This is a genomic window from Paenibacillus sp. FSL K6-1330 (assembly GCF_037976825.1).
Classification (GTDB): domain Bacteria; phylum Bacillota; class Bacilli; order Paenibacillales; family Paenibacillaceae; genus Paenibacillus_AQ.
The window spans coordinates 6,149,847-6,207,517 of the sequence record NZ_CP150269.1; the positions used below are offsets into that span (position 1 = coordinate 6,149,847).

Genomic DNA, 57,671 nt, shown 5'->3' on the forward strand with positions numbered 1-57,671 from the left:
GCAGAAATTGTTCAAGGTTCAGCTTCCGCTGGCCATGCCGACCTTGATGGCCGGCATTAACCAGACCATCATGCTGTCCTTGTCAATGGTCGTTATTGCTTCGATGATCGGTGCCCAAGGTATCGGTGCTGAGGTCTACCGGGCCGTAACTCAGCTGCAAATTGGTAAAGGGTTTGAAGCTGGCTTGGCTGTCGTCATTTTGGCGATTGTCCTCGACCGCTTTACACAAAATATATTTAAAACGAAAAAAAGGGGTGCTTAATTTTGAAGAAACAAAAGTTTTGGTTGCTGCTAAGCTTGGCTGCTATTTTGGTTCTGTCTGCTTGCGGACAGGGCGGAAACGGCGGCACGGATGGAACAACGGACAAAGGGACTGACGGCGGTGCTACTGCTTCCCTCGGCGACCAAGTGAAACATGAAATCATCGGTATTGATCCAGGTGCAGGTATTATGAAAGCTGCGGCTGCAGCGATTGATGAATATGGATTGACCGACTGGAAACTGATCGAAGGCTCCGGTGCTGCCATGACCGCAACCCTTAACAAAGCCATCAAGAACGAAGATCCCATCATTATTACCGGTTGGACACCGCACTGGATGTTTGCCAAATATGACCTGAAGTATTTGGAAGATCCGAAGAAAGTATTCGGTGAAGCGGAAGAGATCCACACCGTTGTCCGTCTTGGACTGAAAGAAGATCATCCGGAAGCTTACAAGTTCCTGAGCAATTTCAAGTGGACATCCGACGATATGGGTCAGATTATGACGGCAATCCAAGAAGGCCAAGACCCTGAGGCTGCCGCTAAAGAATGGGCAGACAGCAACGCAGAGAAAGTGGATGCCTGGCTTGAAGGCGTTCAGCCGGTTGACGGCAAAAGCTTCAAGTTCAGTTATGTAGCCTGGGATTCGGAGATTGCCAGCACCAACCTGCTGAAAGTGATCATGGAAGAGAAGCTCGGATACAAAGTTGACGCGCTTCAAGTAGAAGCTGGCCCAATGTGGACCGGCGTTGCCAATGGCGACGTGGATGCAACCGTAGCAGCATGGCTTCCATTGACGCATGCCGACTATTGGGATAAGTTCAAGGACCAAGTCGAAGACCTTGGCGCTAACATGGAAGGCGTAAAAACCGGCCTGGTGGTTCCGTCTTACGTGGAGGCAAATTCGATTGAGGATCTGAAGTAAAAATAGGCCATCCCATGGTATATGGGGTGGCTTTTTTCTTTTCGTGCTCAAGATTGTCGGCCTGGTCAGAGGAGGATGTATCCGTTCCGGTCGCTGTTGAAACCAGGAAAACAGGATGATATTCTTGCGGTATTTTCCCGGTTTCAAAGGCGAACGCCAGGTCTCCTCCACGGATACATCCTCTATTTCTTGCTGGCCTCCAATCTTTCCACCCACCAAAAGATAGCCATCCCTTTCATTAGGGATGGCCTTTTGGGGGCTGGGCGGGGGAGGGGCTAAGCTGACCCGTTCAACACGGTCAGCTAGCCTGATTTATTGCCGGTCCTGCTGTGAATCCCCTTGGGGACTCACAGGCTTGCCGGCGCAGCTTGTAGGGGTTACTGGTGCCCAGTGCAGTCCCTCTTAATCAAGCAAGCCTGTCGGCTTGCTTTCCTCACCGATACATCCTCTACTCTTGGCTGGCTCCAATCTTTCTACACCCGGATTGCCGGTCCTGCTGTGAATCCCCTTGGGGACTCACAGGCTTGCCGGCACAGCTTGTAGGGGTTGCTGGTGCCCAGTGCAGTCCCTCTTAATCAAGCAAGCCTGTCGGCTTGCTTTCCTCACCGATACATCCTCTACTCTTGGCTGGCTCCAATCTTTCCACACCCGGATTGCCGGGCATGCTGTGAATTCTTGGGACTCACAGGCTTGTCGGCCTAGCTTGTAGGGGCTGCTGGTGCCCAATTGCTGTCCCTCTTAATCAAGCAAGCCTATCGGCTTGCTTTCCTCCAACGATACATCTTCTACTCTTGGCTGGCTCCGATCTTTTCACACCCGGATTGCCGGGCATGCTGTGAATTCTTGGGACTCACAGGCTTGTCGGCCTAGCTTCCTTGGCCTTTTGGGGGCTTGCAGCCTTCCCTGATACGGCCTCGTAACATTGCACGAGCACTACTGCAGCTCGTCCTTCTCTCACAAAAAAAGATCATGCCTACAAAAATGAGCATGATCTTTTTACTACTATATAAGTGCTACTCTTTTATCGTAACCGTTACGGGAGAGTATTCGGCAATGACGGTTTGTCCATGCACGGATACGCTGCCCTGCGGCGTAAGGTCTTTTTCGGTCATGATGCCAAGCGCGATAGTGAATTTGTTGAACTTGATCGGGATGTTCTTCTCCCGGCGGATCTCTTCGCCGTTCACGTAGAAGATTGCTTCGTCCTCGGCACGGTTATACGTGATTTTATATGTGTTGAATTCCCGCGGCGTGAAGTGTGTATCCTCCTCTTTGAAAATGCAGAAGTAACGGGTCTTGTCCGATTCCGGCACCTGCACACCCGGGAACGGCAGAACGGCATACACGCTGGCATACTTGTCATTCGAAGCAAAAAAGTCCAGTGCTGCGCCCGTGCTGAAATCAAGCAGATTCAAAGATACATAGCCGTCATACAAGTCGCCGGGAACCGTACCTTGGGTGCGTGCCCGAATTTGCAGCTCGAACGTGACCTCGCCGGATTCCGGCACTTCCACCTCTTCGTTGGAATAATACATATGCTTGGCATTATCGAGAATTTGGATCTGATCATTCTGGCGGCTCAGCGGCGCGCGCACGTACAGGATGCCGTTGCGGACGATCACGACCGCATTCGGCTCGCGATATTCCCAGAATGAACCGTCCGGCAGCGGGAAACCGCCGATCTTCCAAGTCCCGGTCTCGGACAGGATAGAGTGAAAATCACCAAAAACGCGTTGTTGTTCCATCTAATTCCCCTTCTTCCTTACAAAGTCTGAATGATTCCCTGGATGAGCAATGACAGGATCAGCATGCCGCCGCAGCGCATAGTCGTCATCGTTGAGGCGCCCATCAGCGGTAAATACGCTTCGGAGCGGTTGCTGTCCTTCAGTCTTCCATAGACAAGATACAACGGAATCATCGTAAGCAGTGCAATTAATGCGTAAGGCGGAAGCGCCCCGGCCAATACGCAGGCGATCAAAGACAAGCATGCCAGCAGCAGCAGAACTCGAGAGAAGTTCAGGGCTCTCTTTTCACCCCATACCACAACCAGGGTCTTCTTCCCGGCCTGACGGTCCGCCTGCCAATGCAAAAAGTGATGATTAAACAAAATCAGCGTGGTCAGCAGCCCGATGGGCAGTGACAGCAGCAGCGCCCGGACATCCATATGTGAGGTTTGAACGTAGTATGCGCCCATCACCGGCAAAATACCAAAGGATAGCAGAATCGCAATCTCGCTGAAACCCTTGCCGCGATATCCGAATTGAATTGGCGGTGCGACATAGAAATAAGCGATCAACCCGCCAAGTCCGCCGAAGACGAAAGCCCACCAGCCACTGATCAAACTGAGGATAATCCCGCTCAGCGCAGCAATCCCGAACAGCGTCCAGGTAACGATCTCGAATTTACGGAGCGACCAGACGCCCTTCGTCAGAAAACCGGAGTTCGTGGAGATCGCATCCACATGCTCCTGCGCTTCCGTGTCCGTTCCATTCTTATAATCCCACAAATCGTTCACCATATTGGAGAACAGATGGGCAGCGCCGCTCCCGATCAAGGTCAATAAAAAGAGGCCTAAATGAACTTCACCTGTCCATACATAAGCCCCGAGTGCTCCCAAAGCAACCGGAATCAGCATAACAGGAATTACTTTGATTCGGGAAGCTTTTTTAAACTGTTCAAGGGCATCCACTTGGTTATGCTCCTTTCCTTCTATAATACAGAATAGAACGCCTGCAGACAGCTGCAGACGTTAACGTTGTGAAACATGGAACTTGCATAAATAAGAATATCATAATTGTCGAACTTTGTAATCCGTTTGTTAGAACTTGGCTATGCAGCCATTATACCGATGAACGTTCGATCAGCTCGAAGGCAAGCTCCTTGCGAATCGGCTCTTCCTGCTCCCCTTGAATATGCGCATACAGCATCTTGAAGGCCTCGGAGCCCATATCAAACAGTCGGTTATCAATCGTGGTGAGACCCAGCATTTTACCGATCGGCTGGTTGTCGAATCCGATGACAGCGAGCTCTTGCGGAATGGACAGTCCTCTCTTCTCGGCTTCATAGATCAATCCGGCGGCCACATGGTCACCCGTTACCAGCAAACTACTTGGACGTTCCTCCATAGCGGACAGTCGATCCATAATCGCCGCACCGTCCTCCAGATCGATACAGCCATCCAATATCCATTCCTGTCGGTAAGGCTCTCCGATCTCCTTAAGCACTTCTTCATACGCCACTTGGCGCGCTCTCGTGCTCGGACTGTCCAGTCTTCCCACCGTGAAGCCGATGCGTCGATGTCCCCGCTTTATCAAATATTGCATGGCACTGCGAAATGCCTCCGCATGGTTTATATATATAGAAGAAAATAATCGTTCGCCCGCATCCTGACAGCATACGATCGGTCCGTAAGCGCAGTAGGCTTCGATCTGTTTTGGAGTCACGGCCGATGATAAAATAATGATGCCGTCAATCTCGCGGTTACGCAGCATCTCCAGCACTTCCACTTCCTTATCTGGCGCATACCCAGTTTGGCACAGGATCAGGCGATAGCTAGCGGCAAGCGCTTCTTGGCCGGCTCCCTCCATCAGCAAGGAGAAGTAGGCATGATTAATAAACGGCAGCATGATAGCAATATTCATCGTTTTCCCTGTAATCAGATGGACCGCATTCATATTCCGGGCGTATTTCAGCTGTTTCATGGTCTCCAACACGCGTGTCCGCTTATCTTCTCTGACATAGGGATGATTGTTCAGCACCCGGGATACCGTTGACACCGAAACGCCTGCCATCTTGGCAATCTCTTTAATATTAGCCACTCCTTCAAGCCCCCTTCATCCACTGGTTCCTTCCTGATACTATCATGATTGCTTACCCTATTCAAAGAGAGGCAACCCGGTAGCAAAAGGCAGTTGTATTACGATCAGAAACCGTCCCTTGGAAATTCCAGAGCTAATCTCAGCGCGCTGAAGGATTACAAGATGAATGCAAAAGATGAACAACGATAAAAAGAAGACTTGATCTGGTATGCTTTTCATACTTTACACTGAGGTTGGGTGGAAACCTTCATTCATTGTCAGCGTGACCGCAAGGGCGTGATGGCAAGGGCAAGGCTTCTGCCTTTTTATCATGATTCGTGAAACTTAGACCTTGTCCATAACGTCATCCTTGTCAAAAGGAGCTGATGGATGATGGAGACGTTCGGCAGAGGCTGCCTGTACTTGATCATTGGCATGGTGGTATTATTGCTGCTTGCCCTGTTATTGGGGACGACAATTACGATCCCTTGGTTTATCTTCATTCCTATAATTATTATTGCCTTTGCTATAGCTGCATCCAAGAGCAAGCACAAGGATGATGATTAAGCGAAACCGCAGGTCACGTCGCCGGATGCTAAATGGGTTGTTTACGCCTCGTTTTCGGAACCACATGCAAGTTTAGCCCGATCAGTCCGATTACCTTCCCACCGTACACCAAAAAAGACTCCCTTCCCGGGAGTCCTTTTCATTCCATATGATTCCGATCATTCTGTATCAGGCTACCTATTTATTTCGAGATATTCTTGAATGCCTCTGTCTGCTGCTTAATGCCGACCTCGGTGGCAAAACGCTCGATGCTGGAAGCTCCGAAGAATCCCTCGACTCCCTTGGTTCTGGACAATACATACGCCGCATCCTCAGGTTCTGCAATCGGACCACCATGGCACAGAATCATAATGTCCGGGTTAATGGCTTTACCGGCATCACAGATCGCTTGAATCTTTTCAACGCAATCGTCGAGTGTCAATGCTGTTTTCGCACCTATGGTTCCTTTGGTGGTAAGGCCCATATGGGCAACCAGGACATCGGCTCCGGCTTCAGCCATCTTCTTCGCTTGATCGACATCAAACACATACGGAGTAGTCAGCATATCCAGCTCATGCGCCTTCCGGATCATCTCAACCTCCAAATCATAGCCCATACCCGTCTCTTCCAGATTCGCCCGGAATACGCCGTCAATCAAGCCAACCGTCGGAAAGTTCTGCACACCGGCAAATCCTTGCTCCTTAAGCTGCTTGAGGAAAATATCCATGATCCGGAACGGATCCGTGCCGCAAACACCCGCCAATACTGGCGTATGCTTCACGACCGGCAGTACCTCGTTTCCCATGTCCACCACAATCTGGTTCGCATCTCCGTAAGCCATCAGTCCGGCGAGCGAGCCGCGCCCAGCCATCCGGTAACGCCCCGAATTGTATATAATAATCAAGTCCACACCACCGGCTTCGGCACTCTTGGCCGAGATGCCTGTCCCTGCTCCCGCTCCCAATAATACTTTACCCGCTGCTACTTCTGATTTTAATTTTGCTAACACTTCTGCTCTTGTTGTCATTGCCATGATCATGTCCTCCTTCAGTGTGAATACTTGAGTATGAGTGTGTAAACCTGTAACCTGCGCCAGACTTATTGCCGTTTCATCAATTCCATCAGCTTATCGGCCGCAGCCACGGCAAAAGCTTGATCATTGATGTCGGTATTCATCTCGATCAATTCAACGGTTTTACGGTCTATGCGTTGTTTTAACGTATCAAAGAGCATGTTATCTTCTTCCGGTCCATGGAATGCTTCACCTTCTACATCGAGCATCGATACGCCCTGCAAAGGAAGCATCAGTACGGTAGGTCCTTGCGACATATTCAATTTGTCTGCAATCAACTCCCCAAGCTGCCGGTTCTCCTCAACCGTGGTCCGCATCAGCGTAACCGAGGGGTTATGCTTGTACAGATTCCGTTCCCGGAATGCCTCCGGCACGGTATCATATGGACCGAAATTGACCATATCCAGCGCTCCGGTTGATACGACCTGCGGTATTTTGCAGCGACCGGCGGCTTCTAGACGATGCGGACCAGCCGCCAAAACGCCTCCCACCAGCTCATCGCACCATTCCGTTGTTGTCAAATCCAGCACACCGTCTATATATCCGGCCTCAATTAGGCTTTCCATCGTTTGTCCGCCCGTACCTGTTGCGTGAAATACTAGCACTTCATAACCATGCAACTCCAGATGCGCCCTGGCATAATCGATGCACGGGGTCGTAACCCCAAACATCGTCGCTGCAATCAGCGGCTTTTTATCCATCGGGGGCGCCGATTCGAACTGAACCATACCGGCAATCGCATGTGCCGCGTTCGTGAATATTTTGGTGGAAAACGAATTCAGTCCCGATACATCCACGATGGACGGGAACATGATAATGTCACTTGTCCCCACATAAGGTGCCGTATTGCCGGATGCGACCGTGGACACCATCAGTTTCGGAACGCCGATCGGCAATGCCCTCATGCCCGCCGTGACGATCGAAGTACCTCCAGTGCCGCCGAATGACAGCATGGCATCAAATTTGCCCTCTGCATACAGCTTCGGTACGATTTTTTCCATTCCTTGAGCCAATGCTTCAGTCCCTGCGGAACGGTCCTTTCGAGCCGCAATCTCACGTATATCCACACCAGCTGCCGCTGCAACTTCGATGTTGGATACATCCGGCGTGAACATCGGCTCAAACACACCGCTGTGGATCATAAACGTCTTTAGCCCCAAGCTCTCGATAACGGATTTAACGTATGAAAACTCGGCACCCTTCGAATCAAATGTCCCCGCAATAGCTACCGTCTTCACCGTGCAGACCTCCTCCATATCTCATCTCAGGATCGCTTGCACCCGTCCTGACAGGTCCGGTATAGGATCCCTACAAGACCATAATACAGCGCTTTCAAATAAAAAGGATCGTATCGATGTACGATCTTTATGTATATTTGTCTTTCAGATGCTGACGGTAGGATTGGGGAGAAGTTCCAGCGTATTTTTTGAAGGTTTTGCTGAAATGAACATAGTCAGGGTAGCCCACGAGCTCGGCTATTCTGCCCAGGGACAGTTTGCTGTGCTTCATGATCTCCTGTGATTTGTGAATCCTGTATTTAGCTATATATTCCGGAAAGCTGCATCCCACTTCCCTGTTAAAAAGCGCGCTCAGATGCGTTCGAGAAACATGAATACGCTCTGCCAGCTCGTTCATTGAAATGGAGTCCGCGTAATTCTCGGCAACATATTCCTTCACGTAGGCAACATAATCCATCGGCTCTTCGAGCCCCGAGAGCTTCTCCATCAGTTGCCGATCCTGCTCCAGATGGCCCGTTGCCTTAAAACGAAACGTGGCATCCACGATGGCCTCTTCCGTCGGTGTTCGTTCAAAGCTCGAACCGCCCACGTAACCCATGGCTGACGTGTTGTCATACATATACTGAACATCGATCGGCGTATGGACGGGGCCGCCATATACCAGCTTGATCGGCCGCCTGCCCGAAGCGTCACTTACTTCAAATATGTTTCTGGCGATTTCCGCCCCCTTCTCCAGCGACCATGCTTTCGTGGTGCCCATCAACCCGCCTGCCGTGACGCCTAAATGGGCGCAGATGATATCGGCCCCAGCCTCCAGCATCCACTTCGTCTGCTCCGGAGTAAAAACAAAGGCCATCGTAAACATATCCTGCTCATGGGCAGCCCGAATGGCCTCCACCTCCTGCAAATAGGTGATGCCTTCTTCCTCCAGGGCTTCACGGAACTGTCCATCAATCATTCCCACGGTCGGATAGTTGATTATGCCGGCAAAACCGCTGCCGCGGATGGATGCCAAGTAATCAGGAAGCTGAATGGTTGGATCTGTCCCGCACAGACCGAAGATCACCGGTATGTCACCGACCACCGAAAGAATCTCCCGCGAACCGAATTCCATCACCATTTCATTGCCGTTCGCATAGGGCATGAAACCCGCCAGGGAGCCAAGCCCCATCTGCCGAAAACGGCCCGAATTCAGGGCCAGTATCAAATCTGCCCCGCCCTTAACCGCATATTTTGCCGAGATCCCTGCCCCTGCCGCAACGCCAATCAGTCGCTCCTGCGTCTGTATTCCTTTATGTAATCGGTCTACAATTTGTTCTCTGGTCGTTATCAAAGCTATTGGTCCCCTTATCTTCAATCTGACCGTCATTTATATCGTTTCCCTATGTCGCTACATCTATTATAAATGAATATCAATAGAGACGCTTGTTGTAGCTGTCCCGTAATCCTTGAGTAACTGATTCCTCCGTCACACGATCTTGATTCACATGATCCGCAATGATCCGGGACGGATTCGGCAGCTGCTCGCCTGATATCCAGGAATCAGGATTCCATGTTTGGGACCGTATGAAGGCTTTTGCGCAGTGCATATAACATTCCTCAACCCGTACTCCGATGCCAAGCCATGGCTGTTTGCCTTGTACGCTGAGCTGCTCCAAAATGTTTTCGTCCCTGATCAGAACGGCACTGCCGTTGACTCGCAGTGTCTCCTTCAATCCCGGTATGACAAACACGATGCCGACCCTAGGGTTGGACAAAATATTTCGCAGTGAATCAAAGCGGCGATTGCCCGGCCGTTCCGGAATAATCAACCAGGATTCATCCATCACATGCACAAACCCCGGCGCATCTCCCCTCGGCGAAGCATCGCAGTAACCGGATGCGTCCGAAGTAGACATAAATAGCAATGGACTCTTGGCAATAAAATCTTTACAGTGATGATCCAATCGATCAATCGCCTTATGTTTGACCACATGATTGGACTCGCCGAACAGGTCCCGAAGCTCCTCCTCCGATGTAATGATGGACCGAAAAGGACATTTTGTCATCATAATCACTCTCCCTTTTTTAGTTACCCCTCAAACCTTCTTCTTATATCCCAGCGGATTCTGATTCTAGTCCTCTCCCAACGTATGAAAAGAAGCCCCCCCAAGTTCAAAGAACTTATGGGAGCCCTTCTCCATTCTTATAAGAAGACAAGCAGCAAAATACCGACAACAAAGCAATAATAAGCGAAATACTTCAGATTCCCGCGCGCCATGATATTCATGAACCATTTCATCGCAAAATAGGTACAGATCAATGTAGCAATGAACGCAATCAGATAAGGGATTAGCAACGAAGAAAAGTTGGGATCCGATGTGATATCCGACACGCCCAGCACCATGCCGCCGAGACTTATAGGAATATACAGCATAAAGGAAAACCGAAGCGCTGTCTCCTGCTTCATCCCCACAGCGATCGACGTAATGACGGTCGAACCGGATCGGCTAATACCCGGGATCAGCGCAACCGCCTGGGCTAAACCTACGATAAGCGCGTCCTTGAATGACAGGTCATTGTCCAGCTTGCGTCCACGAAGATTCCGAATCAGCCAAAGAGCGACCCCCGTGAACAGCAGCGCAACGCCTACCGTACGTACAGAGGCAAATATTTCTTCAATCTGATCCTTGAACAACAGACCGATAATGACGGCCGGAATCGTACCTACAATAATATACAGAATAAACATGAAATCGGATTTATACTCCGGTTTTCGTGTGCGCAAATAACTTAGGCCGTTCACGATCAGTCTCTGCAAATCCTTGCGAAAGATAAATACAATCGCAATTAATGATGCCGTATTAGTCAGAATTTCAAACGACAGTCCATTCTGCTCCATGCCCATGAGTCTCTGCGCGACAATCAAATGACCGCTGGAGGATACCGGAATCGGCTCCGTAACCCCCTGCACGATACCCAGCAGCAAGTACTTCAACCACAAGATGAAATCTTCCATAACTCTCCTACTCTCTTTACAACATTTGTATTGCTATAAAAAATACTAGTCTATCATAGCCCAAAAAAATTGCAATAATCAAACCACGAATGGACAAAAAAGATATGTAAACAAGAGAAGCCCCTCTAACCACGGAATTAGAGGGGCTCCTAATCTATTGTTAAGAGGTGATTCCATCTTAAGATATGCAGCTTAATGAAACCTTAAAGCTTCATTAGGGGAACATAAAAAGTTGTGAGTACTCCTTTAATCACTATGGTGAGACATGAGAAAGGCTAATATTCACAAGGAATAGTTCGATTCTCCCATTAACTTCTATAATTCTACAATATCCTTACTCTTTCGCTTTAAACATAGAAATATATACCTAGTTCTGATAGACTATTCTATAATATTCCTGTTTTAACGGGTTAACAACAAGCGACGGAAAATTTCCGTGCAAGCAAATCCCCTAGCCGATAGGGACTCAAGAAATGAGAAGAAGAAATGAAACGCTTGGCAAAATCAGCTCTGTTCATCCTGTTGTTATTGGTCATGTTGACTGCATGCAGTTCAGGGAAAGACGCAGCCGAAACTTCGTCCCCCCCTTCAACCCCGGAAAATGAAGCGGCAAAAAACACCGCCTCTGACAATAAGGAAAAGAATGAAGAACCTAACAAGACTCAATCATTTAAAGGGGAGAATTTTTCCTTTTCCTACCCTTCGACTTGGAAGGATGCAGAGCTTAACATCCCTCAAGTCATTGCGGCATTCGTAAATCCTAACCCCCAAGGAGCTTTTGTTGATAATTTAAATGTCGTTATCGAGGAATCGTCAGCTACTCCAGAGGAAGCAGCTAACGCTGCCGTTCAAGGTTTAACCAATGGAGATGGGGGACCATTAATCCAAGATTTCAAAAAACTGAACTACATCGACATTCCCAAGAAGGCAGCGGGGATTCTGGAATCTGAATACACTCATGGAGAGTCAAATGTCCAAGTGATATTGACCCAATATTTTGCCTCAAACGGCAATGAGCTTTACACGCTCTCCATTTCCTATTCCAAGACAGCCTACGATAATGGAGGAAAAGCGAGTGTCCAAAACATAATGGACTCGTTCGAAATCGTTAAAGTTAGTAATCAGGTGGAAGATGCGAATGCTAACGCTGGCAGTAATGTCGAAGGATTAACGGAAGAAAACCTTTTCGCTGAAATCATGGCTTATGTTATCCCAATTGAAATTGAAGACGGAGCTCTAGACGAGGTCACCTATAACTATTTTGTTCAGCATTATGAGTTGTTTCCAGCGCTTACACCTAAAGCTCAAAAGAAAGCGAAGGCAGAAGTCGATCCAAATATTACGTCCCGCCACCTCAACAAAAATCTGAGTCCCTATTTGGATCAGATGATCGAGGTAAGTGGATACGTTGTTGATATCATTGAAGATGAAGTCGAAGAGGGTATTACCCTTGCCGAAATACACATCATAGATGATAACGATAACTCCATTATCGGTTTTTATGCCCACTCTACCGGTGATATTCTGCAAGACGATTATGTCACGATGCGAGGAGTGCCGGCAACATTTTATTCATTTGAGAATGTAAGTGGCGGAACCACGAATTCTGTTCTTATCGGTGTGTCCACGCTTGAGAAGACGGAATAGTTTGTTAAGAATAGATGCTCTATTATCTTATCCTAAGCCCATTTTTGGGCTTTTCTTTTTGTATGAGGCCCCTCGAAGACATAATTCTTATCAATCTTTGCCATGCATTCGGGTTGGTTACTTTTTTCTAACCTATTTGAACGAGTTGCATAAAGCTCTCTACTGCAGATATTGAGAGGTTTTCAATTCCGAAAAAATATTTTGTTTGTTTTCGCTTTCATCATACACATCATCTGGATCAGTCCCATCCAAATTGAATTTACCAGCTTGCAAATTAATTACGCTATATTGTCCATAAGTATTTTTTTTCATAAATATGATATAACTGCTGCCGCTCTTCATTTCAGTATAATCCCCAATTGCTAATTTTTCTTTACCTGATAGCGTTTGCTTCAGAGCAATGGGTTCTATTACTTTCAGGTTACTCGCGTCTTCCTCAGAGCCTTTCAAAACCTTTTCAACCTCAATCTCGGTTAACGTATAAAAATCCACAGGTATATCATTCTCAAGTGTTCTAATCGTCATTTCACGATCTTCAAAGTCCTTAATGGGCCTTCCGATAACAATCAACTGGGCATCAGAAAATAGTGCTTCTCCCGTTGAGTACCCCTTATAATCTGGGTGAGTTCTTACATCGCGAACAGAATTATAAATGGCAAAATAATAATAACAAGCTGCTGCAAGGATAATAACCAAAGCCAGTGAAAGAATTATGCTTTTCTTTTTTAGCAACATCTTCATTTCATAATCCTCCTATTTTTTAATTTCCCCATTTGTACTTTAATTCACCTTTATCATAGGTTGAAGGAGAAGTAATATTACGATTTTTAAATGTGTCGGTTCCCGCTGAGCAACAGAATAGTCATAATAGGCATTAAAAATACCAGTTGTTCTCTTGTAACTAAACACGGTTGCATTAGCATTAGGCCCTAATAAGGTAACTGTTTCATTCTTTTGATTCAAAATGTAAAAAAGTGCGCCGATTGAGTATCGGCACACGCTCTCTCGTAAGCAAATTCTTACGGTAATGTATGTAACTGAGTTATAAGTAAAATATTCCTGTTTACTTTTTTACTGTTTTTTTGCTTGTTACATAACCTATAAAAGAACCAGTCAAACTGACAGCATACATTACACAAAATGTATCCAAATGCTTCGTATGAAACCGAGGGTAAGAAGTATCTTAGCAAGCAGGTCCTAAGATGATTATTCCTACCGGTATTGAAAGAAGTATGGAATCAGTGAGATACATTACAAAAACACTGCAAAATCGTCAAGCGGAATTCACTTTAAGGTGTCTGACTGCACACTCTCATTCGGAATGGATGAACGGACCACCAGCACGTTGGCCGAAATGATGCTTCCCTTATACTGGGCATAGATCTGGGTTTTTCCCGGCTTATGTCCGATCAGGTTTCCTTCCTTATCCACCTCGGCTATATCCGGATGATCACTGATGAATGTTGTTTGCCTTGTGATGTCGATTTCGTTTGGGTTAATATAGTTACGCAATATGACCTTCAAGTCGAGCATCGTGCCTTCCGCAAGCGAATACTCGTCAGAATCCAGCTTGATATAGCCAGAGACAGGTTCGAATTCGTCCGAGTCTTCCGGGAACACGGTAATGCTCAATCTGGCTGTGAAACCTTCGTAAGCTGCTTCGACATAGCTGTTCCCCGGCTCGTGCCCTGTAATCCGGCCCAATGCGTCGATTTCCACGATGGCGCTGTCCGCCGATACATAATCCGCGGCGCTGGACAAATCGCTGTTTGTACCGTCGGAATAAACCGCTTGAAGCACGGTAAAGACGCTTGTACCTGCTTTCAATTTCTTTTCCTTTTCCGTAAACGAGATGCCCGTCAGCGTACGTTCGACTGGCCTGTCCGCTGAAGGCGACAGCTTCATAAGCTGGAACTTCTTCACGTCCCCCCGTACAACGGTTCCCGGAAAAATAAATCCGCCGTCAGGTGTTACCGCTGCACTTCCACCGAGGTAGATGGGAGGGCCCTTAAACAATTCCCTGCTAATAAACTGGCCGTTCCCATCGACGCTCAGCACATCGTATTGCCTTTTGTAATCCAGACTGTTGTTAGAAATATGTTCTCCCAGCATGGCGTAGCCGTCTTTTGTGTGGACAAGACGTTTAAAAAATTCGGAATTCATCCCGTCGCGATACGTTTTTTCCCATTGTACCTGTCCGTTCAGGTCCAACTTGGTAAGTGCATTCACACGATTGCGGTCGATACGTTTTTCACTGCCAATGACATAACCCCCATCTTCCGAAGCAGTGATGGAAAATGCAGTCCAGCGGCTATCTGGGTCCTTGAATTGTTTCGACCAGACTTCTTTGCCTTGATCATCAATTTTGACCATCAGCATCGCATCCAGGTCTCCCGTTTCATATTCTGCCCGGCCTACGCCGCCAACGGCAATGTACCCTCCATCATTTGCCGGAATAAGGTCGTTAAACTCTACGCTGTCTGTATAATTGTATTTGTTATACCACAACGTCTCACCGTTTATATCGATCTTTAAAATATAGGCTTTTTCATAGGCAACCCAGCCTACGGACCCACTCCCGGCTATAAAAAAATCGCCGTCCTCCGTTTCGACAATTGCAGTCGGGGTACTATGAATTGTATCATCCTGTACCTTCTCCCATAATACATTGCCCGATGAATCCAGTCTGATTATATACAGCTGACCAACAATCGGTACGTCTTCTGAATTCGTGTTACCGGCTACGAGATATCCGCCGTCCTTCGTCTCAATGACCCGGTATGCCATACTATTCGTAGTAGGATACATAGGCTTCTGTTCCCATTCAACCTGGCCCTCTGCATCAAGCTTTAAAATGTAAGCCTTTTGATACTTTCCAGCCTCGAAGATACCTCCAACGGCTATATAGCCGCCATCAGAAGTCGGGATCACATCATTCCCTGCGGAGTTACTCCCGTAATCCCTGGACCATTCGACAGTTGACTGCGCCGTATCGGTAGCCGCGTGGCTTAATCCGGGCATTAATCCGAACATCAGCAGCAATCCGGCAAAACACGCCATCAATAATCGTGAATATTTTCTAAACACAATCCTACCTCCATTAGCAAATGATATTTGTGAGATTGTCAATTTCTTCAATTCCTTTTCATTATTCATTGGATTCCCTGGAATTGATATCCAACAAATCTCATAATTTTCTGATGCAATGGAACTGGTTTCCAATTCGCTTTGACATTTAAGCCAAGTCGATATGAGCAATGCGCACCTTGACGATCACCATACTAAAAGAACCCCGTTAGCCTTAGCCAACAGAGTTCTTTGCCGATGCGATCATATTACTTATATTGCGATAACTTGATCACAATCGTGGGCAAATTGTTAGTTTAACTGCTATAAATTTTTACCCAGATTTTGCCGTAATAAGTGTTATACTTGACAAAAAAAGGAGTTGTATCACTTGAAGAAATCGTTTGTTAAAACTATGACCACTCTAGCACTTGGCATGATGATTGGATCGGCAACAATTGCAGCTGCAGCACCCGGTACAATTCAAGCTGTTTTATCAAAATTCACGATTATCGTAGATGGGCAAAAGCAAAATCTCAAATCTGATCCAATTATATACAAAGGTACAACCTACCTTCCGGTTCGGGAGGTTGCTGAAATGTTAAACGCTGAGTTATCTTCTTTCGATAACAAGGCTAAGAGAATAGAATTGAAGACTGGATCACAAACACCAACAAATCCCCAAGTAAATTCCAATCAAACCAATGCACCACAGACACCACTAACACTCAAACTTAATGAAACCGCTACTCGAGGTGATATGACACTAAAAGTTAACAGTGTAAGCTATACAAACTTCATCCCATCTGGACCTGGATCGACATCTGGTATGATTGCTGATAAAGGAAACAAGTTCGCTGTTATTGAATTTGAAGCAACGCTAAACGAAGAGCCGACAAACCAATTTGCATGGAGTGCTTTAGATTTTTTTGATAGCGCTACTATTGGTGGCAAGAAGATCAGTTCAGCTACTTCTTATGACCATACCAATCTACTAAAAGGTGAGACAAAAACTATTCAAGTTACGCTCAACCTTCCAGAAAATATGGATATTAGTTCTATCACCTTTAGAGATCCAAGTAAAAATTCGATTTTCGGAACGATCCATCTTAAATAAACGATGCCAATGGCGGCTCCCCGGATACCGATATTCGGGCCGCCCACGCCAGAAACGCGACCTTCTGTGCTTCAATTTATAGAAAAGAGACCCCTCAGGGTCTCTTTTTCATTTATTAAACTTGCGAATAAACTGAACCGCCTTGGAAATATCATGTTCCGGATTTGATAACCGGTACTTTCAGGACAGTTTACTTGTAAAGTCAATGGTCAAGTTAACGAAATCTTACCTTTGAACAGCTGATGCAAAACCATCGTGGTTACGCCGATTACATAATTTCTTTTGCCTAAACTCGCAGGGGAAACCCAATTCGAGTCATATAAACCATCCACCGCAAATTTGGCTAGATGATCGTGAATCTTCTGAATGCATTTCGGTGATGTCATGAACCACCCGTCCAAAATGGTCTTTTGCGGGCCAAACAGATTCATCATGACCGCAACCGCCCTGCTCAAAAACAGCAGGCTTCGATTCATCATCGTCTCGATCCAAATTTCCCCGCGTTCATACGCTTGTACAACTTCTTCAATGGTTTGAGGTACAGGGCAGCCAAACTTGGCTGCCCTTTTCCGCGCCTGCTCCAGCACATAGGTACTGTTAAACCAATTATCATGCAGCAGGGCGACCTCTCCTGCTCTTCCTTTGTACCCAGAATAGACCTGGCCATTCACGATAAACCGGGCTCCGACACCTTCATATATCCATACATATAACACGTTCTTAACGCTAGGACTCGTCTCCAGATAATATTCCGCAAATGCAGCGGCATTGGTGTCGTTCATGACGTAAATAGGCAGATTATAATAACGGGACTGAAGCAGCCTGATGATCTCAAAATCCTTTAGATTCAGATAACGTGCGTACGATATTGTCCCGCTACCCTCGTCAACAATACCCGGAGAAGCAATGCCGATTCCTTTGATTTGGGAGAAGTCACTGATTCCCGCAATTCGGACAATCTCGCTGATACAGTGAAATATCGCCTGCAGAACCTGGTCATTTCCTTTTACGGCCGGAACTGTAAGTTCAGCGACGATTTCACTGTGGAAATTGGATAGCGTGCAGTAAAAGGTGTTGTTTCCCAAACCGACCGAAATGACAAACCCTTTATCTTTGCTAATCTCCAGCGATATGGCCTTGCGCCCCGCACCAACCGATGACTTTTCGCCCGATTCGACAATGAATCCTTCGGCAATCAGCTCATCCACCAGAGAGGACACGGTCGTAGCGCTCAGTTGCGTAACCTTTGCCATATCCGCACGCGACATCGCTTTTTCCCTATGAAGCAAGCTTAAGATGGTCGCTCGGTTGATTTCTTTCATTAGATATACGTTACCTCTAATATGTTTCATGTATGTACCTTTCTCCAGGGTAATGTGTTCTCTAGAAAAAGAAACCCCCTAGTTTCCATTGTTCTTATCCATTACTTCATTAATTCTTTATTCGCCTCATACGCTTTGTTTTGGATCGCTTCCAATTCATCAAAACGCATGGATCTCACTTTCTCAACGAATGCATCAAATTGGGATAACGGCTCCTGCCCGATAATAAACTTGCTGATCATCTCATTCACATAGGTATCGATCTGCGTTTTGATCTCCGTGCTCGTCTCAAAATCATCTTCAGTATACTTCAAGGCAGGCACCGGATCCCGGAAATAGTTTTGTTCGACGTAATAGAACAGTTGCTTGGCCGCATCCTCGCTTACCGCAGCCGCTTTCTCATAACGTGCATCTTGACGGAAACCGATCCATGGTTGCGCTCCGATTCTACTTAATGCCTTCGCGGCCCCGTCCGGATTTTTCATAATCTTGTCGGTATATTTGAGCGTTCCATCGGCTTCCTTCGTATATGTGTCGCCCTCAACCCCGAAGTTGAATAGCAGTTGACCTTCGTCACTGTAAGCATACTCGAAAATTTCCATCGTTTTATCGACGTGCTCGTTCTGGCCGCTGATGGCCCAAGCAACAGGCACCACGATTTGTTGCTGCCTGCTCGTAAGCGGTTTGTCGCCTTTGTTCATGACTGGAGGTGGCGTAACCTGAAAATTAAATCCTTTAATATTCTCAACCTCAGGTCTTGCATTGAAACTTGCCACATATCCAACCCAATGATTGGTTGCACCGACTTTATCATTGAAAACCATCGAAGTATAGTCTTTATCTTGTCTGGACAGGATCTCTTGATCAAACAATCCTTCACTGTACCATTGGTTCATCGTAGTTAGAAATTCCTTGGCGCGCGGATCGATTGGCGTGTAGATCATCTTGCCGTTCTCCTCCATCCAGCGGCCATCCTCGTTCAGGTCAATGCCCCAAGCATCGGCAAAGTTCAAATAAAAAGTGCCGGCAGTAGAAAACGGTACTTCATCCTTCGGATCTCCGTTTCCGTTGGCATCCTTCTCTTTGAACGCTTTCAAAGTATTATACCAATCATCCATCGTTTCCGGTACTGGCAGGTTCAAGCGATCCAACCAGTCTTGACGAATCAAGGGGCCTTCGGATGTACGAACCGCAGACAACATCGGAACTCCGTAAATATTGCCATCTGCATTAACAATCTGGGATTTGGCAATTTTGTCGTCTACTAAATATTTTTGCAGATTGGGCTTATCTTTAATCAGATCGTTCAGCGGGATGAACACGCCCTGTGGACCGTACTTGTTAAAGTTGCTAGGTGCATCCGCGACGATATCCGGATACTCATTGGAAGAAATCATAAGCGGAAATTTGTCACGCATCGTTTTGGCATCACCTGTAATAAAGTCAAATTCCACGTTGAATTTTTTGCCGATTTCCTTCCATACCAGTGTTTCGTTGGTGTACATTTCATCCGTTGCCCGGCTCGCAATAAAGATCGATAATTTCACCGGTTCATCACCGCTCGTATTATCTGACGGCGACGATTCTCCCTTTGACGCTCCGCCTCCGCATGCCGATGTCAGAAGAGCCATAATGATTACAATGACCAATAAGGATATCCCATTCTTTCTCCATTGTCTGTTCATTCTTACGACCTCCACTTTGGATTATTGATTTTAACCACATCTCTATTTCAAATCTACTAACTCTTAACGGCGCCGATCATCACCCCTTTCACAAAATACTTTTGCAGAAACGGATAGGCCATAATAATTGGCAGAGCCGTAATCACGATAGCCGCATATTGAATGGTGATCGGCAGAACTCCGGAACTTTGGACTAGCGCCTTCTCCATTTCCTTATCGAATGAGCTGTCGCGGATTATTCGGACCAATAACACCTGAACCGGCATAAATTGCTCCTTGCTGAGTAATATCAATTCCCAGAAAAAGGAGTTCCATTTGCCAACCGCATAATACAAGCCGATGGCTGCAAGAACCGGTTTGGACAGAGGTAGCGCCATTTGCAGGAATATTCTGATATCGCTGGCACCGTCGATTTTGGCCGATTCCTCGATCTCTTTGGGAAGACTCTCAAAATAGGTGCGTACAATGATGATATAGAACGTAGAAATAGCTGCGTAAAGCAAGATACCCATTCGGGAATTAAGCAAATGAAGATCTCTCATGACCATATAAAAGGGAATCATTCCGCCACCGAACCATAATGGAATCGCCAAAAAGATGGCGGCAAAATTGCGCAGCTTCCAATTTTTCCGTGACAGTGGATAGGCCGCCAGCGTCGTCAGCAGTAAGCTAAGAAATGTTCCCACCACCGTGTAGTAAATCGTATTTCCATAGGCCACGATCATTCCCTTGTAATTCAAAACTGTCTCATAAGCCGACAAATTGATTCCTTTTGGCCAGAGAAGCACTTCATTTCGCATCACACTGTCCGTATCGCTGATAGAAACGGATAGAATATAAATGAATGGGTAGAGCATCACGATACAAGTGACGATAATAAACAGATAGATGAATACAAAATAAATGGCGTCACTGGCGTCCACTCTTTTTTTGGTCTTAAACATGTTCTCTCCCCCTTTTACCAAAGCGAAGTCTGGTTTGCCTTTTTGCTCAAGTAATTGGCCCCGTATACCAGAATGAAACCAATTACAGCCTGGAATAGGCCAACCGCTGTGGCATAGCTGTAGTTATTGTCGATGAGTCCTTTTCTGTACACGTAAGTATTCAGGACATCCGCGGTGTCATAAATCGTTGGATTGTACAACAGCAGGATTTTGCCGAAATCGGCCGTTAAAATCGTGCCCAGGTTTAACAGCAGCATAATAATAATGGTCGGGACCAGACTTGGGAATGTAATGTAACGGAGCTGGCTCCACCGGCCCGCCCCATCGATCTTGGCTGCTTCATAGAGATCGGGACTAATGCCCGAAAGAGCGGCGATATAAATAATGGCGGAAAACCCAGCTCCCTGCCAAATTCCCAGCAGCACATAAATCGTTCTGAAGTAATCCGGATCTTGAAAGAAGAAAATACTCTCAATCCCAAATTTATTTAAAAGGATATTGACGATACCCGTACTCGGCGAAAGGAAGGTAAGAGCCATCCCGCATACAACAACCGTAGAAATAAAATACGGTAAATAACTAATCGTCTGTGCAATTTTTTTGAACAGGAGATTCCGTATTTCATTGAAGCAAAGAGCTAAAATAATCGGCACAGGGAATCCGAAAATCAAGCTGTAAATATTAAGGAGCAGCGTGTTTTTGATCAGTCTAAAAAAATGGGGGTCATCCAAAAATTGTTGGAAATATTTAAACCCGACCCAGCTGCTTCCGGATATCCCTTTGACCACGTTGTACTTCTGAAATGCCATTAACAAGCCATGCATCGGCCAATAGGCAAATATGAAATACCATATAAAAACAGGTAGAAACATAATGTAAAGCCATTTGTTGTATACAAGCTCCTTAGCCATTAACTGAAGTTTGGAGCCCTTCTTCTTTTTCATATCGATCTGAATTATTGGTTCTAAACCAGCCATGTTTAAACTCCTTTCAACGCACTCATTCTTTGCTGCCAAACGCCCCTTTGTTGGATCCATCCATGTATCCCAACTCCATGAATCGCCTATTAAACAACCCCTTCCACGAGTTTTATATCACTTCCTGATTTGAAATCGCATTCATTAAGCGCTTTCAAATCCATCGATAAAATGATATTTCAACCCCATGTATCAGCCATTTTTCATCAAGCTTTTATCACATTATAACTGATTCAATTAATTTGTACAGTGTCTTTATTAATTATTTATTAAAAAATAATTCGACTAAAAGCTACTCCTTTAATAGATTGGGGTTGTTCATCTATCAATGAAGAATGATGCAAGAATTTTTGCTAGAATGTGAATGTTATATAAAAAAAGCTCCCTCTCGGGAGCCTTTTCATACTCGCAATGACATTCTAATTTTCATTAATTCAGAAACCATGTGTTGTTCCTATGCAACTTTTACTAATTTAAATATCATGGTTGTTCACTACTCCAGACTCCTTACGGTTAGCCAAACTGCCTTCGGAAGGTAAAGTAAGCGTAAATTTAAATATGTTATTTATATGATTGAGAGTTAAGGTTCCTCCGTGCAATTCAATAATGTTTCTTGCAATAGAAAGACCAAGACCGGCTCCTGTTTGAATGCCTTCGCTACTACGTGAATGATCGACTTTATAAAAACGTTCGAAGAGTTTATTCTCTTGTTCTTGCGTAAGGGGGTTCCCTTTATTTTCAACCTCAATTATAATTTGCTGATGATCCGATTTCATTAAAACACGAACGGTTCCTGGCTTTAGATTGGCTATGGATTTCGCCGGCATTATTTACCTTCAGAATACGAATATAAATCACATAATGAGAATTATTGGTCTTCTTGTAAAATAACGATCTTGATGTATTCTGAAATTAGTAAGAAATAGACCCTGCCAGCATTAGCCAGTAGGGTCTTTGTCATGCAGGGAATATTATACAAAGGCACTAGTAATGATTACCAACAATATAAAGAGAACAAGAATCGCCGCGACTGAGTTTTTACCGCCGTATCCTCCAACACTTTCGTAACCAACTTCACCCATGAGGTCTCCTCCTTTTCTACGATCTCAATACAAAGTATTCAAAATCTCATACAATGCCAGGGCCAATATGCTTTAACAAAAAAGAACCTCACCAGCCTAAGCCAGTGAGGTCTGGTCTCTTACCGATGATATCGGAGTATTATCTATAATGCGAAGTATTTTTTCAGACAACATCTACTTCTGTTCAAATGATTTATAGTAAATTCTACCCACCTTTGATATACTGACATTATTACTTTCGTCATGGGTGCGTGATTAATCAAATGTGGGATAAAGAACTGAAAATGGCCATACAAAAGAAGCAAAATGTGACGATATACCTTATTGATGGCGCAGTACTCCAAGGCATACCTGATGCTTGTACAGATCGCTTAGAGATGCGGAGTGCTTATGGGCCAGTCTGGGTACCATTAGAGGAAATAAAGCATGTGAATCGATTGATACGACTAGACGCAAAAAAGAACCTACTGGCATATAGCTAGTAGGTTCTTTTTGCTATCTAAAAATGAAATGTACTTGGGTACCGTCCGGGTATCCCTCCAAATAGTTACCTATCCAGCTTCCCGCTCCTCGATTGTCAGATGGATCTATGTATTCGACACTTGCACCGTCCCCGCCTTCGGCACACATGGCCATCGGCCACTCATCCCGATCATATCCTTTTTTTGTAGGGATTCCTTTTAGCGAAGAACTTCTGTTATCATCTGCACCAGTTCGATCAATGGTACAAACTTCGGAATGGCCGGATTCAATGGCCTTTTGTATGTGATCCGCTGTCTCAGGATATCTATCCGCTGGAAACTCCAATTCGACAACGGTACCCGATGGTGGTGGGTTTATATCGATGTCATCTAGCTCCGGAAAATAATTAAGGACCAACCAAACCACTAACAAGGATAAGACCGCTGTTCCAAACTTCAAGAATAACTTTTTCATGCGAATTACTCCCCTCAATACAAACAAAAAAATCCCTGCTGGCCTGGGCTGGCAGGGATTTTCTTACCGATGCCTTCAGTTTACTTTTTTAAGTATAATCAAGTTGGCATATATTTGTAAATCACTTCTCTGTAATGGTCGCTGTCATACATTTGTGACCTTATACAAGAAAAGAGACCCCGAGAGGTCTCTTTTTCATTGATATGACAGGCTTTAAGGGCCTTTTGTTACATCATGCCACCCATTCCACCCATGCCGCCCATGTCAGGCATAGCTGGTTTTTCTGGTTCTGGCTTGTCAGCGATAACCGCTTCAGTTGTCAGGAACATAGCCGCAACGGAAGCTGCGTTTTGAAGAGCGGAACGCGTTACTTTCGCAGGGTCAACGATACCTGCTTCGAACATGTTCACCCAAGTATCTGTAGCGGCGTTGTAGCCGATACCGATCTCTTCTTTTTTCAGACGCTCAACGATAACAGAACCTTCTTTACCAGCGTTTGCTGCAATCGTGCGGATTGGCTCTTCCAGAGCTCGCAGAACAATGTTCACGCCTGTTTTCTCGTCGCCTTCTACTTGAACAGCAGCAACAGCGTTGTATACGTTAACGAGCGCTGTACCACCACCGGATACCATACCTTCTTCAACCGCAGCGCGGGTTGCGTTGAGGGCATCTTCGATGCGCAGTTTGCGTTCTTTCAGTTCTGTTTCAGTAGCCGCACCGACTTTGACCACAGCTACGCCACCAGCCAATTTAGCCAGACGCTCTTGCAATTTTTCTTTGTCGAAATCGGAAGTGGTTTCTTCCAATTGGTTGCGGATTTGCTTCACGCGAGCATCGATGTCTTCTTTGTTGCCAGCGCCATCCACGATAATGGTGTTCTCTTTGGTTACGCGCACTTGACGAGCGGTACCCAATTGATCGATGGAAGCTGTTTTCAGGTCAAGACCGAGCTCTTCCGTAATCACTTGGCCGCCAGTCAATGCAGCGATATCTTGCAGCATGGCTTTACGACGGTCACCGAAGCCAGGAGCTTTAACAGCAACAGCGTTAAACGTACCACGCAGTTTGTTCACGATCAGCATCGCTTGCGCTTCGCCTTCGATGTCTTCCGCGATCAGAACGAGCGGTTTGCCTTGCTGCACGATTTTTTCAAGGATCGGCAGGATCTCTTGCGTGTTGGTTACTTTTTTATCGGTGATCAGGATGTATGGATTCTCAAGAACAGCTTCCATTTTATCCGTATCAGTAATCATGTATGGAGAGATGTAGCCACGATCGAATTGCATACCTTCTACAACTTCCAGCTCCGTCAAGAAGCCACGGGATTCTTCAACGGTGATGACGCCGTCTTTGCCCACTTTATCCATAGCTTCTGCAATCAGTTGACCTACTTCTTCGTCAGCTGCAGATACGGAAGCGACTTGAGCGATTTCCTGGTGGTTTTTAACTTCTTTCGCGATGTTTTGAAGTTCAGCCACAGCTGCTCTAACCGCTTTGTCGATACCCTTACGGATGATCATTGGGTTTGCGCCAGCTGTTACGTTCTTCAGACCTTCACGGATCATAGCTTGAGCCAGAACCGTTGCCGTTGTTGTACCGTCACCGGCAACATCGTTGGTTTTGGTAGCTACTTCTTTAACAAGCTGAGCACCCATGTTCTCGAATGCATCTTCCAGCTCGATTTCTTTAGCGATGGTTACACCGTCATTCGTGATGAGCGGGCTTCCGAATTTCTTCTCAAGAACCACGTTACGGCCTTTCGGTCCGAGTGTTACTTTAACTGCATTTGCCAAAGCGTCTACACCGCGAAGCATTGCGCGACGGGCGTCTTCACTGAACTTAATGTCTTTTGCCATGGTATTACATACCTCCCTAGTGGATTATGAAATCGTGAAACAAAGATATATTCAGGCGCTCATTAGCCTAAGATCGCGTGGATGTCGCTTTCTTTCATAATCAAATATTCTTTACCTTCGTATTTGATTTCTGTTCCAGCGTATTTGGAGAAAATGACGCGGTCGCCTTCTTTAACTTCCAAAGGTACACGTGCGCCGTCTTTCAGGGAGCCACTGCCTACAGCAATAACTTTACCTTCTTGCGGCTTTTCTTTAGCAGAGTCAGGAAGTACAATCCCGAATGCCGTAGTTTCTTCTTGTTCGATCGGTTCTACCAATACGCGTTCACCTAAAGGTCTGATCATGAAAAAATAGCCTCCTTTAAATATGTTGTGATGCTTTTTTCAAAGCTTTATGTATTAGCACTCGACAACCCTCAGTGCTAACAACCAATTTTATGATACTCAAGTTGTCTTAAAATTTCAAGTCCTTTGCATGATTTTTTGATCATTTTTTTGCAATTGGGACTCTGATCGGGGTTGTCCCTAACCCCCTTCTCCATTGTATCCATGACATGCCAAAATATGCCTGAGTCTTAAGGAACACTGTACGGCTTGAATGCCTAATGTCGCTGCCCTTTCGTCAAACCGTGAATGACTGTGGTTCTCCAGTTCCCCATGCTTCAACCAGCGCGTTCCGAAACAAAGTATCCAGCCTTTGATCCAGATCCGTATCTTGGTGCTTCTTATCCTTGGCTAGCTGTTCATATTCGTTCAATTTCTCTTTTATAAATGCATTGATGACGGGAAGCTTCGGTTCAACATCCATCTCTTCACCCGAACGTTTGCGGAGAAGCAATTGATCAATCTCCTGTTTCAGAGCACTTCCCTGATCTAATAGGCGACCCGTAAGCAGCTCGAGCTCCATCGGAGGCATTTCGTTGTAGGATTGAATCCAGTCGCATGCCAGGATCGGACGCAGGACATAGAAATACTTTTTGATCTTTACGTCTCCCCCTTGCAAATACATCCGGTAATTGCCTTTGGCCATGTTCAGGTAGTGGTGCATGCAAGATTTGGGCGAGAACGCAAGTGGAGATATGCTGCGGATTTGCTGGGCGATGCCAAGCGTCTCCTTATACTTGATGGGGGACTCCAACCACTCGAGCAGGGGCGGATTCGACTTGCGAAAAAGCCCCAGTGCTTTTTTCAAATCCCAACCGCTCATATCCAGCCTGTCGCTGATCGGCCGCTCAATCACATCTCGCTTGTCGAAGATGGACAAATACCACTCCACGGGTCTGATATAGATAAACCTTACGTCATAATCGCTGTCTGTCGACGGGAAGCCCCAGGCCCTGCTGCCTGATTCGCACGCATACAGGATAAGAACCCCTTCCTCCCTCTCAATTCGCTCAAGCTCTTGCTGTATCGTCAATTTCATTTCTTCCGTTATCTTCATATCCGGAATCTCTCCTTCTGTATTGGCCGTGTGATGCCCAATATCCTTATTGTCTTCCAAGCGTTCCTATTTCAACAGAGCGAAAGTAAGGCGCTAGCGAGATATGCTCAAGATGAAAGTTAGGACGTTATGAAATGATTCCCATGCGACCGGGAGCTAATGCACTTATGAAATTGATTCCTAACCATTCGATTCTTGAACAAAAAAACAACCCGCAAACCATACTCCCGTGGAGTGAGGTTATGCGGGTTGTTCTTATTCTCATGCGATCCTATGTTGCAAAAGAATTGTCATCATTATTAATCCTCTTCATCTACCTGTAAGTACCGCTTGTCCTGTTCCATGTCTGCCTCTAATTGCTTGCGATAGACCACGGAGGACAGAAACACACTGAATTCGTACAGAAGCAGCAGCGGAATCGTAACCAGGATATCCGATATGAAGTCGGGCGGCGTAATGAAAGCCGCAATGAATACAAGCACGAAATAAGCCACTTTGCGCATTTTTCGAAGCCGCAGCGGATTCAGAATGCGAATTCTTGTTAAGAACATCACCACAAGCGGCAGCTCAAACAGCAAGGCCAGCGGCAATACAAGATTAAACATGAAATTTAAGTAATTGGTAATTCCGTAGGTTTCCTCGAGCCCCATGCTCTGGGTAATCGTTGTAGTAAACGACAACGTCATCGGAAACACGACGTAATATCCGAACGTTATCCCCACGATGAACAGAAGAAACGCATACGGTACGTAACGAATGGCCGCTTTCTGCTCTTCTTTGCGAAGTCCCGGTTTGACAAACGCCCACAGCTGATAGAAGATCAGCGGAACAGAAATGACGAGCGAGAAAATGGCAGCGATTTTCATGTAGATTCCGATGCCATCCCAGAAGGAGAAGGCGTGGAGTTCAAAGTTCTTAGCTTCTTCGGCTGCCGTCAAATAATGATAGATCGGCTCCGCAACAAAAAGCCCACCGATCAGCCCCGCTACGAATACCACGAGCACGACGATAATTCGTTTGCGAAGCTCGCCCAGATGCTCTACAAGCGCCATATCTTTCACTTGCTCCGACATGTTAAACACCACCCTATATGTGACCCTGACAAAACAAAGTCCCTCCCGAAGGAAGGGACTTCAAACCTTGCATTATTCCGGAAGACGCTTATCCTCAACCTTGGTTGGCTCAGCGGCAACGGCTTGCTGGGGAGCCTCTTCTTTCTTCTTCGCCGGTGCATCGTCAGCAATAATCTCGCGCGCACCATCCTTAAACTCACGGAATGTTCTTCCGACCGCACGTCCCAGTTCAGGAAGCTTGTTTGGTCCGAACAAGAGTAGCGCCAAAATGACGAGCAAAATAATACCCGGCACTCCAATTGTACTCATATCTATTCTCCTCCTTGTCCTGCTTAATGCCTTTAAAGGACCTCAGGATGATCTAAATCCGTCACGCCTTGCACTACAACAGGTGTTAACTAAAGACCATAATCCGACTACAGCAGTTGAAACAAGCTCATATACCGTCATCATACCATAATGTAAATCACATATACAGTCTAGAATCGTGACAGATTATTTACATAATTATCTAATAGGGTGGCCTTTAGAGCTGCTCCCGATACTGGCCCGTTACCATTAGCAGTGCCTCCGGAAGCTGATCCATGACCGCCGCCAGATTCTCGTGCACGCCTTTGGGCGAGCCCGGCAGATTGACAATCAAGGTACGGCCGCGGACGCCGCATACGCCCCGGAACAGCATCGCGCTCCGATTCTTCTGCATGACGGTAGCACGCATCGCTTCTACGATGCCGGGCACTTCCCGTTCGATGACCCGCTTGGTTGCCTCCGGGGTAACATCGCGGACCGCCAGCTCCGTTCCGCCTGTCGTGAGCACGAGATCCACTTGATAATAATCCGTCAGTTCGATCAATGCCGCGATAATTTCATCCGGCTCGTCCGGTACGATCCGGTATTCAATAATTTCTCCGCTCAGCTCTTCCTCCACCAATTCCCGGATCACTTGAGCGCTCGTATCCTCGCGTTCCCCCCGCGAACCTTTATCGCTCGCCGTTAGGATCGCCGTTTTCCACACCATCTGCCCTCTCTCCCTTCCACTCGTTCGAATCACCTGTCTCTATGCAATGCTATGTTGTTTCTTGTATGTAATCCCCGCTCTTCCCACCGGTTTTGCTTACCAGGTAGGTCGGGCCGATGACCATGTCTTTTTGCAAGGCTTTGCACATATCATAGACCGTCAGCGCAGCCGCTGAAGCTGCTGTTAAAGCTTCCATTTCAACGCCGGTTTTGCCTGTGGTCTTCACGGTCGTTTCTATATATAACTCATCTCTAGCATTATCGCTGAACTCCACATTCACGCCGGTCAACGGCAGCGGATGACACATCGGAATCCAGTTTGACGTGTTCTTGGCCGCCATAATAGCCGCAACCTGTGCTACAGCAAGCACATCTCCCTTGCCAATCTTCCCCTCATGGATGCGAATCAGCGTATCTGGGTGCATACGAACCGTAGTCTTTGCTACCGCTGTCCGGGCCGTTACATCCTTATCGCTGACATCCACCATTCGTGCTCTGCCTTGGCCATTAAAATGACTCAATTCCATCTCTTATCCCTCCGCTGCAGGTCTGGCCTTCACAGTATGTCCCCGTTCCGTAACCAAACCGTCCAATACCTTATCATGCTCTTCCATGGGAACATGCTCCAAGACCTGAACCTCGTAGCCGATTCCCACCCACAAAGGCTCACCGATCTGACGAGAGGTGTCTTGTGCTCCTTGACTAAGCCTGTCCGACAGCCGGTCATAATAACCGCCTCCGTATCCAAGTCTTCCGCCCTTCCTGTCAAACGCAAGCCCAGGCACCCAGATGATATCAGGCCTATGATCCATCCATTTCTGTGATCGCTGCGGATCAGGCTCCAGAATACCATAAGCTCCGGGAATCAGCTCATTCCATCCCTGAAGTTTATACAATTCCAGCGAACGGTCTTGGGGCAAACTCCGGGGAACGATAACCTGAATCCCCTGCTTCCATGCCCATTCAACCAGCGGCCGGGAATCCAGTTCGGAGCGAAAGGGGACATAAATCATCATGCTCTGAAGTCGGAGCCGCTTCATGACCTCCGAAGCAAACTCGCAGGCTTGCTGTGATCGCTTCGCCCGCTCCTCCTCAGATAATTCATCCCTGCGTGATAGCATCAATTTGCGCAGGGCATCTTTTGCGGATACCCGCTTCAATTCTTCCTCAGGGTTCAACACGTGATCTTTCCTCTCACGCTTATAATTAAGTTTAGTTTACCACTGTTCCTTCCTTTAGCCAAGAATGCAGGAAGTCGCCAATCATGGTCGATTGTTCGGTCATTTTCATGTACACTTAATTTAAGATATCAGAACGTATAGACTTCAAAGCATGACCATCCTGATATCAAAAGAAAAACAACTTCTAAACGAGATGTCTTATGAGAGTGTACGTCGGTAGACGTTTTTCTTAAGAGATAAGAATGTATTTACATCAGAGGCATACCCTCCTTATCTCGCAAGAAAAAATTCCGCTATATGCGGTCTGTCTTCTGAGAATGTACGTCGGTAGACGTTTTTCTTAAGAGATATGAATGCATATACATCAAAGGCATACCCTCCTTATCTCGCAAGAAAAAATTCCGCTATATGCGGTCTGTCTTATGAGAGTGTACGTCGGTAGACGTTTTTCTTAAGAGATAAGAATGTATATACATCAGAGGCATACCCTCCTTATCTCGCAAGAAAAACTTCCGCTATACGCGGTCTGTCTTATGAGAGTGTACGTCGGTAGACGTTTTTCTTATAATGAAGAATTAATCGAACAAACATATAGAATGATGGAGGTTTCACATAACATGCTGCTGCAAGCCAATGGCATTACGAAATTATACGGGGTTACGCCCGTGCTGGACGGGATCAGTCTACAGGTGCTTGAACGCGAAAGAATCGGCCTTGTCGGAGTCAATGGAGCCGGGAAATCGACCCTGCTCAAAATTTTGGCAGGCGAGATGTCTTATGATGGCGGACAAATCTTCAAGGCTAAGGAAACCACCGTCGGTTATCTTGCCCAGAACAGCGGGCTTCAGTCCGATTCGTCGATATGGAACGAGATGCTGGATGTATTCACTCCCCTTCTGGAGATGGAGCGCGAGCTGCGTCAGATGGAGGAACAAATTGCCGACCCGAAGTCGAGCGAGGATCCGAAGAAATACCAGGAGCTTCTGGATCGTTATGCGATCCGTTCAGACTGGTTCAAGGATCAGGGCGGTTATGAGATCGAAACACGTATCCGCAGCGTCCTCCACGGCATGGGATTTGGCAGCTTTTCGCCGGATACCTCCATTGCCACATTAAGCGGCGGGCAGAAGACAAGGCTGGCCCTTGCAAAAATATTGCTGCAGGCACCCGACCTGCTCATGCTGGATGAACCGACGAACCATCTGGATATCGCGACCCTCACCTGGCTGGAGGATTATCTGCGAGGCTATTCCGGTTCATTGCTTGTCGTTTCCCACGACCGCTATTTCCTGGATCGTCTCGTGACGACCATCGTTGAAATCGAACGCCGTCACTCCAAAAAATATACGGGCAACTACAGCCGGTATATTGAGCTGAAGGCAGCGGAATACGAATCCCAGCTGAAGCAATACGAGAAGCAGCAGGATGAGATCTCCCGCATGGAGACCTTCATTCAGCGAAATCTGGTCCGGGCCTCTACGACCAAGCGGGCGCAGAGCCGTCGCAAAGCGCTGGATAAAATGGAACGGATGGACAAACCGCTGGGGGATCTGAAGAAAGCACATTTTTCTTTTGAAGCCGAGTATATGTCAGGCAAGGATGTGCTTCATGTGCGGGATCTGGCGCTTGCGTTCGAGCAGGACAAACCGTTGTTTAGGCAGGTTTCCTTTGATCTCAGCCGCGGAGAAACCGTAGCTTTGATCGGTCCCAACGGAGTTGGCAAATCGACGCTCCTTAAATGCCTGATCGGTACATTGAAGCCAACGGCGGGATCGCTGCAATGGGGAACAAAAGTGAAAATCGGCTACTACGATCAAGAGCAATCCGAGCTGAATCCGAGCAATACCGTTCTGGAAGAGCTATGGGGCACCTATCCGCATATGGAGGAAGCCCGAATCCGCACCGTTCTGGGCAACTTCCTCTTCAGCGGCGAAGATGTGCTCAAGAAGATCAGTTCCTTAAGCGGCGGGGAAAAAGCACGCGTCTCGCTTGCCAAGCTGATGCTCCTGGAAGCCAACATGCTCATCTTGGACGAGCCGACGAACCATCTCGACTTATTTGCAAAAGAGGTTCTGGAATCGGCACTAATGGATTACGAAGGCACTTTATTGTTCATATCCCATGACCGTTACTTCCTTAACAAAATGGCCGAGCGCATCATCGAGCTTCATCCGGACGGCATTCAACATTTCCTGGGTAATTATGACGACTATACGGAGAAAAAGCAGGAAATTCTCGATATGAATGATGAACCTTCCGAGCCGTTTGCTCGTCACACCCTGAAGCAGGAAGGGAAAGCCGAAGCTACCGTCGAGAAACAGGGAGCCGTTTCCTTTGAAGCTGAGAAGCAAGCAAAGCGGGAGGAACGAAACCGTCAGCGCAAGCTCACAAGTCTGGAAGAGCAAATTCATGCTTTGGAATCGGACATCTCCGAGCTAGAGACCGAGATGACGCTGCCGGAGATCTATCAGGATTATATGGCACTCCAAGAACGCCAGCAGTCGTTAGAGGAGAAAAAGAGTCAGCTTGAGCAAATTTTTACCGAATGGGAGTCATTGCTGGAAACTTAAAAAAAATTCACAAAAGTGTTTCAAATGGAGTTTTGCATTTATACACAAACTTATCCCCAATAATGGTGCATAAGTTTACCATGGAAATGGCCGAAATGGCCATTTTTTTGTTGTTATTCGCGCATCGTCGGTCCTATATCCAACTTTATCCACTAAGTTATTCACATTATCCACAGTTTCCACCGAAGAAATTGAAAATCCTGTCCCCTCTTTTCAGCGTCTTGCAAAAGACCGATTTATCGACATTTTTCTCGCTTATGCACATTTTTCGGCGAATATGTGGATAACGTTGTTCACAACTTGACAGAATTACATGTCTTATATAATAGGCTTCTATATAGACTTACCACTTGTTATTTGCCAGTTATATTAAGCTAGATTTTGAAAAAAGCGACCTTCCTAAGTGCAGTTCGGAAGGTCGCTTGTGCCAACAATTATCGAAGTGGAGACGCTAAGGTTCCCTGTTCAGCTTCCTCGCTTAGACCGACATCAACGCCGAGTTGCATGCAGCAACGTATGCCAGGCCTGCGGCCATAACGATATCCTGATGCACGGCCGTGCCGCGGAAGATCTTGCCCGCCTTCTCAACCGTGACCGCCGCTTCGGCATGCGCATCTTCGCCGCTACTTAACGAATGAAGTTCCAAATCGCCAAAGCGGATGGCGCTGCTAATTCCTTGGCTGATCGCCGAAATAACGGCTTGCACCGGACCGTCCGCCACGCTGGAATAGGTGGCCTCAGTTTGCTCGCCCAGATGACGCAGCGTAACGGCCGCAACCCGGCTGCTGCCCGTTCCCGAAATGACCTGGGCCTCGGTCAGCTCATATACTTGGGCCGGTTTGCCTAGTGTGCTGCTCACCATCTGCAGCAGTTGATCATCGCTGACCACCTTCTGACGGTCAGCCGTCTCCTTGAAGGTATCGTACAAGGACTCCATCTCGGATGCTTCGAGCTGGACACCGTACCTGGCAAGACGATCCTTCAATGCATGACGACCGGAATGCTTGCCCAGCACGATCATGCTCCGCGGAATCCCCAGTTTTTCCGGGTCCATAATCTCGTAGGTGCTTCGATCCTTCAGCAGACCGTCCTGATGGATGCCGGATTCATGCTGGAAGGCGTTCCGGCCGACCACAGGCTTATTGAAGGCAATTGGAAAATGCATCGCACCGCTAACGAGACGGGATACTTCATACAGCTTCTCGGCCGTAATGCCCGTCTCCGCCCGCAGCATGTCGCCCCGGGTAGATAGAGCCATGACGAGCTCCTCCAGTGCGCAGTTGCCTGTACGTTCGCCCACCCCATTCACGGTGACCTCGATTTGGCTGGCGCCGTTCTCGATCGCGGCCAGGCTGTTGGCCACAGCCAGACCGAGATCATTGTGGCAGTGGGCGCTGTAAGTGACTGTCTTTCCGCCACGCGCGCCTTCCCGCACGCGTCGGAACATCTGACCATATTCGTTCGGAAGCGCGTATCCAACCGTATCGGGCAGATTGATAATCGTTGCGCCCTCTTCAATGACGGCCTCCACCATCTCAATCAGGTCGTCAATGCTGGTGCGCGAGGCATCCATCGCCGTAAATTCCACCACGTCGCTGAACTGCTTCGCATAAGCTGTCATCTCACGTGCCCTTGCGACCACATCTGGACGGCTCATGCGCAGCTGGTGGCGAAGATGGATGTCGGAAGACGAAATAAACAGATGAATCCGCCTTCTGGCCGCGTCTTGGGTGGCCTTGACAGCAGCATCAATGTCCCCTCTCACAGCACGCGCGAATCCGCATATCTCCACCTGCTGCAGCTGTCTCGAGATGGCCTGCACAGCGGCAAACTCCCCGGGGCTGGACACCGGGAACCCAGGCTCCATTACGTCAACGCCCAGCTCCGCCAGCTTTCCGGCCAGCACAATTTTCTGCTCAGGCTGCAGACTTGCTCCCGGTGCCTGTTCCCCGTCCCGCAATGTGGTATCGAATATTTGGATGGTTCTCATGGATTCACTCATTTTTGTATACTCCTCCTTGGTTATGGGTATGACCCGATTTCCTACGGGCTTGTTGTCCCATCTGCTCGATATGTTCGCTTTACGTCCGCACGTCGACTTGCGTTCGCATCCCACCCTGCTGCTGCCGGCAGCAAAAAAGCCCGCCATCTCTTCATATAAGAGACGACGGGCTAACACCCTCCGTGGTACCACTCTAATTGACGCGCCTCGTTCGCAGCCGTTCTGCCGCGACATATACACGTCCACTCACGTCCATGATCTCCTCATACCGGCCGGTCATAAAGAGAATGGACATCCTGATGACGGAGGAAACTCCGTAAGAGAGTATAGCTGCATTCATGGTCGTTGGTCTGTCTTGCTCCCTCACCGATGCGTGCTGTTCCCCTCTTCCGCTCCCGGGTGAGATTCAAAGCTTGCTGCCGCTGCGTTACACCAAACCCGCAGCTCTCTGTAGACAGCTCTCTTTTACTGCTCCCGTTCATCGCGTTTATTCGATATGCTGTTATGCAGAATCTCATGATATCCGGGACTTCACCGGGTATCCTGCCTCTTTTGCACTGGCTCGTTGTTATTGCCTACTTCTGCTTGATCAAAGCATTAACTGCCTAATAAGAATGCAAAAAAGCCTGCCATCTCTTATTCAAGAGACGACAGGCTATCCTATCGCGGTACCACTCTTGTTGACTCTAAGCTCCCGGGTTCAAGCTGTTCCCGGACCTTAAAGCCCCCTCCATCGCCAAATCACAAATGATTTGTACGCAGCCGTTCTCACGGAGGCCATCCCGTAACAAGGTCAAACTCCGCAATCAATCCATGCCTGATCGCACTTCATTGCGCAAGGTTCCCCTGCTCCGCTCCCAGGTGAGTTCAGGCCCCTCTCGTCTGCGTTGCACCGTCCCGCAGCTCTCTACATCCAAGGTTCACCTTACTGGTCCTGTTCTTTGCGTTTCAATATTCTGAAATTTGATCAAGATTATACGTCCTATATAAAGACGTGTCAAGACGTTTTAGCTTAATGGCTCCGCCCAAAGTTCCAGCGACATTTGCGGGTCGGCCTTCATATCGAGCGACGTAAAGCTCCCCTGCTTCCATTTCAAATGTGCCGCGGCAGCAATCATCGCTCCGTTATCGGTACAATACTGAAATGGCGGGATCGTCAGCAAAATCCCTTCCTGCTCGCAACGTTCAGCCAATGTTTTACGGAGCCCGCGATTAGCGGCAACACCACCGCACAGCAGCAACTGCTTGGCATCATATGCTCTGACCGCGCGAACCGCCTTTTCCACGAGCACTTCAACCACCGATTCCTGGAAACCCCGGGCTATCGCTTCCGTCCGGACTTCCTCTCCACGCATTTTGCTCTGATTGACGACATTTAATACAGCCGATTTCAGACCGCTGAAGCTAAAGTCATAGGAATCCGGCTCCAGCCATACACGGGGAAGCTCCACAACCTCTTCGGCCTCCAATGCCATACGGTCGACATGCGGGCCCCCGGGATACGGAAAGCCAAGCGCTCTGGCCACTTTGTCGTACGCTTCGCCAACTGCATCATCGCGCGTCCTGCCGATCAACTCAAAGCTGCCTTCGTCTTTCATGTAAACCAGCTCGGTGTGACCGCCGGAAACAACCAGTGCCATACAAGGGTAAGCGATATCGCCCACAAAGCGGTTGGCATAAATATGACCCGCAATATGATGCGTACCGATTAGCGGCTTGTCAAGCGCAAACGCCAGGCTTTTAGCAGCCATAACGCCAACGAGTAGCGCTCCGACCAGACCAGGCCCCTGCGTTACGGCGATCGCCGACAAATCCTTCATTTCAATGCCGGCCTCAGCTACGGCTTGTTCAATAATTAGCGTGATGCTCTCCACATGCTTGCGGGAAGCCACCTCGGGGACCACCCCGCCAAAAGCTTTATGCGTTTCAATCTGGCTGGCAATGACGCTGGACAAAACCTCGTAGCCATCCTTTACTACGGCAACCGAGGTTTCATCGCAGCTCGTTTCTATCGCCAATATGCAGCTGTGCTGCCGGTCTACTCTTTCTTCATTCATGATAGCCTTTGACTTCCTTCCTCGCCATCGTCCTCCCGATAAGGGGGCAGATCTGCCCACATGATGAGTGCGTCTTCCTGGTTATCGGAATAATACCCCTTCCGGACACCGGCTGGTTTAAACCCTTTTTTGGTATATAAGTGCTGGGCAACGTGATTGGATACCCGAACTTCCAGCGTCATTTTCTCCATTCCCATATAGGCAGCGGTCTTCATCAGTTCCGTAAGCAGTCGATCGCCCCACTTGCGTCCGCGGTACTGCTCCAGCAGCGCAATATTCGTAACGTGTGCTTCGTCAACGATCGTCCACATGCCCGCATATCCAACCGTCTTGCCTTCGTACTCCATAATCATATAACGTGCGAAATGATTCAGTTTCAGCTCATTGTGAAAAGCTTCCTCGGTCCAAGGCACGGTGAACGCTTCACGCTCCACCACGAGAACCTCCGGAATATCCTCCAGGGTCATCAACCGAAAGGACAAACCGTCTTCACCATTTACCGGCTTCTTCTGCTGATCCATGACGAATCCTACGCTCCCTTCACCGCTTACGCAGCAGGTTCGCTTCCGCTTCGGAAAGCTGTGTATAATTGGGCACCAGTGTATGCACATCATCCGCTTCCCCAGCGAGCAACCTGGCTGCTCCCAAGTACCCCATCCAGCGGCCTTCAAGCGAATACGGATGAATATGCAGCCCGTCTCCAAACCCAGGCTCAAGCCCGCGAGCGGTTTCGGCATGAAGCTCCACTTCCCCAGTAAACCAAAGGCAAATCGGGCGCTCCTCTTCAGGCAGCTTGCTGATCCGTTCCTGTATGGCCTCCACCCAGGATTGCATCAGGCGAATACCGTCTGCCTCCATACGTATCGGCGCATCCTCTTGGCTCTCTGAATCGGCAGCGAATAATGCCGTGTACACTTGTCCCCGTCTTGCATCCAGCAGCGGAATGACCCAGTGGACTCCCTTCTTCGGCTCGGCTTGATGCCATCCGGAGTTCAAGCCCCCCCATGCCAAGGCATGCAGGCTGGATACCCCGACAACCGGGATGTGATTAGCCCATGCCAATGTTTTGGCAGCCGTTACCGCAATCCGGATCCCCGTATAAGAACCCGGACCTACTCCTACGGCAATGCCGTCCATCTGGTCCATGCCGAGGCCTGCTTCCGCAAGCGCCTGTGCCATCACCGGGTGCAGATGCACCGAGTGGTTGCGGTCCGCATTCGTGTTCACTTCCGACAGCAGCTTGTCCTGCTCCATCACGGATACCGTCAGCGATGCCGTAGACGTATCCAGCGCCAAAAACCGCTGCTGCGGCTTCGTGTCATTGTTGTTCATTCCAGCTACCCCATTTTTCATTCAAATCCCGGCACCACTCGCCATAGGGCTCGCCCTGGCTTGAAAGTGTGATGATCCGGTTAGTTTCGCCTGTCGTTTCAAGCTGGACATGCAGATAACGCTCCGGCAAAAGTTCGGTGATCAGGCTGCTCCACTCCACGAGACAAACCCCTTCTCCAAAAAAGTACTCATCCAGCCCGAGCTCATCCGCTTCATCGATCGACAAACGGTACACATCCATATGGTAGAGCGGCAGACGCCCCTCATATTCTTTAATAATCGTAAATGTCGGGCTATTCACAACCCCGTTCACACCAAGGTGCCGTGCAAATTGTTGGGAAAATGCCGTTTTTCCTGCTCCAAGATCTCCGTCCAGGCCGATGACAGTCCCTGGCTCGGCCCTAGCGGCTAGCCAAGCAGCAAGCTGCTCCGTCTCTTCCAGACTGCTTGAACTCATTCGAAACCGGCCCTCCGTACGGCCATTGTTCACTGATAACCCACCCTTTACTTAGTTTGCCCATATCTTAAAATACTTGATCTTCATTATATCGGTCCTCCCAAGCCGCTGCAAGAACATGGGTTTCGCTTTTAAGTTTGGGATGAGAAAAGAAACGTCAACCCAGGTATCAAACACTGACACGATGTAGTCAAAGATCAAGCCTTATAGTTAAACCAGAACAAAGATAAACCATGATAAAAACCTTGAGGAGGATGACAATGAATATAACAAACATACCGAACACAGCCCCTTTTTCCGAAACAACTATAACTCCCTTTCACATTGAAATTCTGGATTCGGACCTGATTGATCTTAAGGAACGTTTGGCCCGTACTCGCTGGCCTGATGATCTGGAGGATAACCACTGGGATTATGGCACGCCGCTGTCTTACCTAAAGAAGCTATCAACTTATTGGAAGAATTCATATGACTGGCGTAAATATGAAGCCATGCTGAATGAATTTCCTCAATTCACGACCACCATCGATGGACAAAATATCCACTTCCTGCATGTTCGCTCCCCTGAGCCTGATGCACTGCCTCTAATCGTTACCCATGGCTGGCCAGGATCGATTGTAGAATTTATACATATGATTGAACCGCTCACCAACCCAGGCAAGTACGGTGGAAATCCGTCCGATGCATTTCATCTCGTGATCCCCTCCCTTCCAGGTTTCGGCTTCTCCGGGCATACAACGGAACGGGGATGGAACATCGAGCGAGTAGCTAGAGCGTGGGATGAATTAATGCGTCGCTTGGGCTATGAACGCTATGGAGCTCAAGGTGGAGATACCGGGTGTTTGGTTTCGGCTGAACTTGGCCGGATCGCTGCAGAGCGTATCATTGGCGTTCACTGTAATGGTTTGTCGGTGTTCCCAACCGGAGATCCTGCTGAAACCGAGAACCTTACGGCTGCAGAGCAGCTGCGCTATGGTGAATTAGCCGGTGGCGGATTTGACGGGTCCGGATATGCCGTCCTTCAAGCAACCAGACCGCAGACACTATCCTATGGCTTAACAGATTCCCCGGTTGGTCAGCTTGCATGGATTGTGGAGAAGTTTAAGGCATGGACAGATCCAACGGCAGATCTCCCTGAGGATGCGGTTGATCTCGATCTGCTTCTTACAAATGTCTCAATCTATTGGCTCACAGCTACAGCAGGCTCATCTGCAAGAATCTATAAAGAAAGCTCCAGTAATTGGGGAGCGCCAGCACCCTATTCCTCGGTGCCCACGGGCGTGGCGGTCTTCCCCAAGGACCTTTCCATTCGGAGCATGGCTCAGCGCCAGTACAACATCCTGCATTGGTCAGAATTCGACCGAGGCGGCCATTTCGCCGCATTGGAAGCTCCTGATTTGTTGGCTGATGATATCCGATTATTTTTCAGAGGGATTCGTTAACGACGTAGTCAACACAAACACACCTTATCCGGTTTCCAACGATATGGGACCCGTACAAGGTGTGTTTTTCGTGTTTATTAACTGATTAGACGGAGCTAAAGAGCCCCTACAATAAGCTATTCGCCTTCTTTCAGCCGGTCTACGTTCACAGTCAGTGTATTGGTCGGACGGGAACCAACCTGAACGGTGGCCATCCCGTTCTGCTGATCCACATGCTCGATCCACACGGACTCCCCTCCCAGGTTGACCTTGTAAGTATCCTTGGAGTTAAAAATCTCCACGGCTCTCTGTATCTCCATACGTTTAGTCCTCCTTCTCCATATTTCTTGGCGATTCGTCCACGACGTCCATCGTATCGGTTGTGGAAGGGCCGATCAGCCCGTTATCCAGGGTGACATTGCCTCCGCCAAGGCCTTCGTTGATCATCCGGTCAATATCGAACATCGTAGATTCCCGAGAGATCTCGCTCTCCTCCGAAGTTAGGCTGTTCCAATCCACCATCTCCCCGTTCACCGGTTCTGCAGCGGAATGATCCGAGGCTCTGTCCTTCTGTATCTCTTCAGACGTTTCGGTTTCTCTAGGCTCCATCATAACGAAAATTACCTCCTTATACAGGCAGAGTTCATCGTCAATATGCCACAAACGGGTTCTAATTATGCAATCCTGAGCTATAACTCATACTAGAGTCTTTTTTTGGGCACACTAATAGAGGTAGTACAAAAATTTATAGCAGTCGTTTATTGCGTTTACTACACGGTCATACCCAAACATATTAAAATTTGATAGGAGGTTTCATAGAATGCATACGGTATGGAAGGGCGCGATCAGCTTTGGTCTGGTGCACGTGCCCGTCAAAATGTTCTCGGCTACGGAAGATAAGGATATTTCGATGCGCTACATTCACAAGGAGTGCGGCAGCCCGCTCTCTTACATCCGCAAATGTCCGGTATGTGAAGAGGAAGTGGCCTGGGAGGAAATTACGAAGGGGTACGAATATGAGAAGGGGAAATTTGTACTGTTCGAGAAAGAAGAGTTGGAGCAGCTCGCGGAACAGAACAGCAAAAACATTACCATTCTGGACTTTGTGGATCTGACCGAAATTGACCCGATTTATTTTCAAAAGACGTACTATCTCTCGCCGGATCAAGCAGGTGCAAACGCATACCGGCTCCTGCTGGAAGCGATGAAGCAGTCAGGCAAAATCGGCATCGCCAAAATCGCAATTCGCTCGAAGAGCAGTCTGGCCGCGATCCGGGTGCTCGATGAATGCTTGTCGATCGAGACGATTTTCTACCCGGATGAGATCCGGCCGATCTCCCAGGTCCCGAATTTGCCTGAAAGAACCGAGGTCAACTCCAAGGAACTTGATATGGCCAAACTGCTGATTGACCAGCTGTCAACTCCCTTTGACCCAGAGAAATATACGGATGATTATCGCGAACGTCTGCTGGATCTGATCAACAGCAAAGTGTCCGGTGAAGAGATCAAGATTGCCCCTGCTCGTCAGGAGACCAACGTTGTCGATCTGATGGCTGCCCTCCAGGCAAGCATCGAAGCCGTAAAGCCAATCGGAACGGATCCAGGCACCAAACCGAAGCCGCGTAAACCAACCCGGAAGACAGCTGCCAAAGAACCGGCTGCCAAGGTCAGCGGCGGGGAAGGCGAGCTTGACGCACCGAAGCCGAAGCGCCGAACAACCAAATCCAAGAAATCCGACTCCACATCCTGATCCGTATGGGACAAATGCAGAATCTGCTGCCCAAAGAGCCGATGGCACCGATCTCGACGGATCAAATCACGACAGGCGAGGATTGGGGTTATCAGCTGAAATGGGACGGCGTGCGCATTCTGGCCGGACTTGACCAGAACCGCGTATCGTTATATTCCCGCAAGCTGCTCGATAAAACGTCTCTGTATCCCGAAGTCGTTCAGGCATTATCCGGCCTGCAGGATCGGCGTCTTCTTTTGGATGGCGAGGTTGTCTATTTTCATCCGGAGCTGGGTCGTCCCGTGTTTCAGAAGGTTCTTCAGCGGGAGCGTTCGCGTGCGATCAGCACGAATGCTCCTCTGTTTACTTATGTTCTCTTCGACATTCTGGTGGACGGCGACCAAGACTTGCGTAAGCTGCCCTATCTTGAACGTCACCACCGCCTGAAGGAAATCGTTTCCGACACACCGGGCCTGCTGACCGCGGATCTGTTTCTTGAAGGCGAGCATTTATGGAGTTGGGCCGAAGAACGGGGATGGGAGGGCATTGTGATGAAGCGCCTCTCCTCTCCTTATCGTGAAGGCAAGAAACATCGGGATTGGTACAAGAAAAAGATCGCCGTGAACATGACAGCCTCCGCCGTCGCCATGATTATCAGGGAAGGCCGTGTCGCCAGCCTCGTCATTGCCGATGACGACGGTAACTACATTGGCCGGGCTTCCCTGGGGCTTAATGAGCAGACGAAGAAGCGGCTGCTGCAATATGCCGAAAGCCATCGTGCTGATGCGATATGGAGTACGCTCCATACCGACCTGAAGAAAGAACAGCTGGCCTGGCTTAGCCAGCCGCTTTCCGTTCAGGTCACATTTCTTGAATGGAGTCAGGATGGCATGATGCGCCATCCCAAACTCGTATCGATTGAGGGGGTGTAAACCATATGGCTCGTACCGTCAAAGGGACCCTAATGATCGAGGGACAGGAGATTCAAATTACGAATCCCGACAAACCGCTATGGCCGGAAGTCGGCATTACTAAAGCGATGTATCTGCAAAAGCTTGCGGCCATCTCCCCGTTCCTGCTCCGGTACTGCCGGGGCAGACTGCTCACGACCATCCGGTATCCGCACGGGGCCGAGGGCGAATCCTTCTATCAGAAAAATGCGCCGGAGCCGCTGCCGCCTTTTGTGCAGACCTATGTGCACGAAAATATTAACTACGTGCTGCTCAACGGACTGCCGGAGCTGCTCTGGCTGGGGAACCTGGCAGCGCTTGAGTTTCACCCTTCACTACACCTTGCAGGCAGCAATCTGCCCTGCGAATGGATGATTGATCTGGATCCAACGCTGCCGGAGGAGCCGCGGATCATGGAGGCGACTGCGATTGTAGGGGACGTCCTGAGCTCCTTGGGCCTGTCCTCCGTCCCAAAAACCTCAGGAGCAACCGGGGTGCAGATCATCGTGCCGATTCCGGAAGGCATTACGTTCGATGAACTTCGCACGGTCGGCCAATTCGTGGGGCAGTATGTAACCGAGAAGTTCCCCAAGCTGTTCACCATCGAACGACTTAAGAAGAATCGCGGCGATAAAATCTATTTCGATTATCTTCAACACTACAGCGGAAGGACGCTCGCCGCTCCGTATACCCCACGGGCCCGACGGCTGGGGACCGTCTCCACGCCGCTCACTTGGGATGAGGTCCGTCAGGATGTTTCTCCCACGGATTTTCATCTGCTGAACATTGAAGAACGGCTAAGAGAGAAGGGCGACCTGCTTCAGACCTTGTCTCCGCAACCGATCGAGAACGTCATCCGACATCTGAAGCCCCAAGGTAAGGGAGCCTCAAAAAGGAAAGGATAGCTGTTCAACATCCGGCATTAGCTCCTCACCGGAGACCGGCGCTGCCGGTTGTGGCAGCTTCCTTGGCTGTGCAGGAGCAACCAAGTCCCCCACTGAAAGAAGGTGATCGCGAGCGCCTTCCACCTGCGTCCCGTTCTGTTGAGAAGTCACGCTTTCGATCGCCCCAGCCTTGCTCACGGCAGCAGCCGATGCCTCCGAGGTCAGTCCATTCAGCTCATATTCATTCAGCAGCCTGGCTGCCATCGATTTGAAGGAACGCACGTAATGCTCTTCGGCATATGCGCCCTGTCCATATAACTCGCGGTAAGGCTGAACCACTTCGGGAAACTGGTGTTTAAGTGTTTCGATATACCATTTCTTCACGTCGCGCGAGAGTCTCAGTAACGAGATCATGGCAAAGGAAACGCCCCTTACCTTCGCCTGCGACAGGAGATCCTTCAGTTCCGACTCCTTATCCGTCAAAAAGGGCAGCACAGGCGCCACAAACAAGCCCGTTCTTATGCCTGCAGCCGATAATCGGTGAATCGTATCGAGCCTGCCCTCCGGATGAGGCGATGCCGGCTCCAGCTTCCGGATGATGTCCCCATTCAGCGTGTTGAGACTTATGTTAACGGACACATTCTCCATTCGGGTCAATATGTCCATATCTCTGAGCACGAGCGGAGAGCGCGTTGTAATGCTTGTGGAGATGCGGTATTTAGCAAGCAGCTTCAAACACTCCCTCGTAATGCCCTCCTTGCTCTCGATCGGCTGGTATGGATCGGTTGCCGTACCGATCGTAACCTGTCCAATAAATCTGCGCATCGCTTCAATATCATGATCAAACTTCCTCGCTGCACTCGATAACTGCTTCTCCAGCGCTTCGGCTGCATTCGACTTCATAAAGATATGGTGCTGAAACTCATCCTCCGCCCCCATGCCGATAAAGGATTGGAACGCACGGGCATAACAAAAGCTGCAGCCATGCCCGCATCCGCGGTACGGATTGATGGACCAATCGAAGGGCATCCTCTCTTCCTTCACTCTGTTTAAAGTCTGTTTGGTAGTTATCCGTTCATATAACGTACGAGCCACTCCTCTTCCTCCCCTCTGATCCTTTACTGCTGTATGTTGAACTATTTCATATTTTAACAAACATGTGTTCTTATTATAAGTGGATTTTACTGGATTTACAAATAAACCTCCAGCAACACCTTATACGAAAAGGTTGAACCCGGTCCAATTGTTATTTATAATTAATATATATATATCATGTGATATGTATCGACTGTTTCACATATAAATAATCTAAGGAGTTGCAGACAGCAATGGCACCAAAAACGAAGTTCACCAAACAAGATATCGTGCTAGCCGCATTTGACATTGCTCAGACGGATGGAATCGAGTCCATTACGATTCGAAAAGTAGCCGAACGACTGGGCAGCTCCATCGCGCCAATCTATGTCAATTTCAACGATGCTGAAGAACTGGTTCAACAGGTCGTCGAAAAGGCCTTTCAGGTGGCCAGAGGGTTGATTGCAGAGCAGCAATCCGGTCAGCCGTTCCGGGATATCGGCATGGCAAGTCTGCGATTTGCGAAGGAATACCCTGTACTCTACCGGGATTTGATCATGAAGAACAATCCCCATATGAAGAATACCCCGGAACAAATTCGTGAGGTTATCGGGTTAATGAAGTTGGACCCGGAGCTTGCGGGATTTTCTGATCAGGAACTGCAATCGATTTTTTTGAAAATGCAAACCTTTCAGACAGGTCTCTGTGTCATGCTAGCCAATGATTTGTTCACCGAGAGCGTGGATGACGACAGGATGATCCATATGATGGACGAAGCCGCTGAGGATTTCATTCGTGCCGCTCGTTTGCGGAAACAGCAAGAGACATGAATCTGCATAAGGTATCGATAAATTAGGATCCATGGGAGGTATATGGAGAATGGGAAGAGCCCTGGAGCAGTCGCTTCTGGATAAATGGTTGGCTCAGATCGCCAATAAAAGAAATGTGTTTAGCACGGTTTTGTGCGTCGAGGACCAGAAGCAATCACTCTCCCTTGTCAGCAGCGGCGGGGAGATGCAGACTGAGGACCGCTATTTCATTGCCAGCGTGACTAAATTGTATGTGACAGCCGTAATCTTGAAGTTACGAGCGGAGCAGCGGCTTGGGCTCGATGATCCCATCAGCGAGTACCTTTCAAAAGAGATCATCGCGGGACTCCATATGATGGAGAACAGGGATTACACCGAAGAAATTACCGTCAAACAGTTAATGTCCAATACGTCAGGCATCCCGGACTATTTTTCAGGAGACGTCTTCTCGGAGCTCATCGCCGGGCATGATCAGGCTTGGAGTCTGGACAAAACATTGAATGCAGCGAGACGGCGAAAGCCTAAATTCATACCGGGACAGCAGAAAAAAGCCCAATATTCCGACACCAACTATCGGCTGCTTGGGCTGATCATCGAGAATATCAAGGGTGACTCCATTCAGAGCGTATTCAAGGAATACATCTTCGACAAGCTGAATCTGACACAGACGTATTTCTATCATAACCCGGAGGATACGACTCCTGTTCCATTCTATTATAAGAAGAAGCGTTTGGACCTTCCGCAGTATATGGCGTCAATCGGAGCGGAAGGCGGTATCGTCTCAACGGCAAGGGAAACGATGATTTTCCTGCGGGCCTTTTTTAATGGGGAGTTGTTTCCGATAGGTGATTTGGTGGAACTCCAAAGAGAATGGAATTTTCTCTGGGCACCTGGCCCCTTTTTCTATGGCACCGGCATTTCAAGACAGCCGCTTTCTCCATTTGGCTTGAGACGAGGACTCATCGGTCACTGGGGTCAATCCGGCGCCTTTGCCTTCCATCACCCTGAATCAGGACTTTATTTCACCGGAACCGTTAACCAGGCTATCGGTCAATCTGCGGCTGTGCAGGCGATGGCAAGAATCATTCGTCAATATGGACGGGAAAAAAAGGCACTTCGCTTGCACGCAGATGTCCCTTAACAAAAAAATGTTCCACCCGTGTTAACTCTCAACATGGGTGGAACATCGGAATATTGGTGCATTAATGAATGGCCTTCTTCTTAAAGCGGCCGCCCTTCACGTCATGGATATTCCCGATGGCAACAAAAGCCTGGGAATCCCAATCTTCTACGATGGATTTGAGCTTCGCTTCTTCCAGACGGGTAATGACAACAAAGATAACTTTCTTGCTGTCGCCGGAATAAGCGCCCTCTCCCTCCAGATAGGTTACACCGCGCCCAAGACGTTGGGTCAGCGCATCACCGATCTCCTTATGCTTATCACTGATAATCCAAACCGATTTGGATTGATCAATGCCTTCAATTGTAATATCAATCAGTTTAAACGCCAGGTAATAAGCAATCAGCGAGTACATGGCATGATCCCAACCGAAAATAAATCCTGCGCTGCCAAGAATAAATACGTTAATGAACATCACGATTTCACCGACAGAAAACGGCGTCTTTTTGTTGATCAGAATAGCCACGATTTCCGTTCCGTCCAAGGAGCCGCCGGACCGGATAACAAGACCAACCCCGATTCCGAGTAGAACGCCGCCGAACACGGCCGCAAGCAGCGGATCAATGGTGATCGGATCCACGGGATGTAGAAAATAAGTTCCAATGGACATGATCACGACGGCGAACAGCGTGGATAATGCAAAGGTTTTCCCAATTTGTTTATATCCCATAAATAAAAATGGAAGGTTGAACAAGGTCAGGAATACACCTAGCGGAACATTGGTGATATGGGAAACCATAATGGATACACCGGTAATGCCTCCGTCAATAATTCTGTTGGGTACCAGAAAGATCTCCAGCCCTACTGCCATCAATACCGCACCGAAAGTTAAGAACACCAGACGACGGAGAAGCTTCAAGGTGGTTGAGCCTGCCTTGGGATTCTCCGGCTTCTGCTGCTCCGCTTTCACTTGCGCAAGAATCTTCACATCACTTGACATAAATCTCCCCCGTTCAACTTATGAAAAATAAGCTAATTTATATTTATAAGTGAAACTCTTATAAATATTCTATCATATAATAAATGCTGGACATAGAACTTTCAGGTTTCTTCCTGAATTTCACTTGCCCTTTCAACACTCTTACACCTGATGTAAGATGTTACACTTATAGTAAGGGTGACAGCATCCTGCATAAAATTTCGGCTGCTTTCTGCCATCTTCCGCGCTGACGAAACCTCTCCGCATCAATCTGCCTGCTCTGTTTGAGATCCTCCTTAAAATCCGCAACCAACTGTTCTATCGGCAGTTGATCAAACAGTACGGCTGTCAGCTCAAAATTACAGAAGAAACTCCGCATATCCATATTCGCCGTACCGACCGAACCGAGAAGTTCGTCCACAATGAGCACCTTGGCATGGATGAATCCTTTTTCATACTCGTAGAAGGTAACTCCAGCTGCCAGCAGCTCTTCTACGTAGGACAAGCTTGCCATCTTCACAAAACGGGAATCGGCACGATCCGGAATAATGATCCGTACATCCACACCGCTCACCGCTGCCGTCTTCAGCGCCTCATATATCCCTTCATCGGGAATGAAGTACGGCGTTGTGATCCATATCCGTTCCTTGGCTACGGAAATCGCCCCGAAGCACATCTCCTGAATGGCATTCCAGCTCAGATCCGGTCCGCTGCTCAAAATTTGTATTTGCTCATCCCCGGTGCATTGATGCTCCGGGAACAGCCCGAAATCCGCAATACGCTCCCCGGAAGCAAGCTTCCAGTCGTGCAGAAACACATTTTGCAAGAAATAGACTGCATCCCCCTTTACTTCCAGATGCGTATCGCGCCAGTAGCCCATTTTCGGATATTCGCCCAGATAGTCGTCCCCGACGTTAATCCCGCCAAGAAAACCGATCGTGCCATCCACTACAACGATTTTACGGTGATTCCGGTAATTGATTCTGCGGCTGAACATCGAAACCATGGCGGGCAGGAAGAAATAGAACTCCACTCCCGATTCCTTAAACCGCTGAATGAACGTTTTCTTGAGTTTGTAACTGCCAAGCCCGTCACAAACCAGACGTACCTTGACGCCTTCCCGTGCCTTTCGAATCATGACATCCTGAAACTTCGTGCCGATCCGGTCATGACGAAAGATATAGAACTCCACATGAATATGATCTTTGGCCTGCTCCATCGCGCTCAGCATGGCAGCGTAAGTCTCTTTCCCATCCGTCAACACTCGGCTCTGATTACACCCTGTAATCGGACTCTCCGACAAGTGATTAAGCAGATTGAACAAACGATCATTGTGATGAAATCCGGCATTGTTCATATCTTCCTTGTGCCGAACAACGGCGGCCCGATCCCATAGGTGCCCCCTGAGTTCCTGAAACAGTCTGGAGCCCCGCTTGCGAATCTTCAACCGCTTCTGATAGTCCCTCGCCACAAAGAAATAGAGTACAAACCCGATCAATGGGAGGCAAAATAAAATAAACAGCCACGCCACGGCCTTGGACGGATTCCGAAACTCCAGCAACAGCACTGCAACCATCTGCAAAATAAAAGTAATAAGTGCAACCAGAAGCCATACCATATCGACAGCCTCCTCAGCATGAATAATAGTCGTATTTTGAACCGAATAACTACACTACATCATTGACCAATTCCATATGTATTTATTCAATTACCCAATGACGCACCATACTGAATAAGTTCTCTTATCTAATAATTTTTGACATGTTCTTCGAGAGAATAGAATACATACTAGATAAGGAGCTGGCCAAGTCTAGCGGGTACCATGATTCATAAATGATGTATGGAAGGGAGATGCCATGAAAACCACACACCGTAAACAACGCTTAACCCTGCTGGTGCTTCGGGATGCCCAGCATTCAGTCAAACAGATCCATCTGTCCAAGCCTCTAATGATAGCGGTGCCCGCGGCCGCTATTTTGTCCATCGCCGGACTGATCGTTTCCCTGCAGATCCAGTCGGCCCAAACGATCTCAGGGCTGGAACAGCAGCTGATGCTCAGAAGCCTGGAAGCCTTAAAGATGGAAGTGACGGTCACCGACAAGGAGGAAGCCATTGAACGCTTAAACAAAGCCATCATTCAGCTGTCGGGTGAAGCAGAGCAAACGAAGGTCCAGATGGAGCGCGTTCAGCAGCTGGAGCAGGAGCTTCAGCAGTTTATTCAGAAGCACGGCAGCTTGTCAGGACAGACCTCCTCCATCACAGCTGAGGATAAGCAGCATGTCGGAGGGGAATTCATTGCCGTTCATGAGAATGAAATGTTAAGTCTCGCAAGGGAGACCCATGATGATTTCGAGGAGATTCAGCAGTTGATTTCACGTATGGAGCGTCATATTCCGCGTACGCTGGATCAAGCCCAGGAGACCCAAGAGAAACGTGAAGGCACACCCTCACTGTGGCCAACCACCTCTAAACGGCTGACATCGAATTTCGGTTATCGGAGCGATCCTTTTACCGGGCGTTCGGCCTATCATGCCGGCATCGATATTGCCGGTAAAACCGGCGATCCGATCTATGCAGCAGGCGCTGGTGAGGTGACGGCAGCGGAACGCAGCGGAGCCCGAGGGCTTTATATCGTAGTCAAACATCCGAATGGTCTGGAGACCTGGTACATGCATCTGGACAGTCTGGCCGTGTCGGTAGGCGATCATGTCGAGCAAGGTGAATCCATTGGCAAGCTGGGATCCTCCGGGCGAAGCACAGGTCCTCATCTTCATTTCCAGGTCGTCAAAAACAACCAGACGATTAACCCTTTGCCTTATCTGCAGTAAGCACCATCCATTCATTTATGAGGAGGAATGTAATATGAAAAAGAAAAACAAGAACAAGCGGGCTGCCCAGCGAACAGATACGCTGATTGGACCAGGTAGTGAAGTTGAGGGCGTGCTGCAATGCGAGGATAATCTGCGGATTGACGGGCGCTTTAACGGCTCCATCGAAAGCCAAGGCTGTGTAACTATCGGCGAAGAAGCGATTGCCCGCTCCAATATCTCCGCTCGGGAAGTTATCGTGGCCGGCAAGGTGTATGGCGATGTGACGGCGGAAAACAAACTGACCATCACACCTACGGGACAGATGTACGGGGATGTTTACGCCGCTTCCCTGATCGTTATGGAAGGCGGACTCCTCAATGGAGCAAGCCGAATGGAGCATCAAACCTCGACTCAAGAAGCTGCGGAGTCAACGGACACCACACTGCCGCTTCAGCGCTCGGAAGCAGGTTAACCTGGCGTATGGACGACCACCCGAACCCTTCATATCGATCGGCCCGGTCTTTCAGCCGACATAATCAAAGAGCCCCTTCCCATCCATGTGATTCACAGGGGTAGAAGGAGCTCTTTTCCTTAACCATAAATTAAGCTGCAACGTCTCTCTTCGTAAAGGCCAACCAAGAGATAAGCATGAACAACAAGCAATAAACAACCAGAATCGTGATGGAGAAACTCAGCCCCACTCCTCCCGGTCCGACAGGCGATTGGATATAGCCGCTTAGGTCGATGTGGAGAAAGAGTAAATACTTCGCCCATTCAAACCGCTCCGGATTAAAGATAAAACCGAAAATATCCTTGGTGAACAAGAGCATCAGCGATAATCCAATCGCCAGACCGCCAGAACGAAACACCGTAGAGAGCATAAACGCAATTAACGAGATGACCAGCGCCTGGATCGTATCGGTCAACAGGAGAAGCAGCGAGTTGTTCATCGATGATCCCGCGAATCCGTCCGATAATCCGGTGTTGCCGGAAAACAACAGCAGCGACATAGCGATCCCTGCCACGGCCGTAATTCCCGCACAGAGCAGACCGAATAGAATCAGGGATGTGAATTTGGACAACAGAATCTTCCCTCGGCTCCACGGCCGGATCAGCAGCAATTTGATGGTGCCTCCGGCAAATTCCCCGGCCACGATATCCGCAGCGATAATTACCGTAAATATTGTACTTAGGTAGATGGTGAAACTCTCCGTCCATGTAAATACGGTCCAGACATCCATCGGGGCATTCGTATAGTACAGCATGATAGGCATGGCCGCATTAAACAAGAGGAGAATCGCCAGCATGACCCATGTCCTTACGCGATAGTAAATTTTCATATTCTCATTGGCAACAAGACGGGTAAAGTTATTCAACAACGGATCCCCCTCCCGTCATTTCCAAAAATTGATCCTCTAGCGAACGGGTCACCGGCTGAATGGCATATACGCGTATACCTGCCCCAACCAATGCCGCGTTGATATCCGCAATCATATTCTCGTCGCCGCGAACAATGATTCGGTGATCGCGGGCTGACGCTTGATATTCCTGGAGCAGCGCTGCCGCTGCATCCGCATCATTGACGGTAAATGCGGTCTCTTCAAACACCCGTTCTCCCTCAGCCGTACGCAGCTGACGGATATCAATCAGCTTGCCGTGACGTATAATGCCAACGGTATCACACATCAGTTCCATTTCAGACAGCAAATGACTGGAGACGAATACGGTCGTCCCTTCCTCCTGCGTCAATCTGCGCAAATAATCACGCAGCTCCCGAATGCCCTGCGGATCCAAGCCATTCGTAGGCTCGTCCAGGATCAGAAGCTTCGGCCGGTGCAGCAGTGCCTGTGCCACGCCAAGCCGTTGGCGCATCCCCAGCGAATAGGTCTGCACTTTCTCATGAATCCGATTCCCGAGACCGACAAGTTCCACGACCTCATCGATACGTTCTTTGGTAATGCCTTGCATCATACGCGCAAAATGCTTCAGATTGTTATAACCAGACAAAAATTTATACATCTCAGGGTTCTCGACAATCGCCCCAATCTGAGCGGCTGCCTGTTCATAATTCTTCCGTATGCTGTAACCCCCGATGGTAATATCCCCTTGGGTAATGGACATCAGCCCGACCATCATGCGAATGGTCGTTGTCTTGCCTGCTCCGTTCGGCCCAAGAAATCCGAAGATTTGTCCAGGGGGGATATCTAAAGTCACATGATCTACCAAAACCTTGGACGAGATTTTCTTCGTAACCCCGAGCAGTCTTACCAGCGGTTCCTGCTTCATGTAATCTATTCTCCTTTGCCCTTGTATCATGTCAATCTTCACAATTATACAATACTAGGGCAAAGGACAAAATTGTTGAAATGCATGACCCCTACACTGCATAGGAATGGAGCCGTCTACTTGTAATGCACCAACAAAGCCGATTGACACTCCTTGCAGACTCCCGCCGGAACATTATGCTTATAGAAGCCGGTTTTATACAAGTTGTGGCATTGGGTGATGGGAAGCATCCGACAGCAACTGACGCAATACATCATCACTTCTTTCATCCCGTCATCTCCTCTTTCGGGATTGATGCATCTATTCTATGCACAGAATGATACATAATGTATCCACAATAAAAATTCTATATAAATTGTTACTCTTTGTCAAACGTAAATAAATCAAATCATGTTAAGACTATAGGACCTGAAATGTCCATTATATTAGAAGGTTAAAGATACATTTTTTTCTAAATTTTAAATAATTGCTACAATATGTATTGACGATAGACCGAAATTAAGATACATTTTGTATCATATTAGATGTTTTTATATGATGTATGTTTTCTCTAAATTAATGGAATTTGTAGAGAGGTGAGTATGAATGTCATATGGATCTCGCATTGCAAAATTGCGGGAGCAAAATGGTTGGACCCAAGAAGAGCTATCCGAGCGCATTGGAATCAGTCGGGCTTCTTTATCACATTATGAAAAGGATCGCCGAGAACCAAATCTGGAAACGCTAACAAGGTTAGCGGACGTATTTCAAACCACGATTGATCAAATCATTGGAAGATAGTCTGTTCAATCCCCCTACTCAAAAAACAATCAAAATAACCTAAAACTTCGTTATTCTCCTTCACACACAAAACCCCCTCTACTCAAAAAGGGGGTTTTGTGTTACGAGTCATTCCATATACGCTCTTAAAGTAGACGTTATCTTTTCTCTTTCTTGATCACCGACGATATAATACCAAATTCCATTCATTTTTTGACCGTGGCCAGCAATTTCAACCTGCTCAACCCTTTTCAGTTTTTGACGGTACTCTGTTACAAACATCTTCATCTCTTCAAACGAAATATCCGTTTTGACACTGCTCCCAATGTTATCCAGAAGTGATTCCAGTTTAAACACAGTCGAAATCCTTATTAACTTATTTAAGATCCCTTTCAGAACTTCCCGTTGCCTTGTATTTCTACCTAAGTCTCCATTAGGATCTTCAAAGCGCATACGCGAGAATGCCAGTGCTTCATCACCGTTTAAGTTCAACTTCCCCTCATCAAAGTCATAGCCAGCATATGCGAACCCCATATTGTTATTTACGGTGACTCCACCCAATGAATCTACAATGCTGGAGAAGCCCTCCATGTCTACTTTAATGTAGTAATCGATAGGGTATTGCAAAAAATTCTCGACGCTGCTGACCGACATCTCAACGCCTCCAAAGGCATAGGCATGATTGATTTTATCCACCGTTCCATGTCCTACAATATCAGTCCTCGTATCACGTGGGATATTAAAAATCAGTACTGACCCCTTTGCAGGGTTTACTGCCATTAATATCATGACGTCGGATCGCCCACGATCATAGGGCCTTTGGTCTACGCCCAAAACCAGAACAGTAAATGGATCAGCGTCCCTCATATTTTTATCGCCGACCTGAATTGTCGTCCGATCCTGTACGAAGGTTGGGACTACAGGCGAAGGCTCCCGTTCTTCGTAAATCCGATTAGCTGTCGATTTAATGGATTGATACGTATACAGAAGATACGCAGAAGGCAGCAGTATAAGAATAGCTAGAAGCCACAGGACCCATTTCCTTCTCATTTTCATCCAGTGATGCCCTCCATTGCATTGACCTTATCCTGTTCCGTTAAAGGTCAATGTTGAATCATTAAATACGTTGAATTCATAGTGAACAAGGGTCAGGGGATAAAGAACTCGCAGAAATATGTATCGAGGAGGTTTCATGATTACAATGAACTAAATATACAACTCCAATTCAAGATTGAATATAAATCTGCATATGAAATCATATAAACAAGTTTATTTATAGTAGGAGAAAAACAACGATAATCTAAACCCATCCCACATCATGCACAAGGATTTAAGGTAAAAGAACTAATGACCAAGCAACATAAATATAGTAGAATATCAATAAACCATGATAATGATTCATCGTGAATACCTGTTCGCTGCAGGCTATCCATGAATTACGTTTCAGTTATAGAGACTCATTTTATTCGATTCGCTGTGACCGAACATCATTCGGTTCAACATACCCACGATACGGGTCTTTTTATCGCCATCTGTATAGAATTCCGTATGATACAATTGGCGTCCATAAAAGAGTCCCCTTGATTCAATGTGGCCTGAAAGCAGAATATGATCCACATTATCATCGATTTCGTAACCCAATATAACATTAGAATGAATCGGTATTTCCCAAGGGCATAGGAATACAAGACCACTTGGCAGCAACTCAAGCGGTGTAACGGAATGACTTTTCCCATGAATGGTTAATTCCCCGATCTGCATGACTCTAATCTTTACTGTAATTTGGTGTTGCCGTTCTCGTAACATTGGAGGTAACTCATCCGCTCCTTATTATAATTTTTTGGTATGGGACATTTCTGCACTGGATAAAATGATACTAACTGTACCCAAACCTTTACATTGCAGATACAATATGTATCTTATTAATGTTTATAATACGATACATATTGTATCTAGTCAATAAAAAGTAGTCTTTTTATGTATATAATAAACCGGCAATTTCAACTTATAGATCTATTCAATTAACTTCTATAGATACAAGCCATTCGAAAGGGGGATCAATGCGTGAACTACGGAGAACGAATATCTGAATTACGTGAACAACATGGGTGGACTCAGGAAGAGCTCGCTACCTCTGTCGGTATTACACGTGCTGCACTATCCCATTATGAAAAAAATCGGCGCAAGCCCGATTTCGAAACATTGACCCGCCTGGCAGATCTGTTTGACGTATCCATAGATTATCTGATCGGGAGAACGACACAGGAAAAGACGGTGCTTGATGCGGAGGTTCGATCGTTTGTGGACGGACTTGAACTATCCGATGAGGATTTATTGGAACGCTTTAACCTTACAGTGGACGGCCGCAAGCTCACTGAAGATGAAGCCAAGCGATTTATTGCATTTGTTCGCATGGAACGAGCCATGAAATAACGGCTTTACGCCCAAGAACTACAAATCCCCGACGTGTAGGATACTACTATCACAACATGTCGGGGATTTTCTCGTCACCATGAGACCCTATCTAATCTTTTCGTAATTCCTCCATTTGCAGCCATTTATCAGGATGGATTCCCAATTGAGTCATGAGCTTATTGATGTCGATGTTCGTTTTCTGTTGGTCAAGCCGCTGCTCGGTGCTTCCGGAGCCTCTCTCCTTGTCCACACTCATTTCCACAACTACCTCGCTTATCTATAATTTCCTCTCCATCCCAGCTGCTCATACTTGTTGAAATTACATGTATACAGCAACAACCTATTAAACAACTTACTTACCAATATTATAACCAACGAATCCACATGATGCTGTCGTCTTATGGAGCCTTTGTCCTATGCTTCCGGTTCTAATTTTGTCGAATTTTCTTTTGAAATATTTTGTTGAAAATACAAATTTCTTAATAAGACTCATCGTAACTTATTTATATATGAAAAAAAACCACATTGCATTCATTAAAGAACACAATATGGTTTCTAATATCATAACATCAGATGTTAGTTCCCTGTACGAGCCAATTCTTTCATATTCGCCTCAAAAGCGGCGAGGAGTGCAGCTTCACCCGCCAGGCCTTGGTCTTGAGCCTTCTCGATATGCAGCAGCATGCGCTTGTAATCTTTCGGAATAATACGGACAAAACGGCTGAGCGCCTGATCCCAATCTCCTAGAATTTGCTGTGCCGGCACACTGCCGGTGTACTGCTCATGCTGCTGGATAAGATGATGGAGTGCTTCCGCTTCTACTGTTTCCTCCACACGCTCAAGGAGTACCATCTCCAGATTGCAGCGATCCACAAAAGTTCCTTCAGGATCATAGACGTAGGCTACACCGCCAGACATCCCGGCCGCGAAGTTGCGTCCGGTTTCGCCGAGCACGACTACCCGGCCGCCGGTCATGTATTCACAGCCATGATCACCAACGCCTTCAACCACAATGTTCGCACCCGAGTTGCGAACGGCAAAGCGCTCACCAGCAATGCCTCTTACGTAGGCTTCACCGCCTGTAGCACCATAGAACGCGGTATTACCGGCAATAATGTTCTCCTCGGCTTTGAAGGTTGCTTTTGGCGAAGGCTTCACGATCAGCTTGCCGCCGGAAAGGCCTTTACCGATATAGTCATTCGCATCCCCTTCCACCGTCAGCGTCATCCCTTTCGGCACAAAGGCACCAAAGCTCTGGCCTGCGGAACCCACGAAGTTAAATTGAATCGTGTCTTCAGGTAGTCCGGCAGCGCCGTATTTGCGCGTGACTTCACTGCCCAGTATGGTACCCACTGCACGATCCACGTTTGTGATTGGGAACGTTCCTTCCACCGCTGCACCCGATTCCAATGCAGGCGCAGCGCTGCTGAGCAGTGAACGCATATCCAGCGTTTCTTCCAGACCATGATTCTGTCTTTGACTGCGATAGCGAGTGCTGCCTGCCGGAAGCTCCGGCGTATACAGCAATGCGGAGATATCCACACCTTTCTTCTTCCAGTGATGATCCGCTTTGACGGCATCCAGGCAATCGGTACGTCCAATCATCTCATTAATGGTGCGGAAACCAAGCTCTGCCATCAACTCGCGCATGTCTTGAGCGACAAAGCGCATGAAGTTGGCAACATGCTCCGGATCTCCTGTAAAGTTCTTACGCAGCTCTGGATTCTGCGTGGCTACGCCAACCGGACAGGTATCCATTTGGCAGACACGCATCATGATACATCCGACGGCAACCAATGGTGCCGTAGAGAAGCCATACTCTTCGGCCCCAAGCAGAG

At 47.8% G+C, this 57,671-nt stretch carries 55 protein-coding genes, 2 pseudogenes and 1 other annotated feature (2 of these 58 cut by a window edge); of the genes and pseudogenes, 16 read left to right on the forward strand and 41 right to left on the reverse strand.

All coding sequences use genetic code 11. From position 1 onward, the window contains the following. On the forward strand, window positions 1–262 hold the final stretch of the coding sequence (locus NYE54_RS28035) for a proline/glycine betaine ABC transporter permease (protein ID WP_076324682.1). The gene continues 572 nt to the left of window position 1, outside the view; the window shows 262 of its 834 coding nt (coding positions 573–834); its start codon lies off the left edge, out of view; the stop codon is at window positions 260–262. A 2-nt stretch (window positions 263–264) separates the two neighbouring features. Next, window positions 265–1,185 (forward strand): glycine betaine ABC transporter substrate-binding protein, encoded by a 921-nt coding sequence (locus NYE54_RS28040; protein WP_076324683.1) that lies wholly within the window; start codon window positions 265–267, stop codon window positions 1,183–1,185. Between the two features lie 1,013 nt (window positions 1,186–2,198). Here NYE54_RS28040 and NYE54_RS28045 read toward each other — a convergent pair. The 3 genes from NYE54_RS28045 to NYE54_RS28055 form a co-directional block, all read right to left on the reverse strand. Further along, window positions 2,199–2,930 (reverse strand): DUF6081 family protein, encoded by a 732-nt coding sequence (locus NYE54_RS28045; protein WP_127593381.1) that lies wholly within the window; start codon window positions 2,928–2,930, stop codon window positions 2,199–2,201. A gap of 17 nt (window positions 2,931–2,947) precedes the next feature. Then, window positions 2,948–3,874 carry a prenyltransferase gene (locus NYE54_RS28050; protein ID WP_339267779.1) on the reverse strand — a complete coding sequence of 309 codons (927 nt, stop codon included), beginning with the start codon at window positions 3,872–3,874 and terminating at the stop codon, window positions 2,948–2,950. 151 nt (window positions 3,875–4,025) lie between these two features. Further along, window positions 4,026–5,003: a LacI family DNA-binding transcriptional regulator gene (locus tag NYE54_RS28055; RefSeq protein ID WP_339267781.1), complete on the reverse strand. Its 978-nt coding sequence runs from the start codon at window positions 5,001–5,003 to the stop codon at window positions 4,026–4,028. A 369-nt stretch (window positions 5,004–5,372) separates the two neighbouring features. On the opposite strand from NYE54_RS28055, the gene NYE54_RS28060 reads away from it, so the two are divergent. Beyond that, window positions 5,373–5,549, forward strand: a complete 177-nt coding sequence (locus NYE54_RS28060; RefSeq protein ID WP_179090683.1) for a hypothetical protein — start codon at window positions 5,373–5,375, stop codon at window positions 5,547–5,549. Between the two features lie 181 nt (window positions 5,550–5,730). Here the strand turns inward: NYE54_RS28060 and NYE54_RS28065 are convergent, their stop codons facing one another. The 5 genes from NYE54_RS28065 to NYE54_RS28085 form a co-directional block, all read right to left on the reverse strand. Beyond that, window positions 5,731–6,561, reverse strand: a complete 831-nt coding sequence (locus tag NYE54_RS28065; RefSeq protein WP_098748738.1) for a phosphoenolpyruvate hydrolase family protein — start codon at window positions 6,559–6,561, stop codon at window positions 5,731–5,733. Between the two features lie 65 nt (window positions 6,562–6,626). Next, on the reverse strand, window positions 6,627–7,838 hold the full coding sequence (locus NYE54_RS28070; RefSeq protein WP_339267784.1) for a Tm-1-like ATP-binding domain-containing protein: 1,212 nt from the start codon (window positions 7,836–7,838) through the stop codon (window positions 6,627–6,629). Between the two features lie 127 nt (window positions 7,839–7,965). Beyond that, window positions 7,966–9,171: a phosphoenolpyruvate hydrolase family protein gene (locus NYE54_RS28075; protein WP_339267785.1), complete on the reverse strand. Its 1,206-nt coding sequence runs from the start codon at window positions 9,169–9,171 to the stop codon at window positions 7,966–7,968. A gap of 79 nt (window positions 9,172–9,250) precedes the next feature. Beyond that, on the reverse strand, window positions 9,251–9,886 hold the full coding sequence (locus NYE54_RS28080; protein WP_339273685.1) for a pyridoxamine 5'-phosphate oxidase family protein: 636 nt from the start codon (window positions 9,884–9,886) through the stop codon (window positions 9,251–9,253). A gap of 137 nt (window positions 9,887–10,023) precedes the next feature. Next, window positions 10,024–10,836, reverse strand: a complete 813-nt coding sequence (locus NYE54_RS28085; protein ID WP_076324692.1) for an undecaprenyl-diphosphate phosphatase — start codon at window positions 10,834–10,836, stop codon at window positions 10,024–10,026. 486 nt (window positions 10,837–11,322) lie between these two features. Here NYE54_RS28085 and NYE54_RS28090 point away from each other — a divergent pair, with 486 nt between their 5' ends. After that, on the forward strand, window positions 11,323–12,483 hold the full coding sequence (locus tag NYE54_RS28090; RefSeq protein ID WP_339267788.1) for a hypothetical protein: 1,161 nt from the start codon (window positions 11,323–11,325) through the stop codon (window positions 12,481–12,483). Window positions 12,484–12,642: 159 nt separating this feature from the next. Here NYE54_RS28090 and NYE54_RS28095 read toward each other — a convergent pair whose 3' ends face one another. Beyond that, the gene (locus NYE54_RS28095; RefSeq protein ID WP_098748743.1) at window positions 12,643–13,224 is read right to left on the reverse strand and encodes a hypothetical protein; all 582 of its coding nucleotides are present in this window, start codon (window positions 13,222–13,224) and stop codon (window positions 12,643–12,645) included. 543 nt (window positions 13,225–13,767) lie between these two features. Then, a complete protein-coding gene (locus NYE54_RS28100) occupies window positions 13,768–15,570 on the reverse strand; it encodes a hypothetical protein (protein WP_339267790.1) in 1,803 nt (600 codons plus the stop codon). Window positions 15,571–15,940: 370 nt separating this feature from the next. Between NYE54_RS28100 and NYE54_RS28105 the strand changes: the two genes are divergently transcribed. Next, complete coding sequence (locus NYE54_RS28105) at window positions 15,941–16,666, forward strand: stalk domain-containing protein (RefSeq protein ID WP_339267792.1); 726 nt, start codon at window positions 15,941–15,943, stop codon at window positions 16,664–16,666. 209 nt (window positions 16,667–16,875) lie between these two features. Here the strand turns inward: NYE54_RS28105 and NYE54_RS28110 are convergent, their stop codons facing one another. The 15 genes and pseudogenes from NYE54_RS28110 to NYE54_RS28180 form a co-directional block, all read right to left on the reverse strand. Continuing rightward, on the reverse strand, window positions 16,876–18,018 hold the full coding sequence (locus NYE54_RS28110) for an ROK family transcriptional regulator (RefSeq protein WP_339267794.1): 1,143 nt from the start codon (window positions 18,016–18,018) through the stop codon (window positions 16,876–16,878). Between the two features lie 71 nt (window positions 18,019–18,089). Further along, window positions 18,090–19,673: an extracellular solute-binding protein gene (locus tag NYE54_RS28115; RefSeq protein WP_076324699.1), complete on the reverse strand. Its 1,584-nt coding sequence runs from the start codon at window positions 19,671–19,673 to the stop codon at window positions 18,090–18,092. Between the two features lie 56 nt (window positions 19,674–19,729). Beyond that, window positions 19,730–20,617, reverse strand: a complete 888-nt coding sequence (locus NYE54_RS28120; RefSeq protein ID WP_098748752.1) for a carbohydrate ABC transporter permease — start codon at window positions 20,615–20,617, stop codon at window positions 19,730–19,732. Between the two features lie 14 nt (window positions 20,618–20,631). After that, window positions 20,632–21,594, reverse strand: a complete 963-nt coding sequence (locus tag NYE54_RS28125; protein ID WP_098748753.1) for an ABC transporter permease subunit — start codon at window positions 21,592–21,594, stop codon at window positions 20,632–20,634. A 473-nt stretch (window positions 21,595–22,067) separates the two neighbouring features. Continuing rightward, a pseudogene (locus tag NYE54_RS28130) lies at window positions 22,068–22,400 on the reverse strand (sensor histidine kinase); the annotation flags it as partial. Between the two features lie 165 nt (window positions 22,401–22,565). After that, a complete protein-coding gene (yjcZ, locus tag NYE54_RS28135) occupies window positions 22,566–22,676 on the reverse strand; it encodes a sporulation protein YjcZ (protein WP_083659774.1) in 111 nt (36 codons plus the stop codon). A 495-nt stretch (window positions 22,677–23,171) separates the two neighbouring features. Then, window positions 23,172–23,612 (reverse strand): NucA/NucB deoxyribonuclease domain-containing protein, encoded by a 441-nt coding sequence (locus NYE54_RS28140; protein WP_339267796.1) that lies wholly within the window; start codon window positions 23,610–23,612, stop codon window positions 23,172–23,174. Window positions 23,613–23,839: 227 nt separating this feature from the next. Next, entirely contained in the window at window positions 23,840–25,468 is a 1,629-nt protein-coding gene (groL, locus tag NYE54_RS28145) for a chaperonin GroEL (RefSeq protein WP_076324708.1), read from the reverse strand. Between the two features lie 62 nt (window positions 25,469–25,530). Beyond that, a complete protein-coding gene (groES, locus tag NYE54_RS28150; protein ID WP_006212454.1) occupies window positions 25,531–25,812 on the reverse strand; it encodes a co-chaperone GroES in 282 nt (93 codons plus the stop codon). Between the two features lie 277 nt (window positions 25,813–26,089). Continuing rightward, window positions 26,090–26,908, reverse strand: coding sequence for a nucleotidyltransferase domain-containing protein (locus NYE54_RS28155; protein WP_339267798.1), 819 nt, complete (start codon window positions 26,906–26,908; stop codon window positions 26,090–26,092). Between the two features lie 299 nt (window positions 26,909–27,207). Further along, entirely contained in the window at window positions 27,208–27,981 is a 774-nt protein-coding gene (gene tatC, locus NYE54_RS28160) for a twin-arginine translocase subunit TatC (protein ID WP_339267800.1), read from the reverse strand. 72 nt (window positions 27,982–28,053) lie between these two features. Continuing rightward, a complete protein-coding gene (locus NYE54_RS28165; RefSeq protein WP_076324711.1) occupies window positions 28,054–28,290 on the reverse strand; it encodes a twin-arginine translocase TatA/TatE family subunit in 237 nt (78 codons plus the stop codon). A gap of 217 nt (window positions 28,291–28,507) precedes the next feature. Then, window positions 28,508–28,999, reverse strand: a complete 492-nt coding sequence (locus tag NYE54_RS28170) for a MogA/MoaB family molybdenum cofactor biosynthesis protein (protein WP_076324712.1) — start codon at window positions 28,997–28,999, stop codon at window positions 28,508–28,510. Between the two features lie 49 nt (window positions 29,000–29,048). Then, window positions 29,049–29,525, reverse strand: coding sequence for a cyclic pyranopterin monophosphate synthase MoaC (gene moaC / locus NYE54_RS28175; RefSeq protein WP_076324713.1), 477 nt, complete (start codon window positions 29,523–29,525; stop codon window positions 29,049–29,051). A gap of 3 nt (window positions 29,526–29,528) precedes the next feature. Then, window positions 29,529–30,179, reverse strand: a complete 651-nt coding sequence (locus NYE54_RS28180; RefSeq protein WP_256720729.1) for a 5-formyltetrahydrofolate cyclo-ligase — start codon at window positions 30,177–30,179, stop codon at window positions 29,529–29,531. A 617-nt stretch (window positions 30,180–30,796) separates the two neighbouring features. Between NYE54_RS28180 and abc-f the strand changes: the two genes are divergently transcribed. Beyond that, window positions 30,797–32,749: an ABC-F type ribosomal protection protein gene (gene abc-f / locus NYE54_RS28185; RefSeq protein WP_339267803.1), complete on the forward strand. Its 1,953-nt coding sequence runs from the start codon at window positions 30,797–30,799 to the stop codon at window positions 32,747–32,749. Window positions 32,750–33,227: 478 nt separating this feature from the next. Here abc-f and NYE54_RS28190 read toward each other — a convergent pair whose 3' ends face one another. The 5 genes from NYE54_RS28190 to tsaE form a co-directional block, all read right to left on the reverse strand. Continuing rightward, window positions 33,228–34,751, reverse strand: coding sequence for a 2-isopropylmalate synthase (locus tag NYE54_RS28190; protein ID WP_339267804.1), 1,524 nt, complete (start codon window positions 34,749–34,751; stop codon window positions 33,228–33,230). A gap of 155 nt (window positions 34,752–34,906) precedes the next feature. Further along, window positions 34,907–35,242: a binding site (T-box leader), on the reverse strand. Window positions 35,243–35,758: 516 nt separating this feature from the next. Continuing rightward, entirely contained in the window at window positions 35,759–36,808 is a 1,050-nt protein-coding gene (tsaD, locus tag NYE54_RS28195) for a tRNA (adenosine(37)-N6)-threonylcarbamoyltransferase complex transferase subunit TsaD (RefSeq protein ID WP_339267805.1), read from the reverse strand. Further along, complete coding sequence (rimI, locus tag NYE54_RS28200) at window positions 36,805–37,329, reverse strand: ribosomal protein S18-alanine N-acetyltransferase (RefSeq protein WP_339267807.1); 525 nt, start codon at window positions 37,327–37,329, stop codon at window positions 36,805–36,807. Before rimI ends, tsaD begins: the two co-directional genes overlap by 4 nt. A gap of 19 nt (window positions 37,330–37,348) precedes the next feature. Then, window positions 37,349–38,140: a tRNA (adenosine(37)-N6)-threonylcarbamoyltransferase complex dimerization subunit type 1 TsaB gene (gene tsaB, locus NYE54_RS28205; protein ID WP_339267809.1), complete on the reverse strand. Its 792-nt coding sequence runs from the start codon at window positions 38,138–38,140 to the stop codon at window positions 37,349–37,351. Next, window positions 38,127–38,597, reverse strand: coding sequence for a tRNA (adenosine(37)-N6)-threonylcarbamoyltransferase complex ATPase subunit type 1 TsaE (tsaE, locus tag NYE54_RS28210; RefSeq protein ID WP_339267811.1), 471 nt, complete (start codon window positions 38,595–38,597; stop codon window positions 38,127–38,129). The genes tsaB and tsaE overlap by 14 nt, the downstream gene beginning before the upstream one ends. 260 nt (window positions 38,598–38,857) lie before the next feature. Here tsaE and NYE54_RS28215 point away from each other — a divergent pair, with 260 nt between their 5' ends. Beyond that, window positions 38,858–40,039 (forward strand): epoxide hydrolase family protein, encoded by a 1,182-nt coding sequence (locus tag NYE54_RS28215; protein WP_339267813.1) that lies wholly within the window; start codon window positions 38,858–38,860, stop codon window positions 40,037–40,039. Window positions 40,040–40,155: 116 nt separating this feature from the next. On the opposite strand, the gene NYE54_RS28220 is transcribed toward NYE54_RS28215, so the two are convergent. Both NYE54_RS28220 and NYE54_RS28225 read right to left on the reverse strand, forming a co-directional pair. After that, window positions 40,156–40,338 carry an H-type small acid-soluble spore protein gene (locus tag NYE54_RS28220; protein ID WP_076324721.1) on the reverse strand — a complete coding sequence of 61 codons (183 nt, stop codon included), beginning with the start codon at window positions 40,336–40,338 and terminating at the stop codon, window positions 40,156–40,158. Window positions 40,339–40,342: 4 nt separating this feature from the next. Next, a complete protein-coding gene (locus NYE54_RS28225; RefSeq protein WP_215157765.1) occupies window positions 40,343–40,630 on the reverse strand; it encodes a hypothetical protein in 288 nt (95 codons plus the stop codon). Between the two features lie 208 nt (window positions 40,631–40,838). Here NYE54_RS28225 and NYE54_RS28230 point away from each other — a divergent pair, with 208 nt between their 5' ends. Genes NYE54_RS28230 through ligD form a run of 3 tightly spaced genes read left to right on the forward strand, consistent with a single transcriptional unit; the run spans window position 40,839 to window position 43,602 of the window. Beyond that, window positions 40,839–41,768, forward strand: coding sequence for a Ku protein (locus NYE54_RS28230; protein ID WP_098748766.1), 930 nt, complete (start codon window positions 40,839–40,841; stop codon window positions 41,766–41,768). Window positions 41,769–41,782: 14 nt separating this feature from the next. Next, window positions 41,783–42,679, forward strand: a complete 897-nt coding sequence (locus tag NYE54_RS28235; protein ID WP_237566597.1) for a DNA ligase — start codon at window positions 41,783–41,785, stop codon at window positions 42,677–42,679. Between the two features lie 5 nt (window positions 42,680–42,684). After that, the gene (ligD, locus tag NYE54_RS28240) at window positions 42,685–43,602 is read left to right on the forward strand and encodes a non-homologous end-joining DNA ligase (RefSeq protein ID WP_339267817.1); all 918 of its coding nucleotides are present in this window, start codon (window positions 42,685–42,687) and stop codon (window positions 43,600–43,602) included. Here the strand turns inward: ligD and NYE54_RS28245 are convergent. Continuing rightward, entirely contained in the window at window positions 43,585–44,676 is a 1,092-nt protein-coding gene (locus NYE54_RS28245; protein ID WP_339267819.1) for a radical SAM protein, read from the reverse strand. The genes ligD and NYE54_RS28245 overlap by 18 nt on opposite strands. 233 nt (window positions 44,677–44,909) lie before the next feature. Between NYE54_RS28245 and NYE54_RS28250 the strand changes: the two genes are divergently transcribed. Both NYE54_RS28250 and NYE54_RS28255 read left to right on the forward strand, forming a co-directional pair. Next, a complete protein-coding gene (locus tag NYE54_RS28250) occupies window positions 44,910–45,485 on the forward strand; it encodes a TetR/AcrR family transcriptional regulator (RefSeq protein WP_339267821.1) in 576 nt (191 codons plus the stop codon). A 49-nt stretch (window positions 45,486–45,534) separates the two neighbouring features. Then, window positions 45,535–46,605, forward strand: coding sequence for a serine hydrolase domain-containing protein (locus NYE54_RS28255; protein ID WP_339267822.1), 1,071 nt, complete (start codon window positions 45,535–45,537; stop codon window positions 46,603–46,605). A gap of 61 nt (window positions 46,606–46,666) precedes the next feature. Here NYE54_RS28255 and NYE54_RS28260 read toward each other — a convergent pair whose 3' ends face one another. Then, entirely contained in the window at window positions 46,667–47,584 is a 918-nt protein-coding gene (locus NYE54_RS28260) for a YitT family protein (protein WP_076324728.1), read from the reverse strand. A gap of 166 nt (window positions 47,585–47,750) precedes the next feature. Beyond that, window positions 47,751–49,181, reverse strand: a complete 1,431-nt coding sequence (gene cls / locus NYE54_RS28265) for a cardiolipin synthase (protein ID WP_339267824.1) — start codon at window positions 49,179–49,181, stop codon at window positions 47,751–47,753. 238 nt (window positions 49,182–49,419) lie between these two features. On the opposite strand from cls, the gene NYE54_RS28270 reads away from it, so the two are divergent. Both NYE54_RS28270 and NYE54_RS28275 read left to right on the forward strand, forming a co-directional pair. Further along, window positions 49,420–50,391, forward strand: coding sequence for a M23 family metallopeptidase (locus tag NYE54_RS28270; protein WP_339267826.1), 972 nt, complete (start codon window positions 49,420–49,422; stop codon window positions 50,389–50,391). A gap of 34 nt (window positions 50,392–50,425) precedes the next feature. Further along, a complete protein-coding gene (locus tag NYE54_RS28275) occupies window positions 50,426–50,845 on the forward strand; it encodes a polymer-forming cytoskeletal protein (RefSeq protein WP_339267827.1) in 420 nt (139 codons plus the stop codon). A 130-nt stretch (window positions 50,846–50,975) separates the two neighbouring features. Here the strand turns inward: NYE54_RS28275 and NYE54_RS28280 are convergent, their stop codons facing one another. Both NYE54_RS28280 and NYE54_RS28285 read right to left on the reverse strand, forming a co-directional pair. Then, the gene (locus tag NYE54_RS28280) at window positions 50,976–51,749 is read right to left on the reverse strand and encodes an ABC transporter permease (RefSeq protein ID WP_339267829.1); all 774 of its coding nucleotides are present in this window, start codon (window positions 51,747–51,749) and stop codon (window positions 50,976–50,978) included. Further along, window positions 51,742–52,659 carry an ABC transporter ATP-binding protein gene (locus NYE54_RS28285; protein WP_076324733.1) on the reverse strand — a complete coding sequence of 306 codons (918 nt, stop codon included), beginning with the start codon at window positions 52,657–52,659 and terminating at the stop codon, window positions 51,742–51,744. The genes NYE54_RS28280 and NYE54_RS28285 overlap by 8 nt, the downstream gene beginning before the upstream one ends. Before the next feature lie 585 nt (window positions 52,660–53,244). On the opposite strand from NYE54_RS28285, the pseudogene NYE54_RS28290 reads away from it, so the two are divergent. Continuing rightward, a pseudogene (locus NYE54_RS28290) lies at window positions 53,245–53,436 on the forward strand (helix-turn-helix transcriptional regulator); the annotation flags it as partial. A 111-nt stretch (window positions 53,437–53,547) separates the two neighbouring features. On the opposite strand, the gene NYE54_RS28295 reads toward NYE54_RS28290, so the two are convergent. Both NYE54_RS28295 and NYE54_RS28300 read right to left on the reverse strand, forming a co-directional pair. Then, entirely contained in the window at window positions 53,548–54,474 is a 927-nt protein-coding gene (locus tag NYE54_RS28295) for an LCP family protein (RefSeq protein ID WP_339267831.1), read from the reverse strand. Window positions 54,475–54,861: 387 nt separating this feature from the next. Further along, a complete protein-coding gene (locus NYE54_RS28300; protein WP_339267833.1) occupies window positions 54,862–55,224 on the reverse strand; it encodes a hypothetical protein in 363 nt (120 codons plus the stop codon). A gap of 258 nt (window positions 55,225–55,482) precedes the next feature. On the opposite strand from NYE54_RS28300, the gene NYE54_RS28305 reads away from it, so the two are divergent. Further along, the gene (locus NYE54_RS28305) at window positions 55,483–55,851 is read left to right on the forward strand and encodes a helix-turn-helix transcriptional regulator (RefSeq protein ID WP_076324736.1); all 369 of its coding nucleotides are present in this window, start codon (window positions 55,483–55,485) and stop codon (window positions 55,849–55,851) included. Between the two features lie 91 nt (window positions 55,852–55,942). On the opposite strand, the gene NYE54_RS28310 is transcribed toward NYE54_RS28305, so the two are convergent. Both NYE54_RS28310 and gltB read right to left on the reverse strand, forming a co-directional pair. Then, window positions 55,943–56,089, reverse strand: a complete 147-nt coding sequence (locus NYE54_RS28310) for a hypothetical protein (protein WP_179090689.1) — start codon at window positions 56,087–56,089, stop codon at window positions 55,943–55,945. Window positions 56,090–56,409: 320 nt separating this feature from the next. After that, window positions 56,410–57,671, reverse strand: partial view of a glutamate synthase large subunit gene (gltB, locus tag NYE54_RS28315; RefSeq protein WP_339267835.1) — the 3' portion only. It continues 3,334 nt past the right edge of the window; the window shows 1,262 of its 4,596 coding nt (coding positions 3,335–4,596); the start codon falls outside the window, past its right edge; it ends in the stop codon at window positions 56,410–56,412.

Coding starts and splice junctions, on each gene's coding strand:
- NYE54_RS28045 (WP_127593381.1), bottom strand. CDS start 2,930: ATGGAACAACAACGCGTTTTTGGTGATTTTCACTCTATCCTGTCCGAG.
- NYE54_RS28060 (WP_179090683.1), top strand. CDS start 5,373: ATGATGGAGACGTTCGGCAGAGGCTGCCTGTACTTGATCATTGGCATG.
- NYE54_RS28065 (WP_098748738.1), bottom strand. CDS start 6,561: ATGGCAATGACAACAAGAGCAGAAGTGTTAGCAAAATTAAAATCAGAA.
- NYE54_RS28080 (WP_339273685.1), bottom strand. CDS start 9,886: ATGACAAAATGTCCTTTTCGGTCCATCATTACATCGGAGGAGGAGCTT.
- NYE54_RS28085 (WP_076324692.1), bottom strand. CDS start 10,836: ATGGAAGATTTCATCTTGTGGTTGAAGTACTTGCTGCTGGGTATCGTG.
- NYE54_RS28090 (WP_339267788.1), top strand. CDS start 11,323: ATGAAACGCTTGGCAAAATCAGCTCTGTTCATCCTGTTGTTATTGGTC.
- NYE54_RS28095 (WP_098748743.1), bottom strand. CDS start 13,224: ATGAAGATGTTGCTAAAAAAGAAAAGCATAATTCTTTCACTGGCTTTG.
- NYE54_RS28110 (WP_339267794.1), bottom strand. CDS start 18,018: ATGAAACATATTAGAGGTAACGTATATCTAATGAAAGAAATCAACCGA.
- NYE54_RS28115 (WP_076324699.1), bottom strand. CDS start 19,673: ATGAACAGACAATGGAGAAAGAATGGGATATCCTTATTGGTCATTGTA.
- NYE54_RS28120 (WP_098748752.1), bottom strand. CDS start 20,617: ATGTTTAAGACCAAAAAAAGAGTGGACGCCAGTGACGCCATTTATTTT.
- NYE54_RS28125 (WP_098748753.1), bottom strand. CDS start 21,594: ATGGCTGGTTTAGAACCAATAATTCAGATCGATATGAAAAAGAAGAAG.
- yjcZ (WP_083659774.1), bottom strand. CDS start 22,676: ATGGGTGAAGTTGGTTACGAAAGTGTTGGAGGATACGGCGGTAAAAAC.
- NYE54_RS28140 (WP_339267796.1), bottom strand. CDS start 23,612: ATGAAAAAGTTATTCTTGAAGTTTGGAACAGCGGTCTTATCCTTGTTA.
- groL (WP_076324708.1), bottom strand. CDS start 25,468: ATGGCAAAAGACATTAAGTTCAGTGAAGACGCCCGTCGCGCAATGCTT.
- groES (WP_006212454.1), bottom strand. CDS start 25,812: ATGATCAGACCTTTAGGTGAACGCGTATTGGTAGAACCGATCGAACAA.
- NYE54_RS28155 (WP_339267798.1), bottom strand. CDS start 26,908: ATGAAGATAACGGAAGAAATGAAATTGACGATACAGCAAGAGCTTGAG.
- tatC (WP_339267800.1), bottom strand. CDS start 27,981: ATGTCGGAGCAAGTGAAAGATATGGCGCTTGTAGAGCATCTGGGCGAG.
- NYE54_RS28165 (WP_076324711.1), bottom strand. CDS start 28,290: ATGAGTACAATTGGAGTGCCGGGTATTATTTTGCTCGTCATTTTGGCG.
- NYE54_RS28170 (WP_076324712.1), bottom strand. CDS start 28,999: ATGGTGTGGAAAACGGCGATCCTAACGGCGAGCGATAAAGGTTCGCGG.
- moaC (WP_076324713.1), bottom strand. CDS start 29,525: ATGGAATTGAGTCATTTTAATGGCCAAGGCAGAGCACGAATGGTGGAT.
- abc-f (WP_339267803.1), top strand. CDS start 30,797: ATGCTGCTGCAAGCCAATGGCATTACGAAATTATACGGGGTTACGCCC.
- NYE54_RS28190 (WP_339267804.1), bottom strand. CDS start 34,751: ATGAGTGAATCCATGAGAACCATCCAAATATTCGATACCACATTGCGG.
- tsaD (WP_339267805.1), bottom strand. CDS start 36,808: ATGAATGAAGAAAGAGTAGACCGGCAGCACAGCTGCATATTGGCGATA.
- rimI (WP_339267807.1), bottom strand. CDS start 37,329: ATGGATCAGCAGAAGAAGCCGGTAAATGGTGAAGACGGTTTGTCCTTT.
- tsaB (WP_339267809.1), bottom strand. CDS start 38,140: ATGAACAACAATGACACGAAGCCGCAGCAGCGGTTTTTGGCGCTGGAT.
- tsaE (WP_339267811.1), bottom strand. CDS start 38,597: ATGAGTTCAAGCAGTCTGGAAGAGACGGAGCAGCTTGCTGCTTGGCTA.
- NYE54_RS28215 (WP_339267813.1), top strand. CDS start 38,858: ATGAATATAACAAACATACCGAACACAGCCCCTTTTTCCGAAACAACT.
- NYE54_RS28220 (WP_076324721.1), bottom strand. CDS start 40,338: ATGGAGATACAGAGAGCCGTGGAGATTTTTAACTCCAAGGATACTTAC.
- NYE54_RS28225 (WP_215157765.1), bottom strand. CDS start 40,630: ATGATGGAGCCTAGAGAAACCGAAACGTCTGAAGAGATACAGAAGGAC.
- NYE54_RS28230 (WP_098748766.1), top strand. CDS start 40,839: ATGCATACGGTATGGAAGGGCGCGATCAGCTTTGGTCTGGTGCACGTG.
- NYE54_RS28235 (WP_237566597.1), top strand. CDS start 41,783: ATGCAGAATCTGCTGCCCAAAGAGCCGATGGCACCGATCTCGACGGAT.
- ligD (WP_339267817.1), top strand. CDS start 42,685: ATGGCTCGTACCGTCAAAGGGACCCTAATGATCGAGGGACAGGAGATT.
- NYE54_RS28250 (WP_339267821.1), top strand. CDS start 44,910: ATGGCACCAAAAACGAAGTTCACCAAACAAGATATCGTGCTAGCCGCA.
- NYE54_RS28255 (WP_339267822.1), top strand. CDS start 45,535: ATGGGAAGAGCCCTGGAGCAGTCGCTTCTGGATAAATGGTTGGCTCAG.
- NYE54_RS28260 (WP_076324728.1), bottom strand. CDS start 47,584: ATGTCAAGTGATGTGAAGATTCTTGCGCAAGTGAAAGCGGAGCAGCAG.
- cls (WP_339267824.1), bottom strand. CDS start 49,181: ATGGTATGGCTTCTGGTTGCACTTATTACTTTTATTTTGCAGATGGTT.
- NYE54_RS28270 (WP_339267826.1), top strand. CDS start 49,420: ATGAAAACCACACACCGTAAACAACGCTTAACCCTGCTGGTGCTTCGG.
- NYE54_RS28275 (WP_339267827.1), top strand. CDS start 50,426: ATGAAAAAGAAAAACAAGAACAAGCGGGCTGCCCAGCGAACAGATACG.
- NYE54_RS28285 (WP_076324733.1), bottom strand. CDS start 52,659: ATGAAGCAGGAACCGCTGGTAAGACTGCTCGGGGTTACGAAGAAAATC.
- NYE54_RS28295 (WP_339267831.1), bottom strand. CDS start 54,474: ATGAAAATGAGAAGGAAATGGGTCCTGTGGCTTCTAGCTATTCTTATA.
- NYE54_RS28300 (WP_339267833.1), bottom strand. CDS start 55,224: ATGTTACGAGAACGGCAACACCAAATTACAGTAAAGATTAGAGTCATG.
- NYE54_RS28310 (WP_179090689.1), bottom strand. CDS start 56,089: ATGAGTGTGGACAAGGAGAGAGGCTCCGGAAGCACCGAGCAGCGGCTT.